Source organism: Mesorhizobium sp. IMUNJ 23232 (assembly GCF_044326205.1).
Taxonomy (GTDB): Bacteria; Pseudomonadota; Alphaproteobacteria; order Rhizobiales; family Rhizobiaceae; genus Kumtagia.
Window position 1 is genome coordinate 1 of record NZ_JBIRCY010000023.1, and the last position, 54,539, is coordinate 54,539.

The following is a 54,539-nucleotide window of genomic DNA, read 5'->3' on the forward strand; positions in this document are numbered from 1 at the left end:
GGCAATAGGCAGTCGGCAGTAGGTTAAGAAACAACTGCTACGCAGCGTCCCTACTGCCGACTGCCTATTGCCCACTGCCTCTCTTCTCATCAATTTCGTATGAGATCGTAGAAAATCGTTGCCTCACGCGGGGTTTCAAGCCGTAACGGCTCTTGTCCTTCGCCGCGAGACGCATCATATTCTGCGCAGGCATGCTGGAGCCCCGCCAGCGGCGCCTGGGCGTGACCGCCCGACACCCGACGGGGCAGAAGCAACAGAGGAAATCTATGGCTGACCTTCGCAACTACCAGGCGCGTGTCGCGGCGGGTTCCCGCGCAGACGCCGCCATCGACGAGGGCCTGCGCGCCTATATGCTCAAGGTGTACAACCTGATGGCGCTGGGCCTCGCGATTACCGGCTTCGCCGCGCTCGGCACGATGATGCTGGCTACCACCAACGACCCGTCGCTGGCCGCCGCCACGCTCGGCAACGGCAAGATGCTGACCTCGCTCGGAGTCGCGCTCTATGGCTCGCCGCTGAAGTGGGTCGTCATGCTCGCCCCGCTCGGCATGGTGTTCTTCCTGAGCGCCCGCATCCAGGCGATGAGCGTCTCCGGTGCGCAGATAGCGTTCTGGGTGTTCGCCGGCCTGATGGGCCTGTCGCTGTCGTCGATCTTCCTGGTCTACACGGCGCAGAGCATCACGCAGACCTTCTTCATCACCGCGGCCGCCTTCGGCGCGCTGTCGCTGTTCGGCTACACGACCAAGCGCGACCTGACCGGCATGGGCACGTTCCTGTTCATGGGCGTGATCGGCCTGCTCATCGCCATGGTGGTGAACATCTTCCTGGCGTCGCCCGCGCTGCAGTTCGCCATCTCGGCGATCGGCGTGCTGGTGTTCTCAGGCCTCACCGCCTACGACACGCAGAAGATCAAGGAGATGTATTGGGAAGGCGACGACACGCTGGTGGCCGGCCGCAAGGCGATCATGGGCGCGCTGACGCTCTATCTCGACTTCATCAACCTGTTCACCTTCCTGCTGTCGTTCCTCGGCAACCGCGAGTAATCGCGCCGATACGCAGTCCGGACTGGACCAAAGGGCGGCCGCTTGGCCGCCCTTTTCTTTTTGGCATCGCCGCTCTATCCGTAGGCATTTTTGGAGCGTGCCTATATCATGAGCAGTATCGTGCTGAGGGATGCGGTCGAGAACGACCTCGACCGGATCGCGGAAATTTACGCCGACGCCGTCACCATCGGTACGGCGTCCTACGAATTGGAGCCCCCGACCCGGGCCGAGATGAGCGCGCGGTTTGCGACGCTGCGAGGCGGCGGCTTTCCCTATATCGTGGCCGACACGCCGGATGGCCTTGCGGGCTACGCCTATGCCGGACCGTTCCGGCCGCGCCCGGCCTATCGTTTCATCGTCGAGGACTCGATCTACATCGCGCCTGCCGCCAAGGGGCAGGGCCTTGGCGCGAAGCTGCTGGAGGAGCTGATCGGCCGCAGCGAAGCGCTCGGCTTCCGCCAGATGATTGCGGTGATCGGCGACGGTCGACCGGAGAGCCCGTCGGTGAGGCTGCATGAGAAGCTCGGCTTCCGGCATGCCGGCAAACTTGAGGGATCAGGCTACAAGCATGGCCGCTGGCTGGACACCATCTTCATGCAGCTTACGATGAACGGCGGGACGGACCGCGCGCCGGATGCGGAGTCCTGGCCGGAGCGGCGGTTTCGGGGAGAGGCAGTAGGGCAGTAGGGCAGTAGGGCAGTAGGGCAGTAGGGCAGTAGGGCAGTAGGAGGAAACGCAGCCTTTGCGGGTCCGTCAACAGGTCGCGGATTGCTTTTTTCAGGAGCGCCAGGAGCGAGACACCCTACTGCCCTACTGCCCTACTGCCCTACTGCCCTACGCCCCGACCAGCCTGAGCTTGCTGTCGAAGACGCCGAGCACGCGCGCCAGCTCGTGGCCGCGCTTCAGAACGGCGCCGGTGGCGGCGATGACGGAAAACATGCCCTGCTTGCGGGCCAGTTTCGGATCCTTGACGATCTGGAACAGCGGCATGTCGTGGGCGCGGCGGTAGACGGAAAACACGGCGCGGTCGAGCCGATGGTCGATGGCGTAGTCCCGCCATTCGTTGGCGGCGACCATGCGACCGTAAAGCCTCAGAATCTGGTCTAGCTCGCGCCTGTCGAAGGAAACCGGGATGTCGAGCCGCTCACGCCTTGCCTCGTGGAGCGGAATCAATATTGCCGATTCGTCCCCACCCTCCCCTCCGCTGCGATCAGTCATGCGCAACTGCCTTCCTGTGACGGTTTCACGACACGAAAAACTGGCGCGTTCGCGGTCGAATTGCAAGGGCAGCGATTCGCTGGAAAGGGCCGTCCTCAGGAAATCAAATTTCATAACTATTTATTTCCGTAAGAAATGTTTGGTGAATGACCGCCACATTTCCGCCTTGTTTTATCCCCGCTGACGCCCCATTGTCCGACGAACTTACCCTCGTTGCCTGAGACGGTTCGGTCCGGCACCGGCTCGTAACCCCAAGCCCCCCGCCCACGGGCCCGCGTCGGATCGAACCAACCTCCCTTCGAAGGGAGGCGACAAGGAACGAACCCAGACGGATTGAAGCCGGTGCAGGTAATGCTGCTGCCGGCTTTTTTGCATGCGCTCCGCTAACGGCGGGAAAAATCTCCGGCCGCTACTTCGTCGAAGGTGATTCGGGGCTGCGGATGACCGTGGCGCCGAGGATCGGACCGGGCAGGCCGTCCTTGTTCACCGCCTGCAACAGCGCCACGCAACCCTCCTTCTTGGCGATTTCGCTTGCCGGCAGTTCGAAGCGGGCCGCCTCGCCATGCCACATGCCGGCCGTCTGCACCTCGCTGACGGCGTTCCAGTAGGTGATGGTGGTGCCGCTGTTTTCGCCGCGCTCGATGGTGACCGGCTTGGCGCCGTCGAAATAGACGAGCACCAGATGCGCCTTGCTGTTCGCCGGCCCCTTGCCGGTCTGGATGACGATGCTTTCGCCTTGCGCGGTCGCCTTGAGGTCGACCGACATTCCCTTGCCGGAATTCAGCAGCGTTTCCAGTGTGCCCTTGACGGCCCATTTCTTGGCGCCGTTGACATGCACACGGCCATTGATGACGGCCTGCGGCGTGTAGACGGAGCGGATTCCGAAGGCGCGGCCGTAGTCACGCTGGCGCTGGGTGTTCTCGGGCTTGGCCAGCGTGTCGCGCCAGCCGAGATAGTCCCAGTAGTCGACATGATAGGCGAGCGCCACGACCTCGCCCTTCCTGACCATCTCGCTGAACAGCGCGTCGGCCGGCGGGCAGGAGTTGCAGCCCTGGCTGGTGAACAGTTCGACCACACCGAGCGGCTTGCGCGATTCGGCGGACGTCATATCGGCTGTAAGAGCAAAACCTATCGCAACCAGCGCGAACGCCGCCAGCTTGGTCAGTTTTTCGCGCTTCATGGCGATTCCAGATGCTTTCACCGGTGGCACCGGCTTATCTTTTTGTTCATCAAACAATAGGCAGATGGCCATTTCAACGGGAAGTCACGTTGCGGTGAAAAAATAGGCGGGCGGATGGGGCCGACACTCTTCGCGCAGATCGATCTCTATTGCGAGCGCACGGGGCCGGAATTCTGGGCCGAGCCGGTCAACGCGCTGACCAATCTGGCCTTCATAGCCGCCGGCCTGTGGGGTGTTTACGAGGTCCGCCGCAACGCCGCGGGAACCTTCGCCGAAGTGCTCGCTTGGTGGGTTGTGGCGATTGGCATCGGCTCGGCGATCTTCCACACCTTTGCGACCTCGCTCACCATTTGGTTCGACATTTTGCCGATCGCCGGCTTCACGCTGGTCTACACGCTGTTCAACCTGCGCCGCTTCGCCGGAATGCCATGGAGCAAGGCGATCACCATCTTCGTGGTGTTCTACGCCGTCGTCGGCATCATCACCGCGCTTGTTCCCGCCTGGCTGCGCGAGGCTACAAACGGCTCGACCGGATACCTACCGCCCTTCCTGGCGCTGATCTTCTTCGGCATTCTGGTGGTGAGAAGCGGCAGCCCGGCCGGCTGGTACAATATCGTCGCGGCCTGCATCTTCGTCTGCTCGGTCACTTTCAGGATGATAGACCCGCTGGTCTGCGGCTCCTTCCCGCTCGGCACCCATTTCCTCTGGCACATCCTGAACGGATTGATGCTCGGCGTGCTGCTGGCGGCCGTCGCCTGGTACGGCGCGCCGGGTCAGGCAAAACAAAGGCCGCAGGCGCGACTGGCGCCCACGGCCTGATTTGCCCCGAAATCGCTGCCGATCAGGCAGCCAGGTCGCGCAGCACGTACTGCAGGATGCCGCCGTTCTTGAAGTAGTCGAGTTCGTCGACCGTATCGATGCGGCAGAGGATCGGCACCTCCTTCACCGTGCCGTCCGCCGACGTCACCTTGGCCACCATCTTCTGGCGCGGACGGATGGTCTCGAGACCGTCGATGGTCACCGTCTCGTCGCCCTTCAGTCCGAGCGAGGCCCAGGACGTGCCTTCCTCGAAGGTGAAGGGAATGACGCCCATGCCGACCAGGTTGGAGCGGTGGATGCGCTCGAACGATTGGGCGATCACGGCGCGCACGCCGAGCAAATTGGTGCCCTTGGCCGCCCAGTCGCGCGACGAGCCGTTGCCGTATTCGACCCCGGCGAAGATCACCAGCGGCACGCCCTGATCCTTGTATTCCATCGCGGCGTCGTAGATCGGCAACTCCTCCTTGGAGGGATAATGGATCGTATAGCCGCCCTCCCGCCCGTTCTCGCCCAGCATGTGGTTGCGGATGCGGATATTGGCGAAGGTGCCACGCATCATCACCTCATGGTTGCCACGGCGCGTGCCGTACTGGTTGAAGTCGGCAACGCCGACGCCATTGTCGGTGAGGTACTTGCCCGCCGGCGAGGCGGCCTTGATCGAACCGGCCGGCGAGATATGGTCGGTGGTTATCTTGTCGCCGAACAGGCCGAGGATGCGCGCGCCCTTGATGTCGCTGACCCTGCCATAGGTCTTCTTCATGTCGGCGAAGTAGGGCGGGTTCTGCACGTAGGTCGAAGAGTCGTCCCAGGCATAGGTCTGGCCTTCCGGCACTTTGACCTGCTGCCAGTTCTCATCGCCCTTGAACACGTCGGCATATTTGCGCGCAAACAGCTCGCGGGTGACGTTCTGCTCAATGAACTCGTTGATCTCGGCAGAGGTCGGCCAGATGTCCTTGAGATAGACCGGATTGCCGTTGCGGTCGTCGCCGAGCGGCTCGGTAGTGAGATCCCTGGTGACAGTGCCGGCCAGCGCATGAGCGACAACCAGCGGCGGCGAGGCGAGATAGTTTGCCTGCACGTCGGGCGAGACACGGCCTTCGAAGTTGCGGTTGCCGGAAAGCACCGCGGCGGCGATCAGGCCCTTGTCGTTGATGGTCTTGGAGATCGGCGCCGGCAGCGGGCCGGAATTGCCGATGCAGGTGGTGCAGCCGAAACCGACGAGGTTGAAACCGATCTTGTCGAGTTCCTTCTGCAGCCCGGATTTTTCCAGATACTCTGCGACGACCTGCGATCCCGGCGCCAGCGACGTCTTCACCCAAGGCTTCTGCTTCAAGCCTAGCCGGTTGGCGTTGCGGGCAAGCAGGCCGGCGCCGATCAGCACCGACGGGTTCGAGGTGTTGGTGCAGGAGGTGATCGCCGCAATGACGACGTCGCCATGGCCGATGTCGAAATCCTCGCCCTCGACGGCGTAGCGTTTGAAGGTGTCGACGGTCTTTTTATAGTCCTTCTCCATCGCGGCGGCGAAACCCGCTGCAATGCCTTCCAGCGGCACTCGGCCTTCGGGGCGCTTCGGCCCGGCCATCGAGGGGACGACGTCGCCCATGTCGAGTTCGAGCAGATCGGTGAACACCGGATCGGCCGAATCATTGTCGCGCCACATGCCTTGCGCCTTTGAAAATTCCTCGACCAGCGCGATGCGGGCCTCGGAGCGGCCGGACATGGTGAGATAACGGATGGTCTCGGCGTCGACCGGGAAGAAGCCGCAGGTCGCGCCATATTCCGGCGCCATGTTGCCGATGGTGGCGCGGTCGGCCAGCGTCATGTTGGAGAGGCCGGGGCCGAAGAATTCCACGAATTTTCCGACCACGCCCTTCTTGCGCAGCATCTGGGTGACGGTGAGCACCAGGTCAGTGGCGGTGACGCCTTCCCTGAGCCTGCCGGTGAGCCGGAAGCCGATGACTTCGGGCAACAGCATGGAGACCGGCTGGCCGAGCATGGCGGCCTCCGCCTCGATGCCGCCGACGCCCCAGCCCAGCACGCCGAGGCCGTTGATCATGGTGGTGTGTGAATCGGTGCCGACGCAGGTGTCGGGATAGGCGGTCGTTTCGCCGTCCTCGCTGTTGGTCCACACCACCTGGCCAAGATATTCGAGGTTGACCTGGTGGCAGATGCCGGTGCCGGGCGGCACGACGCGGAAATTGCGGAACGCCTGCTGGCCCCATTTCAGGAACTTGTAGCGCTCCTGGTTGCGTTCGTATTCCAGCTCGACGTTGCGGGCGAAGGCCATCGGCGTGCCGAACTCGTCGACGATGACCGAATGGTCGATGACCAGGTCGACGGGCACAAGCGGGTTGATCTTTTGTGGGTCGCCGCCCAGAGCGGCGATGCCGTCGCGCATCGCGGCCAGGTCAACGACGGCTGGCACGCCCGTAAAATCCTGCATCAGCACGCGCGCCGGGCGATAGGCGATCTCGACGCCAGCCGTGCCCTTGTCGGTCAGCCAGTTGGCGACGGCCTGGATGCTCTCCTTGGTAACGGAGCGGCCGTCCTCATTGCGCAGCAGGTTCTCCAGCAGCACCTTCATCGAATAGGGAAGCTGGGAGACGCCGGTGAGGCCGCTCTTCTCGGCCTCGATCAGGTTGTAGTAGACGTATTCCGCCCCGCCCGCGGTCAGGGTGCGGCGGCAATTGAAACTGTCGAGAGATTTGGACACGGATGACCCCATCTAGTCTGTTCTGCCTTCTGGGGAACGGACTCCGATGGCATGCAATCACGCGCAAAGGTGCGGGTACGGCCATTTCCGCTGTCCGCTCCCGAGCGGCCGGGCCGTGGAGAACGGCACGAGCGCTGGTCCGGCACATATCAAGGTTGCCTTCCCCGACCGCTGGGGTTGGTATCTCGCATATAGAGAAAATCGTGGAATAGTTCTAGACACGGAATCGCCATTTTTGCTGCGCCGCACAGAGGTCGTGCCGGGCATCGATCGAAGGAGAACGGATGCGGCTGATCGCCGAGAAACTCAGCGGCGAACGCGGCGGCGAAACGGTGTTTTCCGGTGTCTCCTTCACCCGTGAGGCCGGCGAGGCGCTGGTGGTGACAGGGCCGAACGGATCGGGCAAATCGACGCTGCTCTTGATCCTCGCCGGCCTGCTGCCCACCGCCTCCGGCCGCATCGGTTTCGACGGCAGCGAGACGTTTCCGAGCGTTGCCTCCGCCTGCCATTATCTCGGCCACCAGAACGCGATGAAGACGGCGTTGACGGTCGGTGAGAATCTCACCTTCTGGCGGGATTTTTTCGGCAGCCCCCGCCTGCCCTTTGACGAGGCGCTGGAGGCTGTCGGCCTGGACGGGCTCGGCCACCTGCCTTTCTCGGTGCTTTCGACAGGCCAGAAAAGGCGGGCAGCGATCGCCCGGCTGCTGGTGTCATATCGTCCGGTCTGGCTGCTCGACGAGCCAACCGCGGGGTTGGACGCGGCGTCCGAGGCGCGGTTCGGCGCGCTGATGGGGGAGCATCTGCGCGAGGGAGGGATCGTGGTGGCTGCGACGCACCTGCCGCTCGGGTTGGTGGGGGCGACGGAGTTGAGGATGGGCTTACCCTCCCCCCAGGGGGGAGGGTAGCCATGCTAGCGCTCTACCTCCGCGACCTGCGTCTCGGCATCCGCGCCGGCGGCGGGGCGCTGACCGGCATCGTGTTTTTCCTGGCGCTGGTGGCGACCATCCCCTTCGGCGTCGGGCCGGACCTCAACCTGCTCGCCCGGATCGGCCCGGCAATCTTGTGGATCGGGGCGTTGCTCGCGTCGCTGCTCGGCCTCGACCGGCTGTTCCAGGCCGACCGCGAGGACGGCTCACTAGACCTGCTGCTGCTATCCGGCGAAAGACACATGCTGGCGTTGACCGTGCTGGTCAAATGCCTGGCGCATTGGACCGCCAGCGTGCTGCCGCTGGTGCTGGCGTCGCCGCTGCTCGGCCTGTTCATGAATGTCGAGCCAGTGGGGCTCGGAGCGGCGGCGCTGACGCTGCTTATCGGCACGCCGGCAATCACCTTCATCGGTGCGGCGGGCGCGGCGGTCGCCGTGGCGCTGCCGCGCGGTGGGCTGATGATCTCGGTGCTTGTGCTGCCGCTGGCGATCCCGGTGCTGATCTTCGGCGTATCGGCAACCTATGGCGCGGTCACGAACCCCGCGCCGTTCCTGCAGCCTTTCCTGATCCTGTGCGCGCTGACCCTGTTTTTCGCGGTGGTGGGGCCGGTGGCGGCGGCGGCAGCGCTGCGGCACGCCGAGTAAATCCGCCGCACTTTGGGCGAATTGCTGAGGTGGTGTCGAGACGATAGGGTGCGTCCTTCGAGGCTCGCCCACGCAACATTGGTGCTAAACGTGAACGCCGGTGCGGGCTCGCACCTCAGGATGAGGACGGTTGGTGACTGCCCACGCGCTTTACGTGACCGCTGCCTACGCTGCCTCGGCGGTGGCCCTCGCCGCCTTGGTCGGCTGGATCCTGCTGGACGGCCGGGCGCGCCGGCGCGAACTCGCCGAGCTTGAGGCCAGCGGCGTCAGGCGGCGCTCCGACAAAAGCGGTGCGACGGCATGAGCGCCGAGCGTACGGAGACCATGCGCCCCGGACAGGCCCAGGCGAAGCGCCCGAACCGCCTGATCGTTTTGCTGCCGCTGGCGATCTTTTTGGCGCTCGCGGCAATGTTCTTCACACAGTTGCTGTCGGGGCGCGATATCGGCGCCGTGCCGTCGGCGCTGATCGGCGCTCCCGCGCCTACAACCAGTCTGCCGCCGGTCGAGGGACTCGGCCTGCCGGGCCTAGATTCCGCTGCCTTCGCCGGCAAGGTCACGCTGGTGAACGTCTGGGCGTCGTGGTGCGCGCCCTGCCGGCAGGAGCATCCGGTGTTGATGGCGCTGGCGCAGGACAAGCGTTTCCAGATCGCCGGCCTGAACTATAAGGACGAGCCGGAAAATGCCCGGCGGTTCCTCGGCGACCTCGGCAATCCGTTTGCCTTGGTGGGCGCCGACCAGAAGGGCCGCACGGCGATCGACTGGGGCGTCTACGGCGTGCCGGAATCCTTTGTCGTCGGGCGCGACGGAAAGATTCTCTACAAGCATGTCGGGCCGCTCGACGGGGAGAGCGCGGCGAAACTGCTCATGCCGGAAATCGAGAAGGCGCTGGCTGCCGGCAGATAGGCCAATACGAAACGGCCGCCAGTCTCCCGGCGGCCGCTCAGCTACACATGCTACGCGGGACTCAGACGAGCGTCCGCTTGCGGACCTTTCAGCGGCCGTACACTTCCTTGTAGGCGTGCTGCAGCATGTCGGTGCGGTTACCGTTGATGTCGGCGAGGTCGCGATGCGACATGCCGAGGATTTCGTCGACCATCTGGTTGTAGCGGCGACGCTTGGCCATACGGTCACGGGTGGTGTTGATCAGCGTGGAAAACATTGCGAGGTTCCCTTGATGGAGCCGCCTTGCGGCGGCCGGGTTGTTCCTCCCTCACGCTGTATAGATTGGCATGATCAGCGTGCATTGCAACATTCCATGCTGCATCGCAGCAATGCATTCACTGCATGACACAGACACGAGCCATTAACGACTTTTCAACGCTTGGCGATGAAGCGGACAAAATCGGCAAGCGTGGCGCGAAGCCTTTGCCGACATGATGGATCGCCGAGAATCTCCGCGAACTCGGCCGGCTTCTTGCCGAGCAGCGGCACTTCGAGTTCCGGCCCCGGAAACACGTTGAACGACATTGTGCGCAAAACCTCGCGCAAGGCGTCGCGCGAGACTTGCGAGCGATGCGAGGCGTGGATGAGCATCACCGGTTTGCCGACGGCGGCAGGGCCGGACACCAGCCAGTCGAGCGCATTCTTCAGTCCGCCCGGAATGCCGTGCGCATATTCCGGGCAGGAGATCACCACGCCGTCGGCACGACTGACAGCCTCGTTCAGGCGGGCGGCCTCCGGCGGCAAGCGTTCGCCTTCATCGTCGGGATTGAAGATCGGCAGGGCGCCCAACCGGTCGTAGAGGGCGAGAGCGCAGCCTTGCGGTGCCTCCGACTGCAAGGCCCGCAGCAGCGTCGTGTTGGTGGAGGCGGCGCGCAGGCTGCCGGACAGGCCGATCAGATTCACGTCGTGCCCAGTCGTTCGGCTCACCACATCGACTTGCTGTAGGCGTCGTCCAGCCAGCGGTCAGTCTGCTCGGCGGTCTCGGCCAATGCGAGCTGGTCCTTGAGGATTTCGCCCAGCGTCGGCATTTCCGCACGCGGCCGCCATTTCTCCGGCACCCACAGGTCGGAACGCATGAACGCTTTTGCGCAGTGCATGTAGACGGCCTTGGCCTTGACGACGATGACACTCTGCGGCGCCTTGCCGTCGACCGCCAGCCGCTCGCGCAGCGCACCGTCCAGCGTGATGCGCGCCTCGCCGTTGACGCGCAGCGTCTCGTTCATGCCGGGGATGAGGAACAGCAGGCCGATCGCCGGATTCACCAGGATGTTCTCCAGCGTGTCGAGCCGGTTGTTGCCCGGCCGATCTGGGATCGCCAGCGTGCGGTCGTCGAGCACCACGACGAAGCCCGGCCGGTCGCCCTTCGGCGTGACGTCGGCATTACCCTCGCTGTCCGACGAGCCGATCAGCACGAACGGGCTTTTGGCGATGAAATTGCGGCAATGGCTGTCGAAGGCGCGCAATTCCTTGCGCAGCGAGCCCTCGGTCGCCGGCTTGTATTGCTGGCGTAACTCCTCGCGGGTTGAAATGAACTGCATCGGATTGCCCCCTATTTCCCGGTATTTTCTTCCAGCGAATGTCGCATGATCAACGGCATCTGCGCGATGGTGAACAGCAAGGTGATCGGCATGATGCCCCAGACCTTGAAGGCCACCCAGGCGTCGGTCGAGAAATTCCGCCAGACGACCTCGTTGGCGACCGCCAGGAACAGGAAGAACAGGCCCCACCGCAAGGTGAGCTTGCGCCATCCCTCGGCATCGAGCTTGAAGGCGGAATCGAAGACGTAACCCAGCAGCGACTTGCCGAACAAAAGACCGCCGAGCAGGACGCCGCCGAACAGCGTGTTGACGATGGTCGGCTTCATCTTGATGAACACGTCATCCTGCAGATAGAGCGTCAGCGCACCGAAGATGAAGACGACGACGCCCGAAACCAGCGGCATGATCGGCAAGGTGCGCGTCAACATCCAGGACGCGACAAGCGCTACCGCCGTCGCCGCCATGAACAGCCCGGTCGCGATGAAGATCGGCCCGCCGAGTTCGGCCAGCGCCGGAAATTTTTGCGCCAGCCATTCGCCGCGCGTATTGGCGAAGAAGAAGACAACCAGCGGGCCGAGCTCCAGCGCCAGCTTCAGCAGGGGATTGATTTCTTTCCTGCGCGGATCGCTTGGGTCGCGTTCGAGGATGCGCTTGCTCATGGCTGGCTGGTTCCGATGCGGGATGCCGGCATTGGATGGCAATATAAGGCACGGCGCATAACGGCTACCCCACCCCCGCGATCGCCTTGGCGAAATCGCTTGCGGAAAACGGTTCGAGATCGTCGACCTGCTCGCCGACACCGATGAAATAGACGGGCAGTTTATGCTTTGCCGCGATGGCGACAAGGATGCCGCCGCGCGCGGTGCCGTCGAGCTTGGTCATCACCAGCCCGTTGACGCCGGCGACGTTGCGGAAAATCTCGACCTGGTTGAGCGCGTTCTGGCCGGTGGTGGCGTCGACCGTCTGCAGCACCGTGTGCGGCGCTTCCGGATCGTGCTTTCCCAGCACGCGCACGATCTTCTCCAGCTCGGCCATCAGCTCGGTCCGGTTCTGCAAGCGCCCGGCCGTGTCGATGATCAGCACGTCGGAGCCGGCTTCCTTGGCCTTTTCGAAGGCGTCCCAGGCGAGGCCGGCGGCATCGGCGCCGAGTTTTGACGAGACGACCGGCGAGCCGGTCCGCTCTCCCCAGATTTTCAGTTGTTCAATGGCGGCGGCGCGAAAAGTGTCGCCGGCGGCGAGCATGACGGAAAGCCCGCCTTGCCGGAGTTTTGCCGCGAGCTTGCCGATGGTCGTGGTTTTTCCGGTGCCGTTGACGCCGACGACGAGGATGACATGCGGCTTGTGGCTGAGGTCGAGCTCCAGCGCCTTCGCCACCGGCGTTAGCACTTTTTCGACCTCCTGCGCCATGATGGTCCGCACTTCGGTGTCGGAAACGTCCTTGCCATAGCGCGAGGAGGCCAGCGTGTCGGTGACGCGCAATGCCGTCTCCATGCCGAGATCGGCGCGGATCAGCACGTCCTCCAGTTCCTCCAGCGTGTCCTCGTCGAGCTTGCGCTTGGTGAAGATACCCGCGATCGAGCCGGTCAGTTCGCGCGAGGAGCGCGACAGCCCGTCGCGAAGCCGCTGGAACCAGCTTTTGCGGGGTTCGGGAGCGGCAGGAACAGGCGCGGCTTCGGCCTTTTTCTCGACCGCCTTGCCGACCGTGACTTTTCCGGGAGGCGGCGAGGCTGACGACTCGACCCTCACCGGAGATGGCGCGAAGGCGGGGACGGGCGCCTGCTCCTCTCCCTCCTTGAGGGGAGTCCGAAGGGCGCCCGAAGGGCCAGAGGGGGTTGTTGCGGCAGTGCTCGGCGTCTCTTTGACGTCGCGCGCAGCGGGAGAGAGAGAGTCGCGCGATTCATCTGCGACCCCTCCCCGGCCGGCTTCGCCGACCTCGGGGCGAGCCACGGGTCTCGCCCGTCCTTCGGACCCCCTCAAGCGGGAGGAGGGCGCCGCACCCAGCGTCGGCGGCGCGGGAGTCTCGACAGGTCCTGGAACTTCTACGGGCGCCGGGAGCGGAACCTCAACTGGCTCAGGCTGCGTCGGTTCAGCCGGTTGCGGGATCTCGGGAGCTGGCTGCCTGGCCGGTTCGGGCCTGGCGGGCTCGTCTGGGATTTCCGGCGGGGCCGGTTCGGGCTCCGGGCTTGGTGTCGGTTCGACTTCCGGCGCGGGTTTTTCCGGTTCAGGTTCGGGCGCGGGAATCGGCTCTGGCGCAGGCGCCGGAACTTCCGATTCGGCTGGCGTTGGCTCCTCTCCCCCCTTGAGGGGGAGATGGTCCGAAGGACCAGAGGGGGTTGTTTCGGCCGTACTCGGCGTTTTTTCTTCAACGCCCGGTGCTAGCGAAACTGTCGAGTCGCGCACTTCATCGGCGACCCCACCCCGGTCGGCTTCGCCGACCGACCCTCCCCTCAAGGGGGAGGGAGGCGTCGGCGCTTCCGCAGCAAACTCCTTCAGCGCCTCGAAATTGAGCGGTGCGAGCGGCGCATCCTCGGCGGGGCGTTCCTCGACCTCCTTGCGTCCGAAGGAAAATACCTTCTTGAGAAAACCCAATGCCATAGAGTGATCAGGCCGCCTGTGCCGTGGCGGCGGGCGCCGCAATCAGCCGTTCGCTGTCATGTCCGGCTATATCAGCCGAGACGATCTCGCCCGGCCTGCCAAAACCGATTGCCGCCTTCGTAAAACCCTCGGTACGGCCCAAGCCTTCGCGCTCGACAAGTATCGACTGATGCGTTCCGGTCAGCGAGGCAAGATGCCGCCGATATGCGGCGTCTCCGGCTGCCCTGAGCCGCGCCGCGCGCGTCTTGACCGTCGCGCCGTCGACCTGCGGCATGCGCGCCGCCGGCGTGCCTTTGCGCGGGCTGAACGGGAAGACGTGGAGATGCGTCAGGCCGCATTCCTCGATGATTTTCAGCGAGTTGTCGAACATCGCCTCGGTCTCGGTCGGGAAGCCCGCGATGATGTCGGCGCCGAAGACTATATCGGGGCGAATAGCGCGGATTTCGGCGCAGAACTGAATGGAATCGTTGCGCAGGTGGCGGCGCTTCATGCGCTTCAAAATCATGTCGTCGCCGGCCTGCAGCGAGAGGTGCAGATGCGGCATCAGCCTGCGTTCGGTGGCGATCGCCTCGACCAGTTCGGGATCGGCCTCGATCGAGTCGATCGAAGACAACCGCAGCCGCTGCAGGTCCGGTACCTGGCGCAGAACGGTCTTGACCAGACGTCCCAGCTTCGGCGCGCTAGGCAGGTCGGCTCCGAAACTGGTCATGTCGACGCCAGTCAGCACCACTTCGGCATAACCGTTGCCGACGAGGCGCTTCACCTGATCGATCACCGCGCCCATCGGTACGGAACGCGAATTGCCCCGGCCATAAGGGATGATACAGAAGGTACAGCGATGGTCGCAGCCGTTCTGCACCTGCACGAAGGCCCGCGCCCGGCCCTCGATGGCGTCGACCATGTGCCCGGCCGTCTCGCGCACTGAGAAGATGTCGTTGACACGCGCCTTCTCGAAATCGTTGACGCCGAAATCCGGCAGGGCGCGGTAATTGTGGCTGTGAAGCTTTTCCTCGTTGCCGAGCACGAGGTCGACCTCGTCCATGCCGGCGAAGGTTTCCGGCTCGGTCTGCGCGGCGCAGCCGGTGACGATGATGCGCGCTTGCGGATTGTCGCGGCGCGCCTTGCGGATGGCCTGGCGGGCCTGGCGCACGGCCTCGCCAGTGACGGCGCAGGTGTTGAAGATGACGGCGCCGCCTTGCAGCCCGGCCAGTCCTGCAGCTTCCGCCTCTCGCCGCATCACCTCGGATTCGTAGGTGTTCATGCGGCAGCCGAAGGTGACGACGTCGATCGCCTTGGACAGCGGCGCCATCAGGCGGCGCTCTCTTGCGTATCGCGCACCCAGGCCCCGGTGGCCGGATCAAAACGACCTGAAAATTCCCACTCGGCCGGACCGGCTAGCACGACATGGTCACCAGGGCGCCATTCAACTGTGAGCGGGCCTCCGGGAGCGATGATCGCAACAGTGCGGCCGGTGCGCCCTGTCCTTGCGGCAGCGACGGCGGAAGCACAGGCAGCCGAGCCGCAGGCCTTGGTCAGGCCCGCACCACGCTCCCATGTGCGGATCGTCAGTTGGTCGCGGCCAGTCACCTGCGCGATGGTGATGTTGGCGCGCTCGGGAAACATTGGATGGTTTTCGAGTAGCGGGCCGAAGCGGTCGAGTTCATAGGACCAGACGTCGCGGTCCACCCAGAAGACAGCGTGCGGGTTGCCCATCGACAATACGGAGGGCGAATGCAGGACAGGCGCATCGATCGGGCCGATCTGCAGCTCGATGGCGCGGGTATCGGCGAATTCCTCGGCTAAAGGGATATCCTGCCAGCCAAAGCGCGGCTTTCCCATATCGACGGAGATCGTGCCGTCGGCATGTTCCTCGGCGTTCAAGATGCCGGCGACGGTCTCGAAGGTGAAAACCTTCCGGCCGGTCTCGGCGGCCAGCGCCTGGACGACGCAGCGCATGCCGTTGCCACAGGCCTGTGCCTTCGACCCGTCCGAATTCAGGATGTCAACGAACCAGTCGGTGCCCGGCGTGTGGGCATCGTGGATCGCCATGATCTGGTCGAACTTCGTTGCCGGATCGGCATCAAGCGCAAGAGCGGCGGCCGGCGAAACGCGATCGGCGCGCGAACGCATGTCGGCAACGATGATCTCGTTGCCGAGCCCGTTCATCTTGGCGAAGGGCGCGCGCGCGTTCATGCGAGGCTATATGGCGGAAAGGCGCGGGAATTACCAGTGCGCAGCGATACGGCGATGTCGGGCGAGGACTCACCTGTCAGGTGATCGCCAAGACACCGAGGATGACCAGCAGGAACAGGATCAGCACGATGGCGATCAGCACCTGGGCGCCTGTCGCGGCCGCGCCGGCCAGTCGGGGAAAGCCGAGCAGGCTGGCTGCCGCCGCGATCACCAGAAGAATGAGAATCCATTTGATCATGAGAGCATCGCCAGCACCGAAACGTTGGAGGACGGCGCTTCGTTCCGGGTAGAACATAGAGCCGGCTAGCCGATCTCCGGCACGTCCCAGACCTCGCCCGGCAGCATCGGCCGGAATCTTTCCCGCGCGATGCCTTGCGTGGCGAGCGCCGAAAAGAGCCGTTGGCGCGGCTCGTCGATCGGCTCGTTGGTGAGGTGGAACGTGCCCCAATGACAGCCGACGGCAAAGGATGCGCCTGAGAGCAGCATACCGCGTACTGCCTCGTCTGGATCCTGGTGCTGCGGCTCCATGAACCAGCGCGGCTCGTAGGCGCCGATCGGCAGGATTGCAAGGCGCAGCGCGCCATGCCGCTCGGCCACGCGCTGGTAGGGAGCACCGTCATGAAAGCCGGTATCACCTGCGAAGAATATCTTTCCCGCCGAGGTTTCGATGACGAAGCCGCACCACAGCGCCATGCGGCGGTCTCGCGTGCCGCGCGCCGACCAGTGATGCACCGGCTCGATATGGACGACGGCACCGGCCATGACTTCGACGTTCTCGTCCCAGTCGTGCACGCTGATCCGTGCGCCCGGCATGGCGGCGCGGATCAGCATGTCGTTTCCGAGCGGCGTGACGAACAGCGGGTCGTGCCGCGCCTGCAGCCGCTTCAGCGTCGCGAGGTCGAAATGGTCGTAGTGGTTGTGGCTGACCAGCGCGACGTCGATCGGCGGCAGGTCGTCGAAGGCGATGCCCGGCGGGTTGACGCGTTTTGGCCCGGCGAAGGACAGCGGCGAGACGCGCTCCGACCATACGGGATCGGTCAGTATATTGAGGCCAGCCGTCTGGATGAGCAGGGTGGAATGGCCGACCATGGTCAGACGCAACCCGCTCGCCTGCACCCGCGCTTCCGGCCGGGCCAGGGGATGCGGGCTCGGCCAATGCGACGGCCATTTCGACCGGCCGCCGCCAGTCTGCCACCGCAGCAGGTCGCGAAAACTGGCAGGCGGAACACCGCCGGGATTGAAGAACAGTTTTCCGTCGAAATGATCGCTCGGCGGGCCGTCATAGTAGGGATTCGACCGCCCCGTACCGGGTGCGGCCGGCTCAGCCTCGCCGCCCGCCCGCAATGTTCGTTGGGTGCTTTGCCGCTTTCTCATCGCGGAAACATAGGAGATGAAACGTCGCTGGAGAACCGGCGAACGGTTTCTGGCGCATTATCGCGGACGCCTGTCGCGTCTATGATTGCAGGGACCGCGGGAGGAAAACATGAAGAAGCGCGTTGGGAAAGCCTGGATGGACGCCGATACCTTCGGCCGCTCACTGCCGCGCGGCGTCGGCCTGAACCTGCTGGTGCCGGAGGTGGCTGACATGGAGGCATTCTGCCGCGATATCCTCGGCGCAAGAATCGTCTATTCCGACGCGGATTTCGCGGTGGTCGAACTGCTCGGTTCGGTATTCATGCTGCACGCCGACCACACCTATCTCGACCACGCCATGACCGGCGTCGTTGATGGCGTCGAACTGCGTGGGCTTGGCATGGAGATCAGGCTCTACGGCGCCGACCCGGACGAGATCGAGGCGCGGGCGCGGCTCGCGGGCCATACCGTGCTGGCCGGATCGCTGGACAAGCCGCATGGCATCCGCGAATGTCACATCGTCGGTCCGCACGGCTATATCTTCGTGCCGAGCGCCGCGCTGCCGGCCTAGTGGCATACAAACCGCGACATAATTGCAACGTTTCTCGCCGGAAACCGTATCTTAACCAAGAGCGGTTGAAATTTTGCCCTATTATGGCTTCAGCAAAGCTGTTGATGTGGTCCGGTGACGCGTCGGTAATCCGCAGGAGGTCGGGAATGGTATTTTCGAGGACGGGCATCCTGCTCGCGGCGATCGCGGCGCTGGCGGTGAGCGGTTGCCAGAGCTCGCGCTTCTCTTCCGTGGAAGAACGGCCCGAGCCTTTGCCTGCCGCGCCTTCCGGTCCCGTGACTTCCAACAAATTGCCGCCTCCGGCCCCCGCCAACCCCGCCGCCTTCCCGACCGCGCCGACGCCCAATCCGGCTGACGTGGCGGCTGCTCCCGCGGCCCCGCCCGCCAACGCCCCGGACCTGACGCCTTCGACGGTGGGCGGCGTCTGGAACGTCGCGGTTTCCGGCCAGAGCTGCAAGATCGCCACTTCGCAGACCAAGTTCGGCGCAGGTTTCCGCGCGGGCCCGCTGCGCTGCCCGGCCCCGGTCGACGGCGTGAAGTCGTGGAACGTCGCCGGCAAGCAGTTGTCGCTCTATGACGAGAACGGCGCGGTGATGGCGCGGCTCTACTCCTCGGGCGCCGAAAAGTTCGACGGCCAGACAGAAAGCGGTGTGCCGATCTCCTTCAGCCGCTGATCGCCGCTCCCGGCGCTTCCATGCATCTTCGCGACGGCCTTCAGCCGCACGCCACCGTTCGCCAGCGCTACGACCATCTGGTCGCGACTGGCGTGGTCAGCCGCGATCCCGCGCAGGAAAACGTCGTGCGGGCGCTTGACCGCTTGCTCGACGCGCTTGGTGCGAAACGGCTCGCCCGCAAATCCAGCGCGCTCGGCTGGCTGTTCGCCAAGAAGCCGGAAGCGTCGGCGGTCAAGGGTCTCTACATCCATGGCGGGGTCGGCCGCGGCAAGACCATGCTGATGGACATGTTCTTCGAGCTGGTGCCGATGCGGCGCAAGCGGCGGGTCCATTTCAACGACTTCATGACCGAGGCCCATGACCGCATCCAGAAGCACCGGCAGGCGCGCAAGGAGGGAACCGTCAAGGAGGACGATCCGATCCCGCCGGTCGCAAAGGCGATCGCCGAGGAGACGCAGCTTCTGTGCTTCGACGAATTCACGGTCACCGACATCGCCGACGCGATGATCTTGTCACGATTGTTCTCGGCATTGTTTTCCAACGGTGTCGTGCTGGTCGTCACGTCGAACGTCGCGCCCGACGATCTTTATCGCGACGGACTGAACCGGGCGCTTTTCCTGCCGTTCGTCGAAATTCTGAAGCGCCACGCCGACGTGCTCGCTCTCGATTCCGATACCGACTACCGGATGGAAAAACTCAACCGCCTGCCGGTCTATGTCACGCCGCTCGGGCCGCAGGCCGACCGGCAGATGGACGAGGCCTGGGCGGCTGTCACGCATGGGCGCCGCGCCACGCCCGAAGCCATCGCGCTGAAGGGCCGCGAGATCGTGGTGCCTGCCGCCAGCGGCGACGCGGCGCGCTTCTCCTTCGCCGATCTTTGTGAAAAACCGCTCGGCGCGCGCGACTATCTCGCCATCGCCTCGCGCTATTCGACGCTGTTCATCGACCATATCCCGGTATTGGCCGACGGCCGGCGCAACGAAGCTAAGCGCCTGATCCTCCTGATCGACACGCTCTATGACCGCCATGTCCGGGTGGTCGCCAGTGCCGCCGCCCCGCCCGACAAGCTTTACGCCGGGAAAACCGGCGTCGAGGTGTTCGAGTTCGACCGCACGGTTTCGCGGCTGATCGAGATGCAGAGCGCGGACTGGCAAAGGGAGTGGACGGAAAGGCACGCTGCAGCCGGCGTTCAGGCCGCCGCCTCGTGAGCCAGCCGGAGGCAAGTCGCAGCGACGACCGGCGCGACAGGGCGATCGGCGCATTTGTTGGCTTGGCGGTTGGCGACGCTGTCGGCACCACGCTGGAATTCAAGACTCGGAACAGTTTCGAACCGATCACCGACATGATCGGCGGCGGTCCATTCCATCTCAAGCCCGGCGAATGGACCGACGACACGTCCATGGCGCTCTGCCTTGCCGACTCCCTGATTGCCAAGGAAGGCCGTGTTGACGCCAAGCATCTGCTCGCCAGCTTTTGGAGATGGTTCGAGTTCGGCGAAAACTCAGTGACCGGCGAGTGTTTCGACATCGGCAACGCCACGCGCCGCGCGCTCGGCGCGTTCCAACGGGACGGCTCGCTGGTCAACAATGCCGAAAAGCATATGCAGGCCAATGGGTCGATCATGCGGCTGGCTCCAGTGGTGCTTTGCGCAACCAGCCGCACCGACGCCCGCGAACTGGCACTGGCCCAAGGCAGGACGACGCATGCCGCTCCGGTGCCGGACCGCTGCTGTGCTGAACTGGCGGAGACGCTGTGGGACCTTATCGAGACCGGCGTTCTGCCGGAGTCTGTCTCCGATCTGCGCTACAAGCGGCGCGGTGAAATCGAGAGTTCCGGCCATGCTCCGGCGACGCTCGACGCCGCGCGCTGGTGCGTGGCGACCACCTCCGATTTCCGGGAGGCTGTATTGCTGGCCGCCAATCTCGGCGACGATGCTGACACGGTCGGCGCAGTGACTGGCCAGATCGCCGGCGCTCGTTATGGACTCAGTGGAATTCCTCAGGACTGGCTCGCCAAGCTCGCGTGGCGTGATGACATAATCGAACGGGCCGAGCGGCTTTGGAACCTCCGCGCCAATCCAGGGGTATAGCGGAATAGCGTCTCTGGGCCGACATGGTCGCGCGCCGGATGATGGTCCGAATGGCAGGTTCTACATACGGCATTACATTTGCATTTTGACGTTTACGTAAACACCAATCAATCTAACCGATTGAAACTATTGAGCCAAAAATAATCGGTTGAAAATGACAGCCGTCAGGTCTATTGCAGCGGCGATGTCCCGGGCTTTCTCCAGGCCCGTCTCCAACTTCTAGCGCGCTCTCCGCGACAGTTCAAAGACAGGGATTCCTTCCGAATGGCACGTAGCAAGATAGCCCTCATCGGCTCCGGAATGATCGGCGGCACGCTCGCCCATCTGATCGGGCTCAAGGAACTGGGCGACGTCGTCCTTTTCGACATCGCCGAAGGCATCCCGCAGGGCAAGGGCCTTGATATCGCCGAATCCACGCCGGTCGAGGGGGTCGACGCCCGTTATGTCGGCGTCAACGACTATGCCGGCATCGAGGGCGCCGACGTCTGCATCGTCACTGCCGGCGTGCCGCGCAAGCCCGGCATGAGCCGCGACGACCTGCTCGGCATCAACCTCAAGGTCATGGAGCAGGTGGGCGCCGGTATCGCCAAATATGCGCCGAACGCCTTCGTCATCTGCATCACCAACCCGCTCGACGCCATGGTGTGGGCGCTGCAGAAATTCTCGGGCCTGCCCAAGAGCCACGTGATCGGCATGGCCGGCGTGCTGGACTCGGCCCGCTTCCGCTATTTCCTGGCCGAGGAATTCAAGGTCTCGGTCGAGGACGTGCATGCCATGACGCTGGGCGGCCATGGCGACGACATGGTGCCGCTGACCCGCTATTCCAACGTGGCCGGCGTGCCGCTGCCCGACCTCGTCAAGATGGGCTGGACCACGCAAGAGAAGTTGGACGCCATCGTCGAGCGCACCCGCAAGGGTGGCGGCGAGATTGTCGGCCTGCTCAAGACCGGCTCGGCCTATTACGCGCCGGCGGCGTCGGCGGTCGCCATGGCCGAGAGCTATCTGAAAGACAAGAAGCGCGTGCTGCCCTGCGCCGCCTATCTCGACGGCCAGTATGGCGTGAAGGACATGTATGTCGGCGTACCAGTGGTGATTGGTGCAGGTGGCGCAGAACGCATTGTCGAGATCGCCTTCGATGACGCCGAGAAGTCGATGTTCGAGAAGTCGGTGGCGGCGGTGAAGGGGCTTTGCGACGCCTGCGTCACCATCGCGCCCAGCCTGAAGTAACCGAGCCCGCAAGCAAGCGAGAGGCCAGCCATGAACATCCACGAATACCAGGGCAAGCAGCTTCTGAAGAGTTTTGGCCTGCCGGTTGCCGACGGGGTCGCGATCCTCAAGGCCAGCGAGGCTGAGGCAGCGGCGAAGGCCCTGCCCGGCCCGCTCTATGTGGTGAAGAGCCAGATCCATGCCGGCGGGCGCGGCAAGGGAAAATTCAAGGAATTGTCGCCTGACGCCAAGGGCGGTGTGCGGCTGGCGAAGTCGGTGGCCGACGTGGTGACCAACGTCAACGAGATGCTCGGCCACACGCTGGTGACCAAGCAGACCGGCCCTGCCGGCAAGCAGGTCAACCGTCTCTACATCGAGGACGGCGCCGACATCGATCGCGAGCTTTATCTGTCGCTGCTGGTCGACCGCTCGGTCGGCAAGATCGCCTTCGTCGTCTCGACCGAAGGCGGCATGGATATCGAGGGCGTAGCCCACGACACGCCGGAAAAAATCATCACGCTGGCGATCGATCCTGACGAGGGCGTGACCGCCGATGACGTGAAGAAGATCAATGCCGCCTACGGGCTCGACGGCGACGCGGCGAAGGATGGCGAGACGGTTTTCCCAACGCTCTACAACGCCTTCGTCGAGAAGGACATGAGCCTGCTCGAGGTCAACCCGCTGATCGTCATGAAGAACGGCCGGCTGCGCGTGCTCGACGCAAAAGTGTCGTTCGACAACAACGCGCTCTTCCGTCATCCGGAGGTCGTCGAACTGCGCGACACCACCGAGGAGGACGAGAAGGAGATCGAGGCGTCGAAATACGACCTCGCCTATGTCGCGCTCGACGGCAATATCGGCTGCATGGTCAACGGCGCCGGACTGGCGATGGCCACCATGGACATCATCAAGCTTTACGGCGCCGAGCCGGCCAACTTCCTCGACGTCGGCGGCGGCGCTAGCAAGGAAAAGGTCACGGCGGCCTTCAAGATCATCACAAAAGACCCAGCGGTGAAGGGCATCCTGATCAACATTTTTGGCGGCATCATGAAGTGCGACATCATCGCCGAGGGTGTGATCGCCGCGGTCAAGGAAGTCGGGCTGAAAGTGCCGCTGGTGGTGCGGCTGGAAGGCACCAATGCCGAGCTCGGCAAGAAGATCATCAACGAGAGCGGCCTCAACGTGACCTCGGCGGACGATCTCGACGACGCGGCCAAGAAGATCGTGGCGGCGGTCAAGGGCTGAAGGAGCCGGCCAAGTGGGTGGCTTCCCGATACATTGGGAGCAAGAGGTTCCGAGCCTTGATTGGATTATTGGAGAATGCCCATTTTCTGACGCCGAAATCGAAGAATACCTTAAATCTTGTCACTATCATTGGCATTTGAGCGCACCGCCGATGAGCTACAAGGTAGGTGAAATCGTCGCAGAAAGGACAGAAGACAGTCGCCACTTCTGGCTTCGCACTGCGTCCAGCGAGGCCGGAGAGAAGTGGTATGTCGTGATTGGAACCGGCAAGAGCCCATTCAACGAAGCGATGAAAATGAGACGCTGGATGTACGCCGAAGAAAACACTCTGGAATTCGCTCCGGATGCTTTTCTTGAGCATGCGATCGGCGACCAACGAAAAGCGGATGCTCATTTTAGGGACCGGAGGTCTGCATAGTGCCGCCACGCAAGATCAACCTCGTCGCAGCAGCCGATCAGAAGATCGAAAGAGTCTTCGATCCGCATATTGCCGGCGACGTGAACGACAGCCAGGCCAAGGTGGCAAAATTCGGCAAGAGTTTCGACTGGCATGCGCATGAGAAAGAAGACGAGGCATTCCTGGTGCTACGCGGGAAAATAGCCATCGATTTTCGCGACGGGCCGGTGGAACTCGGCGAGGGCGACTTCATCGTCGTGCCGCGCGGCGTCGAGCACCGGCCGCGCTCGCTGACCGAGGAGCCGGTGGTGCTGATGTTCGAACCGGCGACGACCTTGAATACCGGAAATGCCAAGAGCGACCTGACGGTCACCGAATTGAAGCGGCTTTAGGAGACTCGATGTCCATCCTGATCGACAAGAACACAAAAATCCTGGTGCAGGGCCTGACCGGCAACACTGGTTCGTTCCACACCGAGCAGGCGCTAGCCTATCACGGCACGAAAATGGTTGGCGGCATCAACCCCAAGAAGGGTGGCACCTACTGGGACGGCAGCGTTTCGCTGCCGATCTATGCCACGGTCGCCGAGGGCAAGGAGAAGACCGGCGCCAACGCCTCGGTCGTCTATGTGCCGCCGGCGGGCGCAGCTGCGGCGATCATCGAGGCAATCGAGGCTGAAATTCTGCTGATCGTCTGCATCACCGAGGGCATTCCGGTGATGGACATGGTCAAGGTCAAGGCGAAACTCGACAAGTCGAAGTCGCGGCTGATCGGGCCGAATTGCCCCGGCATCGTCACGCCGGACGAATGCAAGATCGGCATCATGCCCGGCAACATCTTCCGCAAGGGTTCGGTGGGCGTTGTCTCGCGCTCGGGAACGCTTACCTATGAGGCTGTGTTTCAGACCACGAATGAAGGCCTTGGCCAGTCGACGGCCGTCGGCATCGGCGGCGATCCGGTGAAAGGCACGGAGTTCATCGACATCCTCGAAATGTTCCTGGCCGACGACGAGACGAAATCGATCATCATGATCGGCGAGATCGGCGGCTCGGCCGAAGAGGACGCAGCGCAGTTCCTCAAGGACGAGGCGAAGCGCGGCCGCAAGAAACCAATGGCGGGTTTCATCGCCGGCCGCACCGCCCCTCCCGGCCGCACCATGGGCCATGCCGGCGCGGTGATCTCTGGCGGCAAAGGCGGCGCCGAGGACAAGATCGCAGCAATGGAATCGGCCGGCATCAAGGTTTCGCCTTCGCCGGCAAGGCTGGGCAAGACGCTGGTGGAAGCGATTAAGAGTTGAGAGAGCGAATAGCGAATAGGGAGTAGCGAATAGGGACGAAAGCGAAACGGGCACGGCACCCATCTTCCCCTATTCGCTATTCGCTACTCCCTATTCGCTCGTAAAAGGAGACGGAGCCAAAACTCCGAAAAGGCAGATGGCACGACAAGATCAGGCCAACGACCAATTCTCGGTCACTTCGTTCCTCTATGGCGGCAACGCCGATTATATCGAGCAGTTGCAGGCGTCCTACGAGGACGACCCGCAATCGGTGGCGCCGGAATGGCGCGACTTCTTCGGCGCGCTGAAGGACGACGCCGGCGACGTCCGCAAGAACGCCAAGGGCGCATCTTGGGCCAAGGCAAGCTGGCCAATCGCCGCCAATGGCGAACTGGTCTCGGCGCTCGACGGCAATTGGGGCGTGATCGAAAAGGTCATCGAGAAGAAGGTCAAGGACAAGGCTGTCGCCAACGGTCACATGATGACCGACGACGAGGTGCATCAGGCGACGCGCGATTCGGTGCGCGCCATCATGATGATCCGCGCCTACCGCATGCGCGGCCATCTGCACGCCGATCTCGATCCGCTGCACCTCGCCAAGCCGATCGAGGACTACAACGAGCTGTCGCCGACTTCCTATGGTTTCACAGAGGCGGATTACGACCGAAAAATCTTCCTCGACAACGTCTTGGGGCTGGAATCCGCGACCATCCGGCAGATGCTGGAGATCCTGACGCGCACCTACTGCTCGACGCTCGGCGTCGAGTTCATGCACATATCGGACCCCGAGGAGAAGGCCTGGATCCAGGCGCGCATCGAGGGCGCCGACAAGGAAATCAGCTTCACCAAGGAGGGCAAGAAGGCCATCCTGCAGAAGCTGATCGAAGCCGAGGGTTTTGAGCAGTTCATCGACGTCAAGTACAAGGGCACCAAACGCTTCGGCCTCGACGGCGGCGAGTCGCTGATCCCGGCGCTGGAACAGATCATCAAGCGTGGCGGCTCGCTGGGCATGAAGGAGATCGTGCTCGGCATGGCGCATCGCGGCCGCCTCAATGTGCTGACCAACGTCATGGCCAAGCCGCACCGCGCGGTCTTCCACGAATTCAAGGGCGGCTCCTACGCGCCTGACGACGTCGAGGGCTCGGGCGACGTGAAGTACCACCTTGGCGCCTCGTCGGACCGCGAGTTCGACGGCAACAAGGTGCATCTGTCGCTGACCGCCAATCCCTCACATCTGGAGATCGTCGATCCCGTCGTGATGGGCAAGGCGCGCGCCAAGCAGGACCAGCTCTACGGCCGTACCCGCGAGGAGATCGTGCCGCTCGAGGAGCGTGCAAAAGTGCTGCCGCTGCTGCTGCATGGCGATGCGGCGTTTGCCGGCCAGGGCGTCATCGCCGAGTGCCTCGGCCTGTCCGGACTGAAGGGGCACCGGGTCGCCGGCACGCTGCATTTCATCATCAACAACCAGATCGGCTTCACCACCAATCCGCGCTTCTCGCGCTCGTCGCCCTACCCGTCTGATGTGGCCAAGATGATCGAGGCGCCGATTTTCCACGTCAACGGCGACGACCCGGAGGCGGTGGTCTACGCGGCCAAGGTCGCGACCGAATTCCGCATGCGGTTCCAGAAGCCGGTGGTGGTGGACATGTTCTGCTACCGCCGTTTCGGCCACAATGAGGGTGACGAACCGGCCTTCACCCAGCCGATCATGTACCGCACCATCCGCGGCCACAAGACGACGCTGCAGATCTATGGCGACAAGCTGATCGCCGGGGGCCTGATCACCCAGGCCGACTTCGACAAGATGAAGGCCGACTGGCGCGCCAAGCTGGAAGTCGAATTCGAATCTGGCCAGGCCTATAAGCCGAACAAGGCCGACTGGCTGGACGGCGCCTGGTCGGGTCTGCGCACCGCCGACAGCCAGGACGAGCTGCGCCGCGGCAAGACCGCCGTGCCGCTGAAGACGCTGAAGGAGATCGGTCGCAAGCTGACCGAGACGCCAAAGGATTTCGAGGCTCACAAGACGATCTCGCGCTTCCTCGAGACGCGCCGCAAGATGATCGATTCCGGCGAAGGCATCGACTGGTCGACCGCCGAGGCGCTGGCTTTCGGCGCGATCCTGCTCGACGGCAACCCGATCCGGCTGTCCGGCCAGGATTCGGAACGCGGCACCTTCTCGCAGCGCCATTCGGTTCTCTACGACCAGCGCGACGAGACCCGCTATATCCCTCTGAACAACCTCTCGCCGGCGCAGGCTGGCTACGAGGTCATCAACTCCATGCTGTCGGAAGAGGCCGTTCTCGGATTTGAATACGGCTATTCGCTCGCCGAGCCGAAGGCGCTGACTTTGTGGGAGGCGCAGTTCGGCGACTTCGCCAATGGCGCGCAGGTGGTGTTCGACCAGTTCATCTCGTCTGGCGAGCGCAAGTGGCTGCGCATGTCGGGCCTCGTCTGCCTGCTGCCGCATGGCTACGAGGGCCAGGGACCGGAACATTCCTCCGCCAGGCTGGAGCGTTTCCTCCAGCTTTGCGCTGAGGACAACATGCAGGTCGCCAACATCACGACGCCGTCCAACTATTTTCACATCCTGCGCCGCCAGCTCAAGCGCGACTTCCGCAAGCCGCTGATCCTGATGACGCCAAAATCGCTGCTGCGCCACAAGCGGGCGGTGTCGACGCTGTCGGAAATGTCGGGCGAAAGTGCCTTCCACCGCCTGCTGTGGGACGACGCGCAGTCGCAGGGGGCCGGCGCCGATCTGGTGCGGCTGGTGAAGGATTCGAAGATCCGCCGCGTCGTCATGTGCTCGGGCAAGGTCTACTACGACCTGCTGGAGGAGCGCGAGAAGCGCGGCATCAACGACGTCTACCTGCTGCGCGTCGAACAGCTCTACCCGTTCCCGGCCAAGGCGCTGATCAACGAGCTTTCGCGCTTCCGCGGCGCGGAGATGGTGTGGTGCCAGGAGGAGCCGAAGAACATGGGCGCCTGGGCTTTCATCGATCCCTATCTGGAATGGGTGCTTGCGCATATCGACGCAAAGCACCAGCGCGTGCGCTATACCGGGCGGCCCGCATCCGCCTCGCCGGCGACCGGCATGATGTCGAAGCATCTGGCGCAGTTGCAGGCTTTCCTCGACGACGCCCTCGGCGAATAGAACCCAAAGGCACCAACGGGCAGGAACCAAATGGCCAGCGAAATCCGCGTTCCCACTCTCGGCGAATCCGTCTCCGAAGCGACGATCGGCAAGTGGTTCAAGAAGATCGGCGATGCCGTCAATGCCGACGAGCCTTTGCTTGAGCTGGAAACCGACAAGGTGACCATCGAAGTGCCGTCGCCCGCCGCCGGCACGCTTTCGGAAATCGCCGCCAAGGATGGCGAGACGGTTGGCGTCGGCGCGCTGCTGGGTTCGATCTCAGACGGCGCGGGCGCGAAGCCTACTGCCAAGGCCGAGGAACCCAAAGCCGCGCCCACCAAACCGGAGGCGGTGGCGCAGGCCGCTGGCGCGGCTGGAGCTTCGACGACCAAGGAAGCGGCGGCCAAGACCGCCGCGATTGCCGGCGAAGGGCCGGTCGAGAAACGTGACATGCCGCCGGCGCCGTCGGCCGCAAAACTTCTCGCTGAGAATAATCTGTCGGCCGATCAGGTTGCTGGTTCCGGCAAACGCGGCCAGGTGCTGAAGGGCGACGTGCTGGAAGCCATCGCCAAGGGCGCACCATCGCAGCCGGTGGAAACGCCCAAGGTGCCGACCGCACCGGTTTCCATCCCTGCCGCTGCCCGCGCGCCGTCTTCGCCCGCCGACGAAGGCCGCGAGGAGCGCGTGCGCATGACAAAACTGCGCCAGACCATCGCGCGGCGGCTGAAGGAAGCGCAATCGACTGCCGCCATGCTCACCACCTTCAACGAGGTGGATATGAAGGCGGTGATGGACCTTCGCACCAAATACAAGGACGTGTTCGAGAAGAAGCACGGCGTGAAGCTGGGCTTCATGGGCTTCTTCACCAAGGCGGTGACGCATGCGCTGAAGGAAATCCCGGCGGTCAACGCCGAGATCGACGGCACCGACATCATCTACAAGAACTTTGCCCATGTCGGCGTCGCCGTCGGCACCGAAAAAGGCCTCGTCGTGCCGGTGGTGCGCGACGCCGACAAGATGTCGATCGCCGAGATCGAGAAGGAGATCGGCCGGCTCGGCCTGGCGGCGCGCGACGGAAAACTCACGGTCGCCGATATGCAGGGCGGCACCTTCACCATCTCCAACGGCGGCGTCTACGGCTCGCTGATGTCGACGCCGATCCTAAACGCGCCGCAGTCCGGAATTCTCGGCATGCACAAGATCCAGGACCGGCCGGTGGTGGTCGGCGGCCAGATCGTCATCCGCCCGATGATGTATCTGGCGCTCTCCTACGACCACCGCATCGTCGACGGCAAGGAGGCGGTGACCTTCCTGGTGCGGGTCAAGGAAAGCCTGGAGGACCCGGAACGGCTGGTGCTGGATTTGTGATCACCGGACTGGCACGGGGTCTGTTTACACGCTGGGTCGTGACCTTGCTTGTCACGTCCGCGCTTTGCGCAGGTGGAGCGTTCGTGACGGCCTTGATTGGAACCCATCACCTTTCGATTTTTGGTGACAGTTCGGACTGGAGTTTTCTGGGCCGCCTTGTCTACTGGACAATGGGTTTGGACTTGCAGCGCTAAGCACTTTCGCGCTGGCGGTCGCGCTTATGTACACTTTGATAAAAGGCCGGCATTCCGCAAACGAGAGTTCCGGAATTCTACGCGAAAGCAGCTAGGGGGATGTGAGCATGGAAGCTGCGGCAGCCTCGACCGAAATCACGGTTCTCACTTGGAGCGTCGTGCTGCTTCTCGTGCAGGTGATGGCCCAGGCTTTCGCCACCTATGATCTCGGTCCAAAATACCTATTCAGCCCACGGGACGAGGGCCGCGTCTCGCGGAGCATCGTCGCCGGCCGGCTCGGGCGGGCCTTGCGCAACCTGCTGGAGACCTATCCGGCCTTCGTCGCGCTCGCGCTGGTGCTCGTCATCACCGGCAAGGCGGGCGGTCTCGGAGCGACGGGCGCCTGGATCTGGCTTATCGCACGTGTCGTCTACGTCGTCGTCTATGCGGCTGGAATCCCGGTGGTCAGGACGCTGGTGTGGCTGGTGTCGATCGTCGGCCTGCTGTTGATGCTGGCCAGGCTGGTTTTTTGACCCTACCCAGCGGCGCGGCTGGAAGCGCCCGAATATCGGCTCGGAACGAAAAGCCATACTGGGACTGGACCGGCCCGCACTTCACACTGTGTCTTCCGTTTCGGAATGCGTCGGCTACATTCGACAGGAGGAGCATTTGACGCTCCGGGTCTTGCCAGAAGGGTGCCGATGGCTTTCGAACCCCCGCCGATCCAGGTGCATCTCTGCGTCAAGGGTGGGCAGCAGGCGATCTCCTGGTACGAAAAGGCGTTCGGCGCGGTCGAGACTTTTCAGCAGATGGCCGAGGATGGCGAGCGTGTGCTGCACGCCAACCTTACGCTGTTCGGGTCTGAAATCATGTTGCACGACGAGTTTCCGGAATTGTCGCCCGACGTGCTGTCGCCGCCGTCGCGTGGGGGCGCGGCGATGACGATCAACGTCAACCTCGCCTACCCCCTAGATGTTGACCGCGCGATAAAACGTGCAGTTGCCGCGGGCGCCGAGGTGACCATGCCGGTCGGCGACCAGTTCTGGGGCGCGCGCTACGGCAAGATCCGCGATCCGTTTGGTCATGTCTGGGCCTTCAACGCGCCACTGGTGAAGGCGGGATGAGGCCGGGTTGGATTTTCGCAGGATGGGTATCGCGTATGGCACGTTTCGCTGTCGCGTGTGGCATCGCGACAATTCCTTCGCTTGCCCTCGCCGCCTGCCCGCTCGAGCTTTCCACCTATCGCGATGTCGAGGACGCCGGCTCGCTTGAATTCCGTCCGACCGGCGGCAACGCCACCGTGACCAACACCTTCCGGCTGCTGATCGACGATGTCGTGCTCGACGGCATCGTCATGTGGAGCGACGGCGTCGGCCGGCCGAACGGGATGTTAAGCTACAAATGCCCGGTAGGAGATGTGACGGGTCCGGAACTGGAAGCCTGCACCGTGTGGCAGGGTGTCATCTACTCGTCGGACGCTTCGGGCATGATCGGCCTGTTGCCCGCCGAGGGGCAGGATGCGCCGCAAAAGCTGGTGTTCTCCGACCTGGAACATTCTCTTCGCCTCTCGCCGGCCCCCGCTGTCGCGAACCTTGCAAAACTTCCATGGGACGTTTTCGCGCTAAGCGGTTGCCAGGAGTGACATCGTCGGTGAAAGAAGGGCATTCGACATTATATGTTTGACGCCGGGCGTCCGGCGACCGCGCGATAGGGAAACAACAAATGGCTTATGACGTCGTCATCATCGGAAGCGGCCCAGGGGGTTATGTCTGCGCCATCAAGGCGGCGCAGCTCGGGCTGAAGGTCGCGGTGGTCGAGAAGCGGGCCACCTATGGCGGCACCTGCCTGAACATCGGCTGCATTCCCTCCAAGGCGCTGCTGCATGCCTCCGAGATGTTCGCCGAAGCCGATCATGGGCTGGAGGGGCTCGGCGTCGAGGTCGGCAAGCCGAAGCTGAACCTGAAGAAGATGATGGAGCACAAGGACACGACTGTCGCCGCCAATGTCAACGGCGTCGCCTTCCTGTTCAAGAAGAACAAGATCGACGGCATTCGCGGCACCGGCAAGATCATTTCCACCGGCAAGGTTCTGGTGACCGCCGAGGACGGCGGCACGCAGGAGCTTGAAACCAAGGCGATCGTGATTGCCACCGGATCGGATGTCGCCGGCATACCGGGCGTCAAGGTCGATATCGACGAGAAGGTGATCGTGTCGTCCACCGGCGCGCTCGACTTGGCAAAGGTGCCGGGCCATCTCATCGTGGTCGGCGGCGGCGTCATCGGACTGGAACTCGGCTCGGTCTGGGGCCGGCTCGGCTCGAAGGTCACGGTGATCGAATATCTCGACACGATCCTCGGCGGCATGGACGGCGAAGTCGCAAAGCAGTTCGCCCGCATGCTGGCCAAGCAGGGTTTCGACATCCGCCTCGGCTCCAAGGTCACGGGCGTCGAAAAGACCAAGAAGGGCGCGAAAGTCACCTTCGAACCGGTGAAGGGCGGCGATGCCGAGACGATCGAGGCCGACGCCGTGCTGATCGCCACCGGGCGGCGCCCCTATACCGACAGCCTGGGCCTCGCCGATGCCGGCGTTGCAGTGGATGAGCGTGGCCGCGTCAAGACCGACGGACATTTCCAGACGAACGTTCAAGGCATCTACGCGATCGGCGACGCCATCGCCGGCCCGATGCTGGCGCACAAGGCCGAGGACGAAGGCGTCGCGGTCGCGGAAATCCTTGCCGGCCAGAAGGGCCATGTGAACTACGACGTGATCCCCAGCGTCGTCTATACCAGCCCGGAGATCGCCTCGGTCGGCAAGACCGAGGAGGAGCTGAAGAAGGCCGGCATCGACTACAAGATCGGCAAATTTCCCTTCACCGCCAACGGCCGCGCCCGCGCCATGCTGCACACCGACGGTTTTGTGAAGATTTTGGCCGACAAGGCGACTGACAAGGTGCTGGGCTGCCACATCGTCGGCTTCGGTGCCGGCGAACTGATCCAGGAGGCGACGGTGCTGATGGAGTTCGGCGGCTCGGCGGAAGACCTCGCCCGCACCTGCCACCCGCACCCGACCATGTCGGAGGCGATCAAGGAAGCGGCGCTTGCTGCCTGGTTCAAGCCGATCCATATTTGATGGCTTCGGAATGTCGCGTCTGACGGCATCTGCCGTCAGACATCCATCGCTAATACTGGCAAAGACCCGGTGATTCTGACAGCGGATGGACTTCCACATAGGCCCCGAGATTGTTCACGACCGGCTCCATGGTCGAGTAGATTTTGTAACGCCCGTCGCCGGAATGGACGAAGCAAAAATCCGCACCGTCTTCGAACATAACGTAGTTGTGGTTCACAATGGGAAGCTTGAACCAGCGCCCGATGAAGAAATAAGACTTAACGTATGAATCAAGGGCAAGCTTGCTCTCGCTGACGATCGTAACGCAGCCGAAATTGGAGTCGCACACCTCCCGGGGATCGTAAAATTTATCGGTCGCAAAGCCTATTCCATACCTCAGGGCAGGAGGGCCGAGAAACCAAACTGCCGCCGCGATGAGGAGCATCGATAGATATCCGAGGACAGACGTGCGCGAGATCATCTAAGTTTCCGTCTCGTCATGAAGGACACGCGACGCGGCCCCTCCTGACAGGTTTGCCATCGTTCATAGCTCACACTGAGGCGGGTTTGTGTAGATCTTCCTCAAACGAAACGGCCCGCCGAAGCGGGCCGTCCGTCTTTGAGATGAAGCCTTCAGATCACTGGGCGGGAGCCGGGGCCGGCTGCGCGGGTGCAGGCTGAGCCGGGGCAGGAGCCGGTTCGGCCGGAGCGGTCGCATTCGGAGCCGCCGGAGCGGTGGCGTCCGGAGCAGGCGCTGCGGGAGCGGTTGCATCCGGGGCAGGCGTGGCAGGGGCTGCTGCGTCAGGTGCCGGCTGGGCAGGCGTCGCCGGTGCGGTAGCGGCAGGAGCCGAAGCATCCGGAGCCGGCGCCGCAGGCTCAGTGGCGGCGGGTTGATCAGGCGTCGCCGGAGTATTCGTGGTGCCCGGCGCGAAGACGAAATAGGCGATCACAGCGAGAACCAGCACCACTGCTGCGATCAATACACCGCTGCCGCTTCTGCGTTCCTGGACGACGGTGCGGTTGTCGACGGAAGGATCCTGTGTATTCGCCGGGTTCAGACGAGGATCGAGAGGGTCGGCGCCGAGCGGCGGCACCGGATTGATCGGATCGTTGTAGCGTGGATCCGCCACGCGTTCAGGGTTGGCCATGACAGTCCTCCATCAGTTTCGATGGCTGGACAACGCACGACAACCGATTCGGTTTCACAACCCTTCGACGACACCTTCTGCGTCGCTGTCGAAGCCAATCTATGGAGCGGCCGAAACCCGCTATCTGGCGAATGCTTCAGCATATTTGGTGAAATGCCAGCGAAACAAAACATTTAGCGCATGACCGCGCGGCGATCATGCGCAAGAACCAATCGAAAGGCTTGAAAAACCCGAGTGCTATTCGGCCGTCGGTTCGGCCTGTTGCGGCGTCTGGACAGAGGCTTCCGGCACAATCACCGGTTCCGACTGAGGAACAGCGATGCTTGCCACCACCGTCTTGTCGAGCTCCGCCGCCTTGGCGGACCGCTGGAACTCGCAGGCATTGGCGCCGGACATGGCAAGGACGAGACCGGCCGCGATCAGCAGAAGTTTTGTCATCCGCATGGTCCTCTTGACTGTTGGCGACATACGGACGCTAACAAACGTATGAGCCGTCACCAAATCACGCTTTGCGTGAACGGAAAACGCCTTAACTCAGGTCGGCGCGCGACACCGTGTAGCCCGCCTTGCGGAGCAGTTCGACGAGACCTTCCGTCCCTGGCAGATGCATGGCGCCGACGGCGATGAAGGCGCTGCCGGCGTCAAGGATCGGCCCCGCCCGTTTGGCCATCGTGTGGTTGCGCGCGGTGATCATCGTCTTCTCGAACATCACGTCGTTCTCGCCGGAAGGCAGCACCGCGCGGAACAGCGGCCAGACCGTGCCGATCTTTCCTTGCGTGTAGAGAACCACCATCGTCTCGATGACGTCGTCCATGCGGTCGCCGATCTTCAGCGTATCGACCAGGCCCTGGACGTGAAGTTGCATCGGCAGCGAGGCCATCGCCTCAAGCTGCTCCACCGCCGTCTCCAGACCTTCCAGCTTCTTGCCTCCGGCGACCGCGTCCTGCGCCAGCTTGGCGTCGAGCACCGGCGCGCCGCCAGCCTTTCGCTGCAGTTCGCAGGCGGGCAGGGAGAGCATGGTGGTTATGACCCACGGCTTCATCCTGACGACGCTGGCGGGCGGGATGCCACGCGCCTCCAGCGCCTTGTTGACGAAATCGACCTCGCCGGCGGGCAGCAATGACACCAGTGTCGTCTGGTCGGTGAACATCATCAGGTCGGGCTTCTGCATGATCGAAGCCATCATCTTCCGCTGGTCCAGCACTTCGGTGGTCTCGATGACGACGGTGCCCGCTGCGTCGTAGGCCGCCTGCGCGGCCGGCGTCAGCGTGGTCACGCGCGGATCGGTGACATGCATGGTGCCGAACAGAAAGGACGGCGCGACGCCGGTCTTCTCGACCTTCCAGAGCAACCCTTCGCCGTTCTCGACCTTCGCGGCCTCGGCTTCAACCGCGGCGTATTTCGAAGGATCGCTCTGCTGAAGCTCAGCCAGCATGTCCTTGCCGGTACAGGCCACAGGCTCGGCCCGCGCGATATCCGTTGCCGCGAGCAACATCGCAACGAAGACAAGCAGGAACAAGATGTTAATGGCTGCGATGAGCCTGAGCAACGGCAGCGCGCCGCGGTCGGCAATGGCGATCATACGGTTCATGCCAGGAATCCTAACCGCCAAAAACGGCCAAACCGTTAAGCAGCACGTGAAAACACCGTCTATTGGCCTCACGCCCGCGGATGCGCGGCGTCATAGATTTCGAGCAGCCGCGCCGTGTCGACGCCGGTATAGACCTGGGTGGTCGACAGGCTTGCGTGGCCGAGCAGTTCCTGGATGACGCGGAGGTCGCCGCCCCGCCCGAGCAGATGGGTGGCGAAGGAATGGCGCAGCGCATGCGGAGTGGCGGTGTCCGGCAGGTTCAGCGCGCTGCGCATTTTCCGCATCGCCCGCTGCACGATCGCCGGATTGAGCGGCCCGCCGCGCGCTCCGCGGAACAGCAGCGCCTTCGGATCGAGATGATAGGGACAGAGTCGGCGATACTCCACCACCACCTGCAGGGCGACGGGCAGGACGGGCACCAGCCGTGTCTTGCCGCCCTTGCCGGTGACTCGCAGCACACTTTCGCCGGGCGCGGCCAGGGCGCTTGCCGGCAAGCCGAGCGCCTCGGAAATGCGCAGGCCGGACCCGTAGAGCAAAGTCAGCACGGCGGCGTCGCGCGCCGCAACCCACGGTTCCTCAGCGAGTTGCTCCTCTGCGGAGACGACGCGCCGTGCATCCGGGGCCGTGAGCGGCTTCGGCAAGGACTTTGGCTGTCTCGGCGCGCGCAGCGCGGCAGCACCTGCGGCATTGACCAGTCCCTTGCGCTCGAGGAAGCGCAGCATCGACCGCACCCCGGCGAGCCCGCGACCGAGAGTGCGGGCGCCAACGCCGTCCTTGCGCCGCGCCGCCAGATAGGCGCGCAAGTCGGCAGGCCGCAGATTGGCGATGTCGGTTATGCCCGGCGCACCGCCGCAATGGCCGGTGAGGAATTGCAGGAATTGGCGTGTGTCGCGCTCATAGGCGTCCATGGTCAAGGCGGATAGCCGGCGCTCCTTCGCCAGCATCTTCAGCCAGTTTTCGCGCGCGGCCTGAAGGTCGGGCTTGGCGGCGATGAGGAATTCCTGCATGTGTTCGATCCGGATGGTCGCGAAAATGCTTGCGCCGCCGAGGTTAGCAAGGCGTGAACGCGGCCGCGATTGAAACGCAAGGGCGGCAAGGATAGAGCATCCGGTCAGCAACCGGGAAAGCGATCGTGAAAAACCCCGTCCAGATGGCCGTGATCGGCGCCGCGCATGGAATACGCGGCGAGTTGCGGGTCAAGACCTTTACGGGCGACCCGCTGGCGCTCGGCGACTACGGACCGTTGCAATCCGCGGATGGCCGGTCCTTCGAGATTCTTGATATCAGGCCGGCTGGAAATGTCGTCGTCGTCCGCTTCAAGGGTATTGCTGACCGCAACGCCGCCGAGGCGCTCAACGGCACGGAGTTGTTCGTCGATCGCTCAGCGCTCCCGGACGATGTCGAGGACGGTGAATTCTATCATACCGATCTGGTCGGTCTGGCGGTCCGCGACGAGAGCGACACGGTGGTCGGGCGCGTGACCTCGGTGCAGAATTTCGGCGGAGGTGACATCCTCGAAATTGCACATACCGGGACCAAGGGTGTGCTGATCCCATTCACGCAGGCGGCAGTGCCGGTGGTCGATGTTGCAGGCGGTTTCGTCCGCATCGATACCGTGGCCGCCGGCCTGACCGACGAGGAACAGGACGGCCCGGTTTCGGACGAATCCGCCGGTCAGGGCAAACTCGATCTTGATCGCCGCCCGCCTGGGCCAAAAGATGCCGGAGGCAACCGGTGACGTTTCGCGCCAGTGTGCTGACGCTTTATCCCGAGATGTTCCCAGGACCGCTCGGTATTTCGCTCGCAGGGCGCGGCCTGATAGAAGGCGCCTGGACGCTGGAAACCATCCAGATCCGCGACTTCGCCACCGACCGGCACCGCAGCGTCGACGACACGCCGGCCGGTGGCGGCGCCGGCATGGTGATGCGCGCCGACGTGCTGGCGCGCGCCGTCGACCATGCATCGCCGCCGGGCGATCCCCGCCCGCGCCTGCTGATGAGCCCACGCGGGAAACCGCTGACGCAGGCGCGCGTGCGCGAGCTGGCCGCCGGGCCGGGCGCGGTTATCCTGTGCGGCCGCTTCGAGGGCGTCGACCAGCGCCTCATCGACCTGCGCGGGCTGGAGGAAGTTTCCGTCGGCGATTTCATCCTGTCGGGCGGCGAGCCGGCGGCGATCGTGCTGCTCGACGCGGTGGTGCGCCTGCTGCCGGGTGTGATGGGAAACGCGCTGTCGGGTGACGAGGAGAGTTTCGAGAACGGCTTGCTCGAACACCCGCACTACACGCGGCCGCAGGAATTCGAGGGCGTGCCGATCCCCGACGTGCTGAACTCCGGCCATCATGCAAAGATAGTCGCCTGGCGGCGCGAGCAGGCGGAAAAGCTGACGAGAGAGCGGCGGCCGGATCTGATTGCCGGCCTTCAGCCCGTCCAGAAATAATACCCCGCCAAAAACAGCCCTACGGCGATGACAAACCCACGCAGCAGCGGCTGCGGCACGCGCTTGGCCATCCACACGCCGGCATAGCCCCCAAGCGCAACCGCGGGGATCATGACGATCGCCTGCGGCCAGGCCACGACGCCGCCGGAGACGAAGACGACGATGGCGACCGCCGCTATCACGATCGACAGCATGTTCTTCAACGCATTCAGCCGGTGATAGTTCCCGGTCTGGGTGAGGCCGAGCGTAGCCAGCATCATCACGCCCATTCCGGCGCCGAAGAACCCCCCATACACGGCCGTCACGAACTGGATGACCGCGCCAGGCACCGAGCCAACCGCTGCCGGCTGGCCGGGTTTCGGTTTCGGCTTCAGCCACGGTCCCGCTGCGAAGACCGCGGTGGCGGCGATCAGCAGCCAGGGCACCAGCGCGCGAAAAGACGGATTGGAGAGCGCCAGCAGGATCAATGCGCCCGCCAGCGCGCCGACAGCCGAAATCAATGAAAGCATCAGCGCGCCGCGCCAGAACGTCTTGATGTCGCTCCAATAGGCAAGCGTCGACGTGATATAGCCGGGGAACTGGGTGATGGAGGAGGTAGCGTTGGCGGCGATCGGTGGAATGCCGGCGACCGACAGAGCCCCGAAAGTTAGGAACGTGCCGCCGCCCGCCACGGCATTGACCGCGCCGGAGACGAAGCCGGCAATGGCAAGAAGCAGGATATCGGCAAAATTCATGTCGGGCGGGCTGTCTGCGATCGGCGGGTTGAGAACCTGTACGGAACGTGTCGCGGCGGCGCAAGCGCCTGGTTCGCGCGAAAATCCGCCCTCCCGGGCGTGACAAGCGGAAAATTTTGGTGTATCGCCGCGCACGCAACCGGAAGGACGAACCGACCGGGCCCGTCATAAGAACGGTGAATTCGCCCCTGCTTCTCTTCGGGAGACGGCATAGCCGAGCGGCAAATGAGCTGCAAGGCAAGCGTTGGGCGCTCTGGCTGTCGAGAAGCAAGAAGAGGTATTTTGAGATGGACATCATCCGTCAGCTCGAGGCCGAACAGGCCGCCAAGATCGAAGCCAAACGCACGCTGCCCGAATTCCAGCCGGGCGATACGGTGCGCGTCCAGGTGCGCGTTACGGAAGGCACTCGCACCCGTCTGCAGGCCTATGAGGGCGTCGTCATCGCCCGCTCCGGTTCCGGCTTCCAGGAGAATTTCACCGTCCGCAAGATTTCCTACGGCGAAGGCGTCGAGCGCGTCTTCCCGGTCTACTCGCCGATGGTCGAGGGCGTCGAGATCGTCCGCCGCGGCAAGGTGCGCCGCGCAAAACTCTATTACCTGCGCGACCGCCGCGGCAAGTCGGCCCGCATTTCGGAAAACACCGGCGTGCGCGCCCGCAAGCTGAACGACGCCGAGCGTGAAGCACTCAACGCCGAGAAGGCCAAGCTGGAGGCCGAGAAGGTCGCCGCCGCCCAGGCGCTCGCCGCCGAGAAGAAGGCCGCCGCCGAGTAGGATTTGGCGAAATCACACGGAAAGGCGGCTTCGAGCCGCCTTTTTTGTTGGGAAGATCGCAAGGATGGACGCAGAGGGCGGACAGCGGATGAACCAGCGCGACGGCGAGCCCGGCATCGTCATCCGGCCCCTGACTGCGAATGATGCCGCAGCCTTCCGCAGGCTGCGGATCATGGGGCTGCGGGAGAGCCCGGACGCCTTTACCGCCAGCATCGAGGAAGAAGAAGCTTTTTCCGATGCCGAAATGGCAGCGCGCGCCGTGCCCGAGGCACCTGGCATCTTTCTCGGCGCCTTCGCTGGCGAGGAACTCGTCGGTATGGCCGGCTATATCGCCAATGCGCGGCCGAAGACCCGGCACAAGGGCGTGATGGTCGCGGTCTACGTCGCGCCGCAATGGCGGGCGGAAAAGCTCGGCCGTCGGCTGGTCGAAGCGGTGATCAGCCACGCCCGCTCGGTCGGAGCGTCGCTTCTGCATTGCACGGTACGCGCCGACAATGTGCCGGCGCGGCGGCTTTATCTGTCGCTGGGTTTCGTTCCCTATGGGCTGGAGCGCGACGCGATCTTCGCGGACGGGCGTTTCTTCGACGACGAGCTGCTGGCGCTCGACCTGCGAAGCGGCCCGCACGCGGGCAACTGACCCCCGGTGCCCCTCATCCATATGTGATTTGACGGCGTGCCTCGCCGCCCTACGCTTTGCTATAAAACGCAGACGGGAGTAGCGACATGTTGCGTAGCGGAAACGGAATGAAATGGCCGGCATCCGTGCTTGCAGGGTTCATCGCGCTGGCGACCGTGGTCCCGGCGCTTGCCCATCATGGCTGGTCCTGGACCGAGGACGGCTTCTTCCAGCTCGAAGGCATCATCCGCAAAATCTATGTCGGCAATCCGCACGCCACGCTCGACGTCGACGTCGAGGGCGAGATCTGGCGCGTCGAACTGGCTCCACCGGCAGCGACCATCCGCGCCGGCTTCACCGAAGACACCGCCAAGCCCGGTGACGAAGTTATCGCCATCGGCAACCGCTCGCGCGATTCCACCGAAAAACGCATGAAAGCCGTCCGACTCACCGTCAACGGCAAGACCTACGACGTCTATCCAGATCGCGTGCCGCCCGCCTGACCGAGGCGGCGATGGAATTCCTCGCCGCGGTTGAACAGAGCGATCTCGTCCGGCTGCTGAAAAGTTCGTTCTACGCCTATCCAATCGTCAACGCGCTGCATATCGCCTCGATCGGAGGGTTGCTGACCTCGGTCTGGCTGATGGATTTACGCATCCTCGGCTGGCTGAGCGCGATGCCGGAAGAGCCATTCCTGAGATTGCTGCGTCGCGTCGCGCTGATCGCCTTCGCCTGCGCCGCCGTCACCGGTCTGACGTTGTTTTCGGTACGCGCCACCGAATATGTCGGCATTCCGGTCTTTCTTGCCAAGATGGCGCTCATCGTCCTGGCAGGCCTGAACCTCCTGCTATTCTTCATTCTGGATCGTCGGCGCCCGGCCGGCGCACCGCCTTCAATCACGGAACGCATCGTTGCCGGCTTCTCGGCAGTGCTATGGACAGCGGTCCTGTTCGCCGGCCGTTTTATCGGCTTCGCCTGACATTTCACGCAACAGGGCGGGACCATCGTTCGAACCCGTGCGTTGTCGGCTGTTGACAGCGCCGCACGCTGTGCAACACCCTCCGGACCAGTAGTTCGGGGAACCGGCCACGTGCGCGGAAAAGTGCTTCACTACGATGAGGAGCAGGGCTTCGGTTTCATTGATGGAGCCGACGGCAATCGCTACACCGTCAGACGTGAGGATCTGCGACGCGACGGTTCGCTCGCCAAAGGCACGTCGGTGGATTTCCAACCGAGTGGCGACCAGGCGAAGAACGTTTTTTCGATCCACGCACAAGCGGGAGATGCCGGGGCGGAAAACGCGGCGGCGGGAGCCACCGCGCACGCCGCGGAGCCGCGGGATTTCGGGCGCAATGCCGTTCCCTCTCCCATAACGACGAGAATCGAAACAGGGCTCTGGCATTATTTCCGGCGCGCTTTGACCGCCAACTATGCGAATTTCGCCGATCGCGCCCGCCGCAAGGAATATTGGGGTTACGTCCTGTTCTGGATGCTGGCCTTCGTCGCCGTGTCGATGATCAGCCTCACGCTGGACTACCAAGTCGGAAACATGGAGCCGGGCTACGAAGCGCCGGTCTTTATGGCCCTCGGCATGGCAGGATGGATCCTGGCCACGCTGGTGCCCAGTCTGGCGATGGCCGTCCGGCGTCAGCACGACATCGGCATCTCGGGCTGGTTTTTCCTGGTCGTTTTCATTCCGATGGGCGTAGTGATCGCGCTGATCTTTGCGCTGATCCCCTCACGGAAGCGGGAGAACAAATGGGGCCCTGTGCCGGAAGGCATCGCCGTGCCGCCGGCGCAGCCTGCCGCCGCTGACGCGCCTGTTGTAAAGGCCTGAGTGCCGGAAGCGAGCCGCAGCGATTCCCGCGGCGGCACCTACAGTTCCAGGAAGCTCTCGAAGCCGCCATAGATCATGCGCTTGGCATCGAATGGCATGGTGTCCCAGTCGGGTTTCATGCGCGGGTCGGCCATCACCCTGGCGTTGACCTCGTCGCGTTTCTGCCGGGATTCATAGACGATCCACGAGAAGACCACGATCTCGTCATTCTTGGCCTGCACCGAACGCGGGAACGAAGTCAGTTCGCCATAGGGAACGTCGTCGCCAACGCATTCGACATAGGCGAGCGCGCCATATTCCTTCCACACCACGCCCGCGTCGCTTGCCATCTTGCGGTAGGCATCGAGATTGGCCTTCGGCACGGCCAGGACGAACCCGTCGACATAGGACATCTTTCATCTCCTTCTGATCACGATGGTCAAAGGACGAAAGAGACCCTCCGGTTCCGACAGGCCCGCCTGAATTTCCGGCGCGTCAGGCCGACAGCGCCCGGAATTTCTCGATGATCGCGTCGCCCATGGTGACGGTTCCGACCTCCGTCATCCCCTCGGAAAGGATGTCGCGGGTGCGCAGGCCGCTGTCGAGCACCGCGGAGATCGCGGCTTCCAGCCGGTCGGCCTCGGCCACCATGCCGAAGGAATAACGCAGGCACATGGCGAAGGAGGCGATCATGGCGATCGGGTTGGCGGCGCCCTTGCCGGCAATGTCGGGAGCCGAGCCGTGGACGGGCTCATAGAGCGCCTTGCGGCTGCCGGTCTTTGCATCCGGCGCGCCGAGCGACGCGGACGGCAGCATGCCGATCGAGCCGGTGAGCATCGCGGCGATATCGGAAAGCATGTCGCCGAACAGATTGTCGGTGACGATCACGTCGAACTGCTTTGGCCAGCGCACCAGTTGCATGCCGCCGGCGTCGGCCAGCATGTGGTCGAGTTTCACGTCCGAATATTTCGCCTTGTGCGTCTGGGTGACGACCTCGTTCCACAGCACGCCGGACTTCATGACGTTGCGCTTTTCCATCGAGGTGACGTGGTTCTTGCGGGTGCGCGCCAGCTCGAAGGCGACGCCGGAAATGCGCTCGATCTCGAACGTGTCGTAGACCTGCGTGTCGATGCCGCGCTTCTGGCCGTTGCCAAGGTCGATGATCTCCTTCGGCTCGCCGAAATACACGCCGCCCGTCAGTTCGCGCACGATCAGGATATCTAGTCCCTCGACGACGTCCGGCTTGAGCGAAGAGGATTCGGCCAGCGCCGGATAGCAGATGGCGGGGCGTAGATTGGCGAACAGCGCAAGGTCCTTGCGCAAGCGCAACAGGCCGGCCTCGGGGCGTACCTCGTAGGGAACGCTGTCCCATTTCGGCCCGCCTACCGCGCCAAACAGAACAGCGTCGGCGGCAAGAGCCTTGGCCATGTCCTCTTCCGAGACCGCCTTACCATGCGCGTCATAGGCCGAGCCGCCGACCAGGCCGCGCTCGGTCTCGAAGCCGGCGCCGAACTCGGCATTCATGACCGCGATCAGCTTCTCCACCTCCGCCATGGCCTCGGGACCGATACCATCGCCGGGGAGCAGGAGCAGTTTTTTCGCAGCCATATCGCCATACCTTGGATTTTTGGAGAAAACGCGCCTTGCTAGCGGGCGCAAGCCATGCGCGCAAGGCGGAAAACTCCCGCATTGCCTGGCCGTTGCCTGCAAACAGGACGTTCGGCTGGGTCGGCGAACCGAGACAAACACTCAGGCGTCGCGGCGCAGCGCCGTCACCTCGATCTCGATCTTCATTTCCGGCTTGTTTAACCCGCAGACGATCATTGTCGCAGCCGGGCGGATGTCGCCGAACGTCTCGCCGAGAATCGGAAAGACGCGGTCCACATAATCGGCGTCGGTGACGTAATAATGCGCACGCACCACATCGGCGAAGGAGAAGCCTCCTTCGGCCAGCGCCTTACCGATGGTGGCGAGGCAGTTGCGCGCCTGGTCCTCAACGCTGTCGGGCATCGTCATCGTGGCATAGTCATAGCCGGTGGTGCCGGCAACGAAACACCAGTCGCCCTGCACGACGGCGCGCGAATAACCCGCCGTCTTCTCGAACGGCGACCCGGTGGAGATCAGCTTGCGCATCGCGGCCTCGGTTGGTGTCGGCCGCCAGTCGCGGCCTGGTGTGGTGCGCGATCAGGCCCAGGGACGCGAGGCCGCCGCGCTCTTCTCGTAGGCGGCGATCGACGAAGCCTTCTCCAGCGTCAGGCCGATGTCGTCGAGCCCGTTGAGCAGGCAGTGGCGCTTGAAGTCGTCGAGGTCGAACTTCACCGTGCCGCCGTCCGGGCCGCGGATTTCCTTGGCTTCCAGGTCGACGGTGAGCGTGGCGTTGGCGCCGCGCGAGGCGTCGTCCAACAGCTTCTCCAGATCTTCCGGGCTTACCGTCACCGGCAGGATGCCATTCTTGAAGCAGTTGTTGTAGAAAATGTCGGCGAAGGAAGTGGAGATCACGCAGCGTATGCCGAAGTCGAGCAGCGCCCACGGCGCATGCTCGCGCGACGAGCCGCAGCCGAAATTGTCGCCGGCGACAAGGATCTGCGCCTTGCGGTAGGCCGGCTTATTGAGCACGAAATCGGGATTTTCGGAGCCGTCGTCCTTGTAGCGCATCTCGGCGAAAAGCCCAGTGCCAAGGCCGGTGCGCTTGATCGTCTTCAAATAATCCTTCGGGATGATCATGTCTGTGTCGACATTGACGATCGGCAACGGGGCCGCGACGCCGGTGAGGGTGGTGAATTTGTCCATGATGATCTTCCGTAGCGCTCGGGATTTTCGCTGACATCGCTTTACAGCAAGCGCATTGCGATTCAAAGCCTGTCGGGAGCGCGCGATCACGCCGTGGCGCGCGGATAAAAGGCCGTCGATATCCGCACGGGCTCATGTGGCTGTGAAAAGACCTGCGGCCGCGTCAGCAGGCCGACGATCTCCTCGACATAGCGCGCCTTGTCGTAGCCGATCGAGGCGATCGGGTAGGCGTCGAAGCCGGTGAGCGAGATGTTGTCGAAGCCGTAGAGCCGAAAACGTTCCGGCCGGTTGCCAGGAAAATCGGCGCGGCGGGCGTCGAGCACGCCCATTGCCATCGCGTCCGAGGTGCAGAACAAAGCCTGCGGAGGATGAGCACCGACGAGCGCCTCGGCCGCGGCGTGGCCGCTTTCGTAGGAGTAATCGCCCTGCGCCTCGCGGATCACGGCCATGCCATGACGGGTGAAGCTGGCACGGTAGGCGGCGATACGGACACGCTCGACCTCGGACGACTGCCGGCCGGTGAGCAGCGCTACCTCACGCACACCCTTGCCGGCGGCATCGGCGACTGCCGCATCGATGCCCATCGCCTCGTCGGGGATCACAGTGGGCGATAACCGGTCATGGCGGCCATTGAGCATGACGACGTGATCGGAGCGAAACATCTCTCGTATGGTGGCCGCGTCGGCGAAGTCGGAAAACACAAGTGCGGCGTCGACATGATAGGCGATCCCGCGGCGCAAAAATTCCTCAACCCTAGCCACCGAGCCGACGCGCAGCAGGATCACCTGTTTGCCCGCCGCCTGAATGCGGTCGAGCAGCAGGTCGAACAGGTCGAGGTCGGAAAGGTCATGGATATGGTTCACCACCACGGCGACCAGATTGACCGATTTTGTCGTCAGGCTCTGCGCCAGGAAATTCGGCTTGAAGCCGAGTTCTTCCGCCGCCTTCAGCACGCGCTCCCGCTTGTCGGCCGACACGGGCCGCGGCTCCGGCGACAGGGCGCGCGAAGCGACGGCGCGCGACACGCCGGCGCGCGCCGCGACGTCGGCGATTGTCAGAGAGCGGAGCGGATCATTGCCCATCCGGACGGCTCAGCGCGAGCGTGCGGCGGCGATCGTGGCGCGCACGCCGTCCTCGAAGGTGACAGTGTTGGTGTATTCGCGTTCGAGGTCGGTGCCGCCCATGCCGATGGTCGGGTTGCGGAAGCGCATGCCGCTGGGTTCATCGCGCAGCGCGGCGAAATGCACCTCCTGCACGCCGGTGGCATCGATGACATGAGCGATGTTGCGCTCGTTGAGCCCGCCGCAGCCCATGACGACGATACGCCCAGCGGCGGCCTTCACTGTCTCGGTCAGCACATCGAGCCCTTCAATCGCCGTATCGTGGCGGCCGGAGGTCAAGACCCGGTCGACGCCGGCACGCACCAGCGCCTCGATCGCCTCCTTGTGGTCGCGGGTCATGTCGAAGGCGCGATGGCATGTCACCTTCATCGGTCGGGCCGCCTCGACCAGCGCCTTCATGCGCTGTTCGTCGATGGTGCCGTCGGGATTGAGGCAGCCGCCGACGACGCCCAGGACGCCCATGTCGCGAAACGCCTTCACGTCCTCGATCATCGAGCGGAACTCGATGTCGGAATAGAGAAAATCGCCGCCACGCGGGCGGACCATGACGAAGAACGGAATCTTGGCCAGTCGCTGCGCCTCGCGCACCACGCCGACGCTGGGGGTAAGCCCACCCTCGAGCAGCGAAGCGCAAAGCTCGACGCGGTCGGCGCCGGCATTCTGGGCGGCCACGAGGCCGTCGGCATTTTCCACGCAGATTTCAATGGCGCGGAGCGGATGAACGATCATGAACGAATCCTATGGATAAAGACATGGCCCGGCGCCCCAATAAGCCGGGCCATGCAGAGCCAGTCTATCACCAGAGCGGGTTCAGGGCCGGCGGATTGGCCGTCTCTCCCCACCACTTCTTGTAATTGACTTCGTAGGCGCCCGACTGGATGTAGTCGGAGACGAACATGTCCAGCCAGCGCACGAATTCCGGATCGCCCTTCGCTACAGCGATGCCTATCGGATCGTTAGAATAGAGACCTTCGATGGTCACCAGCGACGGGTTTTTCGTGGCAAGATAGTCGAGCAACGAGGAATCCTCGATGGCCGCGTCGACGCGCTTCTGCTGGAGCTGCAGCACGCCGTCAGGCGCGAACTGGTCGACATAGACGAGTTCGGCTTCCGGCACCGCCTTCTTGATAAAAGTCTCGCCGGTGGTGCCGCGGCCGACGACAATCTTCTTGCCGGCAAGGTCCTTGAGCGTCTTGATGCCGGAATCGGCCTGGACGATGACGCGCAGGCCGGCGCGGTTGTAGGGGATGGTGAAGTTGACGCTCTTTGCCCGCTCCAGCGTCGCCGAGGTGTTGGCGACGACGATGTCAAGCTGGCCGGAAACCAGCATGGAGATTCGCGCGTCGCCGGAGACGTCGGTGAACTCCACCGGCACGCCGAGCTTTTCGGCCAACATCGTGGCGACGTCGACGTCGTAGCCGACCGGATTGTTCTGCGGATCGCGGAAACCGATCGGCTCACCGCCGAGCGACACGCCGATGCGCACCGTGCCGCGCGAGCGGATGTCATCCAGCATGCCGGCCAGTGCCGGGAGGACCGTTCCGGCGACGAAGGCCAGCGCGGCGATAGCGGTCAGAAGGCGTCTCATGTCCTATCCTCTCTGGAAAGTTGTTGTCATGCCTTGCTCGCTGCCCGAAGTTCCGGCCCGGACATCGACTCCTCCCAGAGCCAGTAGCGGATCTCGCCCTGGCACCGGAAATTCACGACCTTGTGGTTGCCATGGGCGTCGACGGCGTGGATGACCACGCCTCCCAAAAAACCCTCGGTCAATTCGGCTAGCTCGTCGACAGCGAGTTTCAGGGCGTCGCCCAGCGGCCGGCCGAGCTTCATGGCGAGTACGATCGAGCGCGCCGTGGCGCAGCGCATGGTCATCTCACCGGTATGCGTGCAGGCGGCCGCACCATAGCGGCTGTCGGCGTAGAAGCCGGCCCCTGGGATCGGGCTGTCGCCCAGCCGGCCGGGATATTTCCACGCCCATCCCGACGTCGACGTGACGGCGTGGATTCCGCGTTCGGTATCGGCGCTGAGGAAGATTGTCGTGTCGCGCACCCGCTCGGGATCGGTGATCGCCGTGCTCAGCGGCGCCAGCGGGATGTTCGGAAATTTTTCCAGCTCGCCAGCCGGCAGTTCCTTCTCCAGTCGTTCCCACCAGACGCGTTTGCTGTCGTCCAGCAGCATGTCGTCCAGCGGAAAGCCGATCTCCGTGGCGAAGCGGCGCGCGCCGTCGCCGGTCAGCATCACATGCGGCAGCCGCTTCATCACCTCATGCGCCAGCGCCGTGATGTGTAGCGTGCCCGGCACTGCGCCGACCGAGCCGACGGCGCGCGTGTTGCCGTCCATCACTCCACCGTCGCATTCCATGACGCCCAGCATGTTCGGCCAGCCGCCATAGCCGACGCTGCGCACCTTCGGTTCGGCCTCGACCCGTCCGATGCCGGCCACCATGGCGTCGAGACTGACGGCGCCGGCCTTCAGCATGTCGACGGCGAGCGGAAAGCCCGGCCAGGCCTCGGCATTTGCAAGCAGCAGCATTCAGTCTTTCCGCATCTTGGACAGGAATTGCGCGACGCGCGGCTGCGCCAGGCCGCCGGCCGGGTCGAAGAAATCCCTCGTCGGCAAGTCGATCAGCAGCGTCCCCTTTCCGAGGAAGACGACGCGGTTCGAGATCTGCCTGGCAAACTCGACCTCGTGGGTGACGAAGACCATGGTCGTGCCTTCGGTGGCGAGCTTGGCCAGGATCGTCAGCACCTCGGCGGTCATTTCGGGATCGAGCGCACTGGTCACCTCGTCGAGTAGCAGATAGCGCGGCTTCATGGCGAGCGCCCGGCAGATGCCGACGCGCTGGCGCTGGCCGCCCGAAAGCTGCGCCGGATAGGCATCGGCGCGGTCTCCGAGCCCGACCGAGGCGAGCAGCGCGCGGCCCTCCGCCTCCGCTTCGGCGCGGGGCCGCTTAAGCACCTCGACCGGCGCCAGCGTGATGTTCTGCAGCGCGGTCATATGTGGATAGAGGTTGAAAAGCTGGAACACCGTGCCCGAGCGTTTGCGCGCTTCGGCCAGTTCCTTCGGCTTGCTGACGTCGAACTCGTCGACGGTGATGCGACCGGCGTCGAGTTTTTCGAGGCCGTTGATGCAGCGGATCAACGTCGACTTGCCGGATCCGGATGAGCCCAGGATCGAAACGACTTCGCCGGGGCGGACGGTCAGGTTGACGCCGTCAAGCACCGTCGCCGCGCCGAAGGATTTTTTGACATTCTCGACCTTCAGCATATCAGAGACCCCTAAAGGCGCTGTGCGCCCTGAGCCGGTCCTCGAAGCGCGCGCCGAGCGTCGCGACAAGCTTCGCGGCCAGATAGTACAGCAGCCCGACGACCGACCAGACGATGAAGGGTTTCAGGGTGCGCAGATTGAGGATGTTGCCGATCTTGGTGAGGTCGACGACGCCGATGACCGAGATCAGCGAGGTGACCTGAAGCTGGTTGACCAGCAGCGCCACCAGTGGCCCGACGGAAAATGCTGCAGCCTGCGGCGCGATCACACGGCGCAGCACCTGCCAGCGCGTCAGCCCGAAAACGCGCGCCGCCTCGACCTGCTCGCGAGCGATCGATTCGATTGCGGCGACGATGATGACGTAGACGAATGCGGCGGTGTTGGCCGACAGCGTGATGACCGCCGCCTCGACCGGCGTGACGTTGACCTTGAAGAAGGCAGGGAAGCCGAAGAAGACGAGGAAAAGCTGCACAAGAACCGGCGAGTTTTTCAGGATCTCGGCCAGGAAGCCAACGAGCTGCGTCAGAACCGGCACGCGATAGAAGCGGATCACCGCCCAGAGCGCGCCGATCACCAGCCCGATCAGCGATGTCGCCAGAAAAAGCCCGACCGTGGTCGCGAGGCCCTGCGCCAGCAGGACGAGGTCGTAGCTGGTGAAATCGGTGAACCGCATCAGCCGACAGGCTCCAGCATGTCGCGGTTCAGCCGCCGGTGCAGCAGCCCGATGCCGAGCGAGACGAGATAGGTGAGTGCGGCGTAGACCACGAGCAGCACGACATAGATCTCGAACGGCCGGAACGTGTCGGATGCGACGATCTTGGCCGAGCCTGTCAGTTCGTTCAGCGTGATGGTCGATAGGATCGACGAGGTCAGGATCATGTTGACCAGCACCGAACCCAGAGGCCGTACTGATGTGCGAAGCGCGATGGGCAGGACGATGCGAGTGAAGGTCGTGCGCTTCGACAGGCCGCTGACTTCGGCGGCTTCGAGGATGCCGTTGTCGATGGCGAGGATGCCCGAGCGGATCACATCGGAGGCATAGGCGCCGCCGGCGATCGACAGTGCGATGATGCCTGTGGTGAAGGCGTCGATGTAGATGCCGATCTCCGGCAGTCCGTAATAGAAGAAAAAGAGCTGCACGATGAACGGGATGTTGCGGAAAAGGTCGACATAGACGAAGGCCAGCCGACGCACCCAGCCCGCCGCCGAGGTGCGGGCGATGGCGACCAGCATGCCGAGGATGACGGAGCCGATCAGGGACAGGATGCAGGCCTCGACCGTCAGTAGCGCGCCCTCGGCCAGGAAGCCGAGATGCGGCAGCAGGATGGTCAGGTCGAACCGCACGTGTCTCCGGATGCATGAGTGAAACCGGTTTCAGTGTGCGGTGTTATCAATTTGCTGTCAATCCGGCTGCGATTGTTGGTGGTACTATGCCGGCCCGGCGCCTTCCGCTGCGTATTCCGCCACCAGTGCCTGGTAGCGATCGAGTTCGGGCTCGCCGGCAAAGCTGTATTTGGCCGGCGTCCTCGTCCAGGGCAGGCCGGCGCCGGTCGAGGTTTCGACGAAGGGCACGAACCAGGAGTGGTCGTCGAGCATGGAGGGGCGCAGATTGACCAGCCAGTCCAGTCCTTCCGGGCGCGTGAACATCCAGCTTTTGCAGAACGGGCAGAAGAAATGCCGCGTAGGACCCTGCAAACCGCCGACAACCGGCTCGCCTTGCGTGACCACAAACCCTTCGGCCGGAATGGCGATCGACAGCGAATAGGCGCTGGCCGACATGGTCTGGCAGCCCTTGCAGTGGCAGGCGGCGGCAAGCAGCGGCGGCGCGCTGACCTCGATGCGCACGCGGCCGCAGCGGCAGCCGCCAGCCCAGGGCAATTTCCAGTCGCGCATGGCAGACCTCCCTATCCTGTCGCCGCAATTCAGATGACATTCAACTCCCGGAATGCCCGGTTGGCGGCGATCCGTTCATAACCGAAGGCCGACGCATCGACGGTGCGATAGCCGCCATGGACAATGAGTTCCGCCAGAGCCTTGCCGACCGCCGGCGCCTGCTGCAGGCCGTGTCCGGAAAAGCCGTTGGCGAAGAGGAAGTTTTTCACCTCCGGATGCGGGCCGATGACGGCGTTCTGGTCGAGCGTGTTGTAGTCGTAATGGCCAGCCCAGGCGCGGGTCGGTTTGATCGCCTCAAAGGCGGGAATGCGGGTCGCCAGCACCGGCCAGATCGTTTCCTCGAACAGCGGCCAGGCCGGATCGAAATCGGCGGGGTCGGCCGGCCCGTCGGTGTCCTCCGGCTCGGCGCCGCCGGTAATGTAGACCGAGCCTTCCGGCCGCACGTAGATGCCGGACGGGTCGACCAGCAGCGGCATGTCGGAAAATTTGTCTCGCGCCTCGAATACGAAGACGCTGCGCTTACGCGGCTCGACCGGCAGGGCGAGGCCGGCGAGCGCCGCGACCCTGCCGGCGTTCGGACCGGCGGCGTTGACGACGAGGCCGGCTGCAAGACGCTCGCCATTGTCCAAAGAAACACCGGTAATCTTGGCACCGTCGCGGCCGATGCCGGTGACCGAGGCGGTGATGAAGTCGATATGCTTTGCCCGCAGTGCCTTGCGGAACAGCATCAGCAGCGCATGCGCGTCGAACCAGCCTTCGCCGCTGCGTCCCCATGCGCCGGCGACGATGCCTTCCGCCGACAGCCAGGAAAACCGGCGCGACAAGGTCTCAGCGTCCTCCAGCAGGATGTCGGCGCCCTCGGCGGCCTGCACTTCATGATTGGCTTTGAGTACCGGAAGACCTTCCTCGCTGGCCAGGATCAGATAACCCTTTTCGTGGAAGGCGATGTCGGCATCGACCCCGAACTCCTGCTTCAACCGGCGAAACAGGCCGAGCGTGAATTGCGACAGCCGGATGTTTTCGGGGATCGAGAATTGCTGGCGGATCGAGGCGCAGGACAGCGTCGTCGCCGAATGCGTGAATTGCGGGTCGCGCTCGACCAGTGCGATGGAGCCAGCAAATCCTTCCTCGCGCAGATAGAAGGCGACCGAACTTCCGACGATTGCTCCGCCTATAATGACAACATCGTATCGCGCCATGATCTTCCGCACATCCTTTCGCTCGATTGCTAGCATGCAGCAACGGCGCTGCGAGGCAAGCTCTTGCAAGGGCCAGCGGCGCGGGGCAAGAAGGCCACATGTCCGCGTCCGCCGATCGGCCTTTCCGTTCCGTTCTCTACATGCCCGCCACCAATACCAGGGCGCTGGCGAAGGCGGCGACGCTCGCATCCGATGCGGTCATCGTCGATCTGGAGGACGCGGTAGCGCCCGATGAGAAAGCGGCGGCGCGGAAAAATCTGAAGGGCTGGTTCGAGACGCGCGCGGCCAAACCCGCCGCCACGATCATCCGCATCAACGCGCCGTCCACCGAATGGGGTGCCGATGATCTCGTCCTGGCGCGAAGCCTGGAACCGGATGGCATCCTGCTGCCGAAGGTCGACACACCGCGCGACATTCTCGAGGCCGGCGACGCGCTTGACGACGAAGCTGTGCCGGAGACGGTGAAACTGTGGGCGATGATCGAGACGCCGAAGGCCATGCTCAATCTGGGCGCCATCGCCGAGCTCGGCCGCGATCCCGGCTCGCGGCTGGCTGGGCTGGTCGCGGGCACCAACGACCTCGCCAAAGACACCGGCGTGCTGATGACGCCGGACCGCCGCTACCTGCTGCCGTGGCTGATGCAGATCGTGCTTGCCGCCCGTGCCGGCGGGCTGGTGGCGCTGGACGGCGTGATGAACGAGTTCCGCGACCTCGACGCCTTCGGGCGCGAATGCGCGGAGGGCGCGGCGATGGGCTTCGACGGCAAGACGCTGATCCATCCGGCGCAGATCGAGCCGGCGAACAAGGCCTTTTCGCCGTCACAGACTGATGTGGCCGAGGCGCGGGCGATTGTCGATGCATTCGCGCGGCCCGAAAATGCCGGCAAGGGCGTGATCTCTCTCGACGGCCGCATGGTCGAGCGCCTGCATCTGGCGCAGGCCGAGCGGCTGCTCGGACGCGCCACTTGGGCTTGAATTCGGCTTGCCGGATTGTAGTTGATTTTACTGGACAGTTAGCTGGAGGCAAAAATGAAGCTCTACCGTTTCCTGACTGGACCGGACGATTCCAGCTTCTGCCACAAGGTGACCGCGGCGCTGGACAAGGGCTGGCACCTGTTCGGCTCGCCGACCTATTCCTTCGACGCCGAGACCAAAACCATGCGCTGCGGCCAGGCCGTGGTGAAGGACGTCGAGGGCAGGGACTACGAACCCGGCATCAAGCTCTCCGATTTCTAGCCGGCCTCGACGCCGCTCACTTGTCGCCGCGCAGGTAGGCGGCGAAGGCTTCGGCAAAATCCGGGTGCCAGCGCGATAGCGGCGGGCGGTTCTCGACGATGTCGCCTGCTGCCCAGCGGATGCGTTTTTCATCCAGCGCGCGCGGCACGTCATTGTCCGGGCAGAGGATGTAGAAGTCGCCACGCCCCAGGCTTTCCAGCATGAAGTCGACCGTCTGCTCCGGCGTCCACGCGCCGGCCGGCTTTTCGGTACGGCCGCCGGCCGCCAGCGGGGTGAAGACGAAGCCGGGGATGAACAGATGGGCGCTGATCTTGCAGTCTTTTGTATTGCGCAACTCGTGCTGCAGGGCCTCCGTGAAAGTTTTCACGCCGGATTTGGAGACATTGTAGGCCGGATCGCCGGGAGGCGTGGTGATGCCCTGCTTGGAACCGGTGTTGATGATCAGCCCCGGTTTGCCGCGCGCGATCATGCCCGGCGCGAAGACCCGGCTGCCATGGATGACGCCCCAGAGATTGACGGCGAAGACACGCTCCCAGTTCTCTATGGGTCCGAACAGCGCGCTGCCGGGCTGCACGCCAGCATTGTTCATTAGCACGTCGGCGCCGCCAAAGGTTTCGGCCACGCTGCGCTCCAGCGCCACGATGTCGTCGACGCGGCTGACGTCGGTCTCGACAGCCATGACGTCGTCCTTGTTGCTGGCCACCAGGATCACCTGCGCGCGGGCATCCGCCAGCCGCTTGGCGCCGATATCGGCGATGCAGATTTTCATGCCGACCGAGGCGAATTTTTTCGCGGCGGCCAGCCCGATGCCGGAGGCGCCGCCGGTGATGACGGCGACGGCGCCGGGGACGAGAGCGGGATGGGGCATGGGAGTCTCCTTGCGGACAGGTGGAATCGGGGAGGCGGCGATGTTTGCACTTGTCACCGGACGGAAACAACAGCGGACAGCCTTCCCCGTTGCCACGCTGCGGAAATCCGCCCTGGCTATTTTCAAAGAACGCTCCCCGCCGCGGAGGGAGAAGTCGGGAAGCGGGGCGCGAGGCCGTGCCTCCTAAATTAAATACGTGGCGCGACGTCCGCGCCCCGCCGGCGATTTTTGGCCTCGTCCCGTTCCGCTTCGCCTTGCTCCGGCTCCGGCATTAACGCCTCGGCTGGCCCGGTCTTAGGCACTCGTCCAGTGCGCCCCGCACGTAGTTGCGGGGGAGGAACCTTCGGACGCGGCCTCCCCGGCCATGCTGCTTCGTCGGCAGCATGGCGGAGGCGCCGGTCTCTCCCCGCTAACGAACGACTCCGGAAGCGTTCCCGGCGGGAGAAACTGCGGACAATTATGCGCGCGATTTCGGGGCGGGGATGAGATCGGCGTAAATTTCTCAGAAAGCACCTGCACCGAAGAATCGCCTGCAAGCGATTTCAATGGGTTGGCTGGGTCAAAAACAGCCTCGGCAAAAAAATTTCTTCGCGGCGGCGCATTTTTCATCCCCGTTTTTGGGCTGTCATGCTCCGGTTTTTCAGGGCCGGAGCG

Annotated in this window: 63 protein-coding genes; 31 read left to right on the plus strand and 32 right to left on the minus strand. The window is 63.8% G+C overall.

The annotated features are described in order from the left end of the window. Window positions 1–266 precede the first annotated feature (266 nt). Both ACH196_RS17535 and ACH196_RS17540 read left to right on the plus strand, forming a co-directional pair. The gene (locus tag ACH196_RS17535) at window positions 267–1,043 is read left to right on the plus strand and encodes a Bax inhibitor-1/YccA family protein (protein WP_396648202.1); all 777 of its coding nucleotides are present in this window, start codon (window positions 267–269) and stop codon (window positions 1,041–1,043) included. A 108-nt stretch (window positions 1,044–1,151) separates the two neighbouring features. After that, window positions 1,152–1,730: a GNAT family N-acetyltransferase gene (locus ACH196_RS17540; protein WP_396648203.1), complete on the plus strand. Its 579-nt coding sequence runs from the start codon at window positions 1,152–1,154 to the stop codon at window positions 1,728–1,730. A 147-nt stretch (window positions 1,731–1,877) separates the two neighbouring features. Here ACH196_RS17540 and ACH196_RS17545 read toward each other — a convergent pair whose 3' ends face one another. Together ACH196_RS17545 and ACH196_RS17550 are read right to left on the minus strand one after the other, a co-directional pair. After that, window positions 1,878–2,261 (minus strand): DUF2794 domain-containing protein, encoded by a 384-nt coding sequence (locus ACH196_RS17545; protein ID WP_396648204.1) that lies wholly within the window; start codon window positions 2,259–2,261, stop codon window positions 1,878–1,880. Between the two features lie 409 nt (window positions 2,262–2,670). Further along, on the minus strand, window positions 2,671–3,441 hold the full coding sequence (locus ACH196_RS17550) for a DUF1223 domain-containing protein (RefSeq protein WP_396648205.1): 771 nt from the start codon (window positions 3,439–3,441) through the stop codon (window positions 2,671–2,673). A 114-nt stretch (window positions 3,442–3,555) separates the two neighbouring features. Between ACH196_RS17550 and ACH196_RS17555 the strand changes: the two genes are divergently transcribed. Further along, on the plus strand, window positions 3,556–4,260 hold the full coding sequence (locus ACH196_RS17555; protein WP_396648206.1) for a ceramidase domain-containing protein: 705 nt from the start codon (window positions 3,556–3,558) through the stop codon (window positions 4,258–4,260). A gap of 22 nt (window positions 4,261–4,282) precedes the next feature. Here the strand turns inward: ACH196_RS17555 and acnA are convergent, their stop codons facing one another. Continuing rightward, a complete protein-coding gene (gene acnA, locus ACH196_RS17560; RefSeq protein ID WP_396648207.1) occupies window positions 4,283–6,973 on the minus strand; it encodes an aconitate hydratase AcnA in 2,691 nt (896 codons plus the stop codon). Window positions 6,974–7,257: 284 nt separating this feature from the next. Here acnA and ccmA point away from each other — a divergent pair, with 284 nt between their 5' ends. The 4 genes from ccmA to ACH196_RS17580 all read left to right on the plus strand — a co-directional run bounded on the left by ccmA (window position 7,258) and on the right by ACH196_RS17580 (window position 9,446). Beyond that, window positions 7,258–7,878 carry a heme ABC exporter ATP-binding protein CcmA gene (gene ccmA, locus ACH196_RS17565; RefSeq protein WP_396648208.1) on the plus strand — a complete coding sequence of 207 codons (621 nt, stop codon included), beginning with the start codon at window positions 7,258–7,260 and terminating at the stop codon, window positions 7,876–7,878. Between the two features lie 2 nt (window positions 7,879–7,880). Next, window positions 7,881–8,543, plus strand: coding sequence for a heme exporter protein CcmB (gene ccmB, locus ACH196_RS17570; protein WP_396648209.1), 663 nt, complete (start codon window positions 7,881–7,883; stop codon window positions 8,541–8,543). Window positions 8,544–8,676: 133 nt separating this feature from the next. Continuing rightward, window positions 8,677–8,847: a heme exporter protein CcmD gene (ccmD, locus tag ACH196_RS17575; RefSeq protein WP_396648310.1), complete on the plus strand. Its 171-nt coding sequence runs from the start codon at window positions 8,677–8,679 to the stop codon at window positions 8,845–8,847. Then, complete coding sequence (locus tag ACH196_RS17580; protein ID WP_396648210.1) at window positions 8,844–9,446, plus strand: DsbE family thiol:disulfide interchange protein; 603 nt, start codon at window positions 8,844–8,846, stop codon at window positions 9,444–9,446. Before ccmD ends, ACH196_RS17580 begins: the two co-directional genes overlap by 4 nt. 88 nt (window positions 9,447–9,534) lie before the next feature. Here ACH196_RS17580 and ACH196_RS17585 read toward each other — a convergent pair whose 3' ends face one another. The 9 genes from ACH196_RS17585 to ACH196_RS17625 all read right to left on the minus strand — a co-directional run bounded on the left by ACH196_RS17585 (window position 9,535) and on the right by ACH196_RS17625 (window position 17,185). Continuing rightward, the gene (locus ACH196_RS17585) at window positions 9,535–9,702 is read right to left on the minus strand and encodes a hypothetical protein (RefSeq protein WP_396648211.1); all 168 of its coding nucleotides are present in this window, start codon (window positions 9,700–9,702) and stop codon (window positions 9,535–9,537) included. A 155-nt stretch (window positions 9,703–9,857) separates the two neighbouring features. Beyond that, window positions 9,858–10,412 carry an NADPH-dependent FMN reductase gene (locus ACH196_RS17590; RefSeq protein WP_396648212.1) on the minus strand — a complete coding sequence of 185 codons (555 nt, stop codon included), beginning with the start codon at window positions 10,410–10,412 and terminating at the stop codon, window positions 9,858–9,860. Next, window positions 10,409–11,023, minus strand: a complete 615-nt coding sequence (locus ACH196_RS17595; protein ID WP_396648213.1) for a pyridoxamine 5'-phosphate oxidase family protein — start codon at window positions 11,021–11,023, stop codon at window positions 10,409–10,411. The genes ACH196_RS17590 and ACH196_RS17595 overlap by 4 nt, the downstream gene beginning before the upstream one ends. Before the next feature lie 11 nt (window positions 11,024–11,034). After that, entirely contained in the window at window positions 11,035–11,682 is a 648-nt protein-coding gene (locus ACH196_RS17600) for a septation protein A (protein ID WP_396648214.1), read from the minus strand. Window positions 11,683–11,746: 64 nt separating this feature from the next. After that, window positions 11,747–13,618 carry a signal recognition particle-docking protein FtsY gene (gene ftsY / locus ACH196_RS17605; RefSeq protein ID WP_396648215.1) on the minus strand — a complete coding sequence of 624 codons (1,872 nt, stop codon included), beginning with the start codon at window positions 13,616–13,618 and terminating at the stop codon, window positions 11,747–11,749. Window positions 13,619–13,625: 7 nt separating this feature from the next. Continuing rightward, complete coding sequence (gene mtaB / locus ACH196_RS17610; RefSeq protein ID WP_396648216.1) at window positions 13,626–14,927, minus strand: tRNA (N(6)-L-threonylcarbamoyladenosine(37)-C(2))-methylthiotransferase MtaB; 1,302 nt, start codon at window positions 14,925–14,927, stop codon at window positions 13,626–13,628. Then, on the minus strand, window positions 14,927–15,811 hold the full coding sequence (gene dapF / locus ACH196_RS17615; protein ID WP_396648217.1) for a diaminopimelate epimerase: 885 nt from the start codon (window positions 15,809–15,811) through the stop codon (window positions 14,927–14,929). The genes mtaB and dapF overlap by 1 nt, the downstream gene beginning before the upstream one ends. A 76-nt stretch (window positions 15,812–15,887) precedes the next feature. Continuing rightward, a complete protein-coding gene (locus ACH196_RS17620) occupies window positions 15,888–16,049 on the minus strand; it encodes a DUF1328 family protein (RefSeq protein ID WP_396648218.1) in 162 nt (53 codons plus the stop codon). Window positions 16,050–16,114: 65 nt separating this feature from the next. After that, a complete protein-coding gene (locus tag ACH196_RS17625; protein WP_396648219.1) occupies window positions 16,115–17,185 on the minus strand; it encodes an MBL fold metallo-hydrolase in 1,071 nt (356 codons plus the stop codon). A gap of 109 nt (window positions 17,186–17,294) precedes the next feature. Between ACH196_RS17625 and ACH196_RS17630 the strand changes: the two genes are divergently transcribed. The 15 genes from ACH196_RS17630 (at window position 17,295) to lpdA (ending at window position 32,422) form a co-directional block, all read left to right on the plus strand. Then, window positions 17,295–17,735: a hypothetical protein gene (locus ACH196_RS17630; RefSeq protein WP_396648220.1), complete on the plus strand. Its 441-nt coding sequence runs from the start codon at window positions 17,295–17,297 to the stop codon at window positions 17,733–17,735. A gap of 146 nt (window positions 17,736–17,881) precedes the next feature. Beyond that, window positions 17,882–18,409 carry an AprI/Inh family metalloprotease inhibitor gene (locus ACH196_RS17635; protein ID WP_396648221.1) on the plus strand — a complete coding sequence of 176 codons (528 nt, stop codon included), beginning with the start codon at window positions 17,882–17,884 and terminating at the stop codon, window positions 18,407–18,409. A gap of 20 nt (window positions 18,410–18,429) precedes the next feature. Beyond that, the gene (zapE, locus tag ACH196_RS17640; protein WP_396648222.1) at window positions 18,430–19,617 is read left to right on the plus strand and encodes a cell division protein ZapE; all 1,188 of its coding nucleotides are present in this window, start codon (window positions 18,430–18,432) and stop codon (window positions 19,615–19,617) included. Then, window positions 19,614–20,498: an ADP-ribosylglycohydrolase family protein gene (locus ACH196_RS17645; protein WP_396648223.1), complete on the plus strand. Its 885-nt coding sequence runs from the start codon at window positions 19,614–19,616 to the stop codon at window positions 20,496–20,498. Before zapE ends, ACH196_RS17645 begins: the two co-directional genes overlap by 4 nt. 264 nt (window positions 20,499–20,762) lie before the next feature. Next, entirely contained in the window at window positions 20,763–21,725 is a 963-nt protein-coding gene (gene mdh, locus ACH196_RS17650) for a malate dehydrogenase (protein ID WP_396648224.1), read from the plus strand. A 30-nt stretch (window positions 21,726–21,755) separates the two neighbouring features. After that, the gene (gene sucC / locus ACH196_RS17655) at window positions 21,756–22,949 is read left to right on the plus strand and encodes an ADP-forming succinate--CoA ligase subunit beta (RefSeq protein WP_396648225.1); all 1,194 of its coding nucleotides are present in this window, start codon (window positions 21,756–21,758) and stop codon (window positions 22,947–22,949) included. A gap of 13 nt (window positions 22,950–22,962) precedes the next feature. Next, window positions 22,963–23,367 (plus strand): hypothetical protein, encoded by a 405-nt coding sequence (locus ACH196_RS17660; protein WP_396648226.1) that lies wholly within the window; start codon window positions 22,963–22,965, stop codon window positions 23,365–23,367. Beyond that, the gene (locus tag ACH196_RS17665; RefSeq protein WP_396648227.1) at window positions 23,367–23,738 is read left to right on the plus strand and encodes a cupin domain-containing protein; all 372 of its coding nucleotides are present in this window, start codon (window positions 23,367–23,369) and stop codon (window positions 23,736–23,738) included. The genes ACH196_RS17660 and ACH196_RS17665 overlap by 1 nt, the downstream gene beginning before the upstream one ends. Window positions 23,739–23,746: 8 nt before the next feature. Next, complete coding sequence (sucD, locus tag ACH196_RS17670) at window positions 23,747–24,643, plus strand: succinate--CoA ligase subunit alpha (RefSeq protein WP_396648228.1); 897 nt, start codon at window positions 23,747–23,749, stop codon at window positions 24,641–24,643. Window positions 24,644–24,779: 136 nt separating this feature from the next. Further along, window positions 24,780–27,773 carry a 2-oxoglutarate dehydrogenase E1 component gene (locus ACH196_RS17675; protein WP_396648229.1) on the plus strand — a complete coding sequence of 998 codons (2,994 nt, stop codon included), beginning with the start codon at window positions 24,780–24,782 and terminating at the stop codon, window positions 27,771–27,773. A 30-nt stretch (window positions 27,774–27,803) separates the two neighbouring features. Continuing rightward, complete coding sequence (gene odhB, locus ACH196_RS17680) at window positions 27,804–29,120, plus strand: 2-oxoglutarate dehydrogenase complex dihydrolipoyllysine-residue succinyltransferase (RefSeq protein WP_396648230.1); 1,317 nt, start codon at window positions 27,804–27,806, stop codon at window positions 29,118–29,120. 301 nt (window positions 29,121–29,421) lie between these two features. Further along, window positions 29,422–29,826, plus strand: a complete 405-nt coding sequence (locus ACH196_RS17685; RefSeq protein WP_396648231.1) for an MAPEG family protein — start codon at window positions 29,422–29,424, stop codon at window positions 29,824–29,826. A 168-nt stretch (window positions 29,827–29,994) separates the two neighbouring features. Then, entirely contained in the window at window positions 29,995–30,417 is a 423-nt protein-coding gene (locus ACH196_RS17690) for a VOC family protein (RefSeq protein WP_396648232.1), read from the plus strand. 35 nt (window positions 30,418–30,452) lie between these two features. Continuing rightward, window positions 30,453–30,935, plus strand: coding sequence for a hypothetical protein (locus tag ACH196_RS17695; protein WP_396648233.1), 483 nt, complete (start codon window positions 30,453–30,455; stop codon window positions 30,933–30,935). A gap of 80 nt (window positions 30,936–31,015) precedes the next feature. Beyond that, window positions 31,016–32,422: a dihydrolipoyl dehydrogenase gene (lpdA, locus tag ACH196_RS17700; protein WP_396648234.1), complete on the plus strand. Its 1,407-nt coding sequence runs from the start codon at window positions 31,016–31,018 to the stop codon at window positions 32,420–32,422. A gap of 49 nt (window positions 32,423–32,471) precedes the next feature. Here lpdA and ACH196_RS17705 read toward each other — a convergent pair whose 3' ends face one another. The 5 genes from ACH196_RS17705 to ACH196_RS17725 all read right to left on the minus strand — a co-directional run bounded on the left by ACH196_RS17705 (window position 32,472) and on the right by ACH196_RS17725 (window position 36,147). Next, window positions 32,472–32,882: a hypothetical protein gene (locus ACH196_RS17705; protein ID WP_396648235.1), complete on the minus strand. Its 411-nt coding sequence runs from the start codon at window positions 32,880–32,882 to the stop codon at window positions 32,472–32,474. 157 nt (window positions 32,883–33,039) lie between these two features. Then, window positions 33,040–33,549 (minus strand): hypothetical protein, encoded by a 510-nt coding sequence (locus ACH196_RS17710; protein ID WP_396648236.1) that lies wholly within the window; start codon window positions 33,547–33,549, stop codon window positions 33,040–33,042. Window positions 33,550–33,786: 237 nt separating this feature from the next. After that, on the minus strand, window positions 33,787–33,987 hold the full coding sequence (locus ACH196_RS17715; RefSeq protein WP_396648237.1) for a hypothetical protein: 201 nt from the start codon (window positions 33,985–33,987) through the stop codon (window positions 33,787–33,789). A 91-nt stretch (window positions 33,988–34,078) separates the two neighbouring features. Continuing rightward, entirely contained in the window at window positions 34,079–35,140 is a 1,062-nt protein-coding gene (locus ACH196_RS17720; protein ID WP_396648238.1) for a TraB/GumN family protein, read from the minus strand. 68 nt (window positions 35,141–35,208) lie between these two features. Then, window positions 35,209–36,147, minus strand: a complete 939-nt coding sequence (locus ACH196_RS17725; RefSeq protein ID WP_396648239.1) for a tyrosine recombinase XerC — start codon at window positions 36,145–36,147, stop codon at window positions 35,209–35,211. A gap of 143 nt (window positions 36,148–36,290) precedes the next feature. Here ACH196_RS17725 and rimM point away from each other — a divergent pair, with 143 nt between their 5' ends. Continuing rightward, window positions 36,291–36,878, plus strand: coding sequence for a ribosome maturation factor RimM (gene rimM, locus ACH196_RS17730; RefSeq protein WP_396648311.1), 588 nt, complete (start codon window positions 36,291–36,293; stop codon window positions 36,876–36,878). Then, the gene (trmD, locus tag ACH196_RS17735) at window positions 36,875–37,576 is read left to right on the plus strand and encodes a tRNA (guanosine(37)-N1)-methyltransferase TrmD (RefSeq protein WP_396648240.1); all 702 of its coding nucleotides are present in this window, start codon (window positions 36,875–36,877) and stop codon (window positions 37,574–37,576) included. Before rimM ends, trmD begins: the two co-directional genes overlap by 4 nt. Here the strand turns inward: trmD and ACH196_RS17740 are convergent. Then, on the minus strand, window positions 37,558–38,310 hold the full coding sequence (locus ACH196_RS17740) for a sulfite exporter TauE/SafE family protein (protein WP_396648241.1): 753 nt from the start codon (window positions 38,308–38,310) through the stop codon (window positions 37,558–37,560). The genes trmD and ACH196_RS17740 overlap by 19 nt on opposite strands. Before the next feature lie 287 nt (window positions 38,311–38,597). On the opposite strand from ACH196_RS17740, the gene rplS reads away from it, so the two are divergent. The 5 genes from rplS to ACH196_RS17765 all read left to right on the plus strand — a co-directional run bounded on the left by rplS (window position 38,598) and on the right by ACH196_RS17765 (window position 41,533). After that, on the plus strand, window positions 38,598–39,080 hold the full coding sequence (gene rplS, locus ACH196_RS17745; RefSeq protein WP_396648242.1) for a 50S ribosomal protein L19: 483 nt from the start codon (window positions 38,598–38,600) through the stop codon (window positions 39,078–39,080). 88 nt (window positions 39,081–39,168) lie between these two features. Next, window positions 39,169–39,717 (plus strand): GNAT family N-acetyltransferase, encoded by a 549-nt coding sequence (locus ACH196_RS17750; protein WP_396648243.1) that lies wholly within the window; start codon window positions 39,169–39,171, stop codon window positions 39,715–39,717. Window positions 39,718–39,824: 107 nt separating this feature from the next. Next, window positions 39,825–40,199 carry a DUF6152 family protein gene (locus tag ACH196_RS17755; protein WP_396648244.1) on the plus strand — a complete coding sequence of 125 codons (375 nt, stop codon included), beginning with the start codon at window positions 39,825–39,827 and terminating at the stop codon, window positions 40,197–40,199. Between the two features lie 11 nt (window positions 40,200–40,210). Next, window positions 40,211–40,675, plus strand: a complete 465-nt coding sequence (locus ACH196_RS17760) for a hypothetical protein (protein WP_396648245.1) — start codon at window positions 40,211–40,213, stop codon at window positions 40,673–40,675. Between the two features lie 111 nt (window positions 40,676–40,786). Beyond that, complete coding sequence (locus ACH196_RS17765) at window positions 40,787–41,533, plus strand: DUF805 domain-containing protein (protein ID WP_396648246.1); 747 nt, start codon at window positions 40,787–40,789, stop codon at window positions 41,531–41,533. A 38-nt stretch (window positions 41,534–41,571) separates the two neighbouring features. On the opposite strand, the gene ACH196_RS17770 is transcribed toward ACH196_RS17765, so the two are convergent. The 13 genes from ACH196_RS17770 to ACH196_RS17830 form a co-directional block, all read right to left on the minus strand. Further along, a complete protein-coding gene (locus ACH196_RS17770; protein WP_396648247.1) occupies window positions 41,572–41,925 on the minus strand; it encodes a DUF1428 domain-containing protein in 354 nt (117 codons plus the stop codon). An 82-nt stretch (window positions 41,926–42,007) separates the two neighbouring features. Beyond that, the gene (gene leuB / locus ACH196_RS17775) at window positions 42,008–43,120 is read right to left on the minus strand and encodes a 3-isopropylmalate dehydrogenase (RefSeq protein ID WP_396648248.1); all 1,113 of its coding nucleotides are present in this window, start codon (window positions 43,118–43,120) and stop codon (window positions 42,008–42,010) included. Window positions 43,121–43,261: 141 nt separating this feature from the next. Next, a complete protein-coding gene (locus ACH196_RS17780; RefSeq protein WP_396648249.1) occupies window positions 43,262–43,645 on the minus strand; it encodes a RidA family protein in 384 nt (127 codons plus the stop codon). Between the two features lie 51 nt (window positions 43,646–43,696). Next, on the minus strand, window positions 43,697–44,302 hold the full coding sequence (leuD, locus tag ACH196_RS17785; protein WP_396648250.1) for a 3-isopropylmalate dehydratase small subunit: 606 nt from the start codon (window positions 44,300–44,302) through the stop codon (window positions 43,697–43,699). Window positions 44,303–44,388: 86 nt separating this feature from the next. Next, a complete protein-coding gene (locus ACH196_RS17790) occupies window positions 44,389–45,384 on the minus strand; it encodes a LacI family DNA-binding transcriptional regulator (protein WP_396648251.1) in 996 nt (331 codons plus the stop codon). Window positions 45,385–45,393: 9 nt separating this feature from the next. Beyond that, window positions 45,394–46,152 carry a copper homeostasis protein CutC gene (locus ACH196_RS17795; protein ID WP_396648252.1) on the minus strand — a complete coding sequence of 253 codons (759 nt, stop codon included), beginning with the start codon at window positions 46,150–46,152 and terminating at the stop codon, window positions 45,394–45,396. Between the two features lie 67 nt (window positions 46,153–46,219). Further along, the gene (locus ACH196_RS17800) at window positions 46,220–47,011 is read right to left on the minus strand and encodes a transporter substrate-binding domain-containing protein (RefSeq protein ID WP_396648253.1); all 792 of its coding nucleotides are present in this window, start codon (window positions 47,009–47,011) and stop codon (window positions 46,220–46,222) included. 26 nt (window positions 47,012–47,037) lie between these two features. Beyond that, window positions 47,038–47,955, minus strand: a complete 918-nt coding sequence (locus tag ACH196_RS17805; protein WP_396648254.1) for an isoaspartyl peptidase/L-asparaginase — start codon at window positions 47,953–47,955, stop codon at window positions 47,038–47,040. Further along, entirely contained in the window at window positions 47,956–48,690 is a 735-nt protein-coding gene (locus ACH196_RS17810) for an amino acid ABC transporter ATP-binding protein (RefSeq protein ID WP_396648255.1), read from the minus strand. A gap of 1 nt (window position 48,691) precedes the next feature. Further along, window positions 48,692–49,363, minus strand: a complete 672-nt coding sequence (locus ACH196_RS17815) for an amino acid ABC transporter permease (protein WP_396648256.1) — start codon at window positions 49,361–49,363, stop codon at window positions 48,692–48,694. Further along, window positions 49,363–50,034, minus strand: coding sequence for an amino acid ABC transporter permease (locus tag ACH196_RS17820; RefSeq protein WP_396648257.1), 672 nt, complete (start codon window positions 50,032–50,034; stop codon window positions 49,363–49,365). The genes ACH196_RS17815 and ACH196_RS17820 overlap by 1 nt, the downstream gene beginning before the upstream one ends. 84 nt (window positions 50,035–50,118) lie before the next feature. After that, window positions 50,119–50,583: a GFA family protein gene (locus tag ACH196_RS17825; protein WP_396648258.1), complete on the minus strand. Its 465-nt coding sequence runs from the start codon at window positions 50,581–50,583 to the stop codon at window positions 50,119–50,121. Window positions 50,584–50,612: 29 nt separating this feature from the next. Next, window positions 50,613–51,782, minus strand: coding sequence for an NAD(P)/FAD-dependent oxidoreductase (locus tag ACH196_RS17830; protein ID WP_396648259.1), 1,170 nt, complete (start codon window positions 51,780–51,782; stop codon window positions 50,613–50,615). Window positions 51,783–51,880: 98 nt separating this feature from the next. Between ACH196_RS17830 and ACH196_RS17835 the strand changes: the two genes are divergently transcribed. Continuing rightward, on the plus strand, window positions 51,881–52,756 hold the full coding sequence (locus ACH196_RS17835; protein WP_396648260.1) for an HpcH/HpaI aldolase/citrate lyase family protein: 876 nt from the start codon (window positions 51,881–51,883) through the stop codon (window positions 52,754–52,756). Between the two features lie 54 nt (window positions 52,757–52,810). Further along, window positions 52,811–53,017 carry a DUF1737 domain-containing protein gene (locus ACH196_RS17840; protein WP_396648261.1) on the plus strand — a complete coding sequence of 69 codons (207 nt, stop codon included), beginning with the start codon at window positions 52,811–52,813 and terminating at the stop codon, window positions 53,015–53,017. Between the two features lie 16 nt (window positions 53,018–53,033). On the opposite strand, the gene ACH196_RS17845 is transcribed toward ACH196_RS17840, so the two are convergent. Next, complete coding sequence (locus ACH196_RS17845; protein WP_396648262.1) at window positions 53,034–53,885, minus strand: SDR family NAD(P)-dependent oxidoreductase; 852 nt, start codon at window positions 53,883–53,885, stop codon at window positions 53,034–53,036. Between the last annotated feature and the right edge of the window lie 654 nt (window positions 53,886–54,539).

Coding starts and splice junctions, on each gene's coding strand:
- ACH196_RS17800 (WP_396648253.1), bottom strand. CDS start 47,011: ATGAGACGCCTTCTGACCGCTATCGCCGCGCTGGCCTTCGTCGCCGGA.
- ftsY (WP_396648215.1), bottom strand. CDS start 13,618: ATGGCATTGGGTTTTCTCAAGAAGGTATTTTCCTTCGGACGCAAGGAG.
- ACH196_RS17780 (WP_396648249.1), bottom strand. CDS start 43,645: ATGCGCAAGCTGATCTCCACCGGGTCGCCGTTCGAGAAGACGGCGGGT.
- ACH196_RS17835 (WP_396648260.1), top strand. CDS start 51,881: ATGTCCGCGTCCGCCGATCGGCCTTTCCGTTCCGTTCTCTACATGCCC.
- ccmA (WP_396648208.1), top strand. CDS start 7,258: ATGCGGCTGATCGCCGAGAAACTCAGCGGCGAACGCGGCGGCGAAACG.
- ACH196_RS17805 (WP_396648254.1), bottom strand. CDS start 47,955: ATGCTGCTGCTTGCAAATGCCGAGGCCTGGCCGGGCTTTCCGCTCGCC.
- ACH196_RS17675 (WP_396648229.1), top strand. CDS start 24,780: ATGGCACGACAAGATCAGGCCAACGACCAATTCTCGGTCACTTCGTTC.
- ACH196_RS17620 (WP_396648218.1), bottom strand. CDS start 16,049: ATGATCAAATGGATTCTCATTCTTCTGGTGATCGCGGCGGCAGCCAGC.
- ACH196_RS17770 (WP_396648247.1), bottom strand. CDS start 41,925: ATGTCCTATGTCGACGGGTTCGTCCTGGCCGTGCCGAAGGCCAATCTC.
- ACH196_RS17630 (WP_396648220.1), top strand. CDS start 17,295: ATGAAGAAGCGCGTTGGGAAAGCCTGGATGGACGCCGATACCTTCGGC.
- zapE (WP_396648222.1), top strand. CDS start 18,430: ATGCATCTTCGCGACGGCCTTCAGCCGCACGCCACCGTTCGCCAGCGC.
- ACH196_RS17710 (WP_396648236.1), bottom strand. CDS start 33,549: ATGGCCAACCCTGAACGCGTGGCGGATCCACGCTACAACGATCCGATC.
- rimM (WP_396648311.1), top strand. CDS start 36,291: ATGGCCGTGATCGGCGCCGCGCATGGAATACGCGGCGAGTTGCGGGTC.
- ACH196_RS17825 (WP_396648258.1), bottom strand. CDS start 50,583: ATGCGCGACTGGAAATTGCCCTGGGCTGGCGGCTGCCGCTGCGGCCGC.
- ACH196_RS17695 (WP_396648233.1), top strand. CDS start 30,453: ATGGCACGTTTCGCTGTCGCGTGTGGCATCGCGACAATTCCTTCGCTT.
- ACH196_RS17635 (WP_396648221.1), top strand. CDS start 17,882: ATGGTATTTTCGAGGACGGGCATCCTGCTCGCGGCGATCGCGGCGCTG.
- leuD (WP_396648250.1), bottom strand. CDS start 44,302: ATGGACAAATTCACCACCCTCACCGGCGTCGCGGCCCCGTTGCCGATC.
- mdh (WP_396648224.1), top strand. CDS start 20,763: ATGGCACGTAGCAAGATAGCCCTCATCGGCTCCGGAATGATCGGCGGC.
- ACH196_RS17830 (WP_396648259.1), bottom strand. CDS start 51,782: ATGGCGCGATACGATGTTGTCATTATAGGCGGAGCAATCGTCGGAAGT.
- ACH196_RS17585 (WP_396648211.1), bottom strand. CDS start 9,702: ATGTTTTCCACGCTGATCAACACCACCCGTGACCGTATGGCCAAGCGT.
- ACH196_RS17555 (WP_396648206.1), top strand. CDS start 3,556: ATGGGGCCGACACTCTTCGCGCAGATCGATCTCTATTGCGAGCGCACG.
- ACH196_RS17685 (WP_396648231.1), top strand. CDS start 29,422: ATGGAAGCTGCGGCAGCCTCGACCGAAATCACGGTTCTCACTTGGAGC.
- ACH196_RS17625 (WP_396648219.1), bottom strand. CDS start 17,185: ATGAGAAAGCGGCAAAGCACCCAACGAACATTGCGGGCGGGCGGCGAG.
- ACH196_RS17750 (WP_396648243.1), top strand. CDS start 39,169: ATGAACCAGCGCGACGGCGAGCCCGGCATCGTCATCCGGCCCCTGACT.
- ACH196_RS17535 (WP_396648202.1), top strand. CDS start 267: ATGGCTGACCTTCGCAACTACCAGGCGCGTGTCGCGGCGGGTTCCCGC.
- ACH196_RS17690 (WP_396648232.1), top strand. CDS start 29,995: ATGGCTTTCGAACCCCCGCCGATCCAGGTGCATCTCTGCGTCAAGGGT.
- ACH196_RS17600 (WP_396648214.1), bottom strand. CDS start 11,682: ATGAGCAAGCGCATCCTCGAACGCGACCCAAGCGATCCGCGCAGGAAA.
- ACH196_RS17845 (WP_396648262.1), bottom strand. CDS start 53,885: ATGCCCCATCCCGCTCTCGTCCCCGGCGCCGTCGCCGTCATCACCGGC.
- sucD (WP_396648228.1), top strand. CDS start 23,747: ATGTCCATCCTGATCGACAAGAACACAAAAATCCTGGTGCAGGGCCTG.
- ACH196_RS17550 (WP_396648205.1), bottom strand. CDS start 3,441: ATGAAGCGCGAAAAACTGACCAAGCTGGCGGCGTTCGCGCTGGTTGCG.
- lpdA (WP_396648234.1), top strand. CDS start 31,016: ATGGCTTATGACGTCGTCATCATCGGAAGCGGCCCAGGGGGTTATGTC.
- ccmB (WP_396648209.1), top strand. CDS start 7,881: ATGCTAGCGCTCTACCTCCGCGACCTGCGTCTCGGCATCCGCGCCGGC.
- ACH196_RS17755 (WP_396648244.1), top strand. CDS start 39,825: ATGAAATGGCCGGCATCCGTGCTTGCAGGGTTCATCGCGCTGGCGACC.
- ACH196_RS17725 (WP_396648239.1), bottom strand. CDS start 36,147: ATGCAGGAATTCCTCATCGCCGCCAAGCCCGACCTTCAGGCCGCGCGC.
- ACH196_RS17580 (WP_396648210.1), top strand. CDS start 8,844: ATGAGCGCCGAGCGTACGGAGACCATGCGCCCCGGACAGGCCCAGGCG.
- ACH196_RS17810 (WP_396648255.1), bottom strand. CDS start 48,690: ATGCTGAAGGTCGAGAATGTCAAAAAATCCTTCGGCGCGGCGACGGTG.
- ACH196_RS17595 (WP_396648213.1), bottom strand. CDS start 11,023: ATGCAGTTCATTTCAACCCGCGAGGAGTTACGCCAGCAATACAAGCCG.
- sucC (WP_396648225.1), top strand. CDS start 21,756: ATGAACATCCACGAATACCAGGGCAAGCAGCTTCTGAAGAGTTTTGGC.
- ACH196_RS17720 (WP_396648238.1), bottom strand. CDS start 35,140: ATGAACCGTATGATCGCCATTGCCGACCGCGGCGCGCTGCCGTTGCTC.
- ACH196_RS17540 (WP_396648203.1), top strand. CDS start 1,152: ATGAGCAGTATCGTGCTGAGGGATGCGGTCGAGAACGACCTCGACCGG.
- rplS (WP_396648242.1), top strand. CDS start 38,598: ATGGACATCATCCGTCAGCTCGAGGCCGAACAGGCCGCCAAGATCGAA.
- odhB (WP_396648230.1), top strand. CDS start 27,804: ATGGCCAGCGAAATCCGCGTTCCCACTCTCGGCGAATCCGTCTCCGAA.
- mtaB (WP_396648216.1), bottom strand. CDS start 14,927: ATGGCGCCGCTGTCCAAGGCGATCGACGTCGTCACCTTCGGCTGCCGC.
- ACH196_RS17545 (WP_396648204.1), bottom strand. CDS start 2,261: ATGACTGATCGCAGCGGAGGGGAGGGTGGGGACGAATCGGCAATATTG.
- ACH196_RS17740 (WP_396648241.1), bottom strand. CDS start 38,310: ATGAATTTTGCCGATATCCTGCTTCTTGCCATTGCCGGCTTCGTCTCC.
- ACH196_RS17840 (WP_396648261.1), top strand. CDS start 52,811: ATGAAGCTCTACCGTTTCCTGACTGGACCGGACGATTCCAGCTTCTGC.
- ACH196_RS17795 (WP_396648252.1), bottom strand. CDS start 46,152: ATGATCGTTCATCCGCTCCGCGCCATTGAAATCTGCGTGGAAAATGCC.
- ACH196_RS17715 (WP_396648237.1), bottom strand. CDS start 33,987: ATGACAAAACTTCTGCTGATCGCGGCCGGTCTCGTCCTTGCCATGTCC.
- ACH196_RS17815 (WP_396648256.1), bottom strand. CDS start 49,363: ATGCGGTTCACCGATTTCACCAGCTACGACCTCGTCCTGCTGGCGCAG.
- dapF (WP_396648217.1), bottom strand. CDS start 15,811: ATGAACGCGCGCGCGCCCTTCGCCAAGATGAACGGGCTCGGCAACGAG.
- ACH196_RS17790 (WP_396648251.1), bottom strand. CDS start 45,384: ATGGGCAATGATCCGCTCCGCTCTCTGACAATCGCCGACGTCGCGGCG.
- ACH196_RS17705 (WP_396648235.1), bottom strand. CDS start 32,882: ATGATCTCGCGCACGTCTGTCCTCGGATATCTATCGATGCTCCTCATC.
- leuB (WP_396648248.1), bottom strand. CDS start 43,120: ATGGCTGCGAAAAAACTGCTCCTGCTCCCCGGCGATGGTATCGGTCCC.
- ACH196_RS17760 (WP_396648245.1), top strand. CDS start 40,211: ATGGAATTCCTCGCCGCGGTTGAACAGAGCGATCTCGTCCGGCTGCTG.